Raw genomic sequence first — 56,879 nt, forward strand, 5'->3', positions numbered from 1 at the left:
ACGACGTGCACGCACCAACCCTGCAGCACCGAAAGCGACATCACCCATCCGGATGCGACGCGCCAACCCGCACCCGATGTCGCTTTCGTGGAGGTACCGGAGCGCCAGGCCGAACCAGCCTGGCGCGGGCGCCAGGCCAGACCAGCCCGGCGCGGGACGCGTCAGCGCTCCGCGGCGACCAGGCCGTGGGCAGCGGCCACGGCGTCGTTCGTGACGCGGCCGGCGTGCACGTTGAGCCCGCGGGCCAAGGCAGCGTCGGACTCGAGCGCCTGTTCCCACCCCTGGTCGGCGATCGCCAGCGCGTACGGCAACGTCGCGTTCGTCAGCGAGATCGTCGACGTGCGCGGCACCGCCCCCGGCATGTTCGCCACGCAGTAGTAGACGGTGTCGTGCACCCGGAACGTCGGGTCGTCGTGCGTGGTCGGCCGCGAACCCTCGAAGCAGCCGCCCTGGTCGATGGCGATGTCGACGAGGACCGAACCGGGGCGCATGTCGGCGACCATCGCGTCGGTGACGAGCTTCGGTGCGGAGGCCCCGGGGATGAGCACGGACCCGATCACCAGGTCCGCGTCGCGCAGTGCCTCGGCGATCGCGTGACTCGACGACCGCAGCGTCGTGATCCGTCCGTCGAACCGGGCGTCGAGCGCGCGCAGGCGCGGCAGGCTGATGTCGAAGACCGTGACCTCGGCGCCGAGCCCGAGCGCCATCGCGGCAGCGTGCTCGCCGGCGACACCGCCGCCGATGACCACCACGCGGCCCTTCGGCGTGCCGGGGACCCCACCGAGCAGCAGCCCCCGTCCTCCGTGGGCGCGCATGAGGTGGTTCGCGCCGACCTGGGCGGACAGCCGTCCGGCGATCTCGGACATCGGGGACAGCAGCGGCAGCGACCGGTCGGGCAGCTGGACCGTCTCGTACGCGATGGCGGTCGCGCCCGAGTCGATGAGCGCGTCGGTCAGCGGGCGGTCCGCCGCCAGGTGCAGGTAGGTGAAGAGCACCTGGCCCGGGCGGATCGCCGCGTATTCGGAGGCAACCGGCTCCTTGACCTTGAGGACCAGCTCTGCCTGCGCCCAGACGTCGGCCGCGGCGGGGACGATCATGGCACCGGCGGCCTGGTACTCGGCGTCGGGGAAGGACGACCCGTCACCGGCTCCGGCCTGCACGATGACCTGGTGGCCGTGCAGGGACATCTCCGCGACGCCCGCCGGGGTGGCTGCGACTCGGAACTCGTTGTTCTTGATCTCGGTGGGGACGCCGATGCGCATGGCGGACTCCTTCGTGGGCTGCGTGCGGACGTGCCGCGGTGACACCCACCATCCAGCCAGTCCCGCGTGTCCGGCATGTTGCGCCCGAACATCCGACTGGTGTGCGCCGGATCCGTGCGACGAGATTCGGCGGATCAGCCCCGGCTGCGGAGCGACTCGCTGGGGAGCTCGCCGAAACGAGCCCGGTACGCCGCCGAGAAGCGACCGAGGTGGCCGAAGCCCCACGCGCGGGCGATGTCTGCCACCGAGGTCTCGTCGCGGTCGGAGCGCCGCAGGTCGGTGTGCGCGCCGTCGAGCCGGACGCCGCGGAGCAGGTCGCCCGGGGTCTGGTCGAGGTGCCGCCGGAGCGACTGCTGCAGCCCGCGGGGACTGAGGCCGGCGGCCGAGGCGATCTCGGGTGTGCCGATCGCCTCGGCGGCGTGGGCGTGCACGAACTCGAGGGCACGGCGGAGCCGCTCGTGCTCCGGCCCCGTGCCGGGCACCGACGCCCGCCAGGACGTGCGCTTCGGGAACGCCCGGAGCGCGGCGCCGGCGAAGGTGTCGGCGATCGCGCGGCGAGCGGTCTCCCCGAGTCCGTGGCCCATGTCGAGCCAGGTCGCCGAGTGCGCCCGGACGGTCTGCTGCCAGATGCGGGTGCCCTCGGCCGTGGCCCGCTGGAGGGGCTCGAAGGCGAAGTCGGCGTCACCGGCGAGCTCGGCCACGAACGACCGGTCCAGCTGGACGAGGTTGAGTGCGATGTCGCGGTGGTGCAGCTGGTATGCACCGTCACTCGGCAGCACGACGGGGACACCGGGGTGCAGGTCGATGGTGTGCCCCGCGTACGAGATCGTGCTGGTCCCGCTGCGCAGCCAGACGACGATGAACTCGTCCTCGACGAGGGACTCGCTGCGCAGGTCGACCTGGAAGCGGGCACTGCGGAGCGACATCCGGTCGTCGCCGACGCCGGCGAAGCTCCAGCCACTGTCGGCCGAGGTCCGCCGGACGGCCGGCGTGCGCAGGTCGTACCCGGCGGAGAAGAACGCGACAGCGTGGTCGATGTCGGACCCCGCGAGCCGCTTGGACCAGCGGCCGTCGGTCGTTCCACGGCGGTCAGGGGAGGAGGTAACGAACCGTTCTGCAACGGGCAGAGCGGCAGCGCGCATCGCCGTCGTCGGCGTGGTTTCGCTGGAGAGCACCATGTCCGAGAACCTACGAGCAACCACTGACATCGGAGCCGGACCCGTCAGTTCTGCAGGATCGCCTGGCCGATGCTCTCGTCGAGGATCAGGTCGGTGACGAGGCCGGCCGCCAGTGCGCCACGGAGCGAGGCCGCCTTGCCCCGCCCCGCCACCACGCAGATCCGCCGGGGCGCGCGCTTGATCGTGTCGAGGTCGGGCCCACCGGCGCGGGCGTTCAGACCGATGTCCCGCCATGACCCGTCCGCGCGGTAGAACACCGTCGAGACGTCCCCGACGACCTTCGCCGACGCCAGCTCGTCCCGGTCCGCCGGGTCCAGGTACCCGCCGGAGTAGACGTGGGACGGCACCGGCGCCTGGGGTGCGCCGACCCCGAACACGACGACGTCCATGCGCTCGTGCAGGTCCAGCACGCGGCGGATCGAGCGCTCGCGGAACAGGGCCTCCTTCGTCGCGGGGTCGTCGAAGAACGCGGGGACCGGGAACTGCTGCACGAGGGCGCCGTAGGCCTCGCCGAACCGCCGGAGGATCTCGGACGCGTAGACGATCCCCGTGGTCCGGGTGTTCGCCGCGCCGTTCACCTGCACGATGGTCGAGCCGTGCGTGGTCTTCGGGACGAGGTACCGGCTGACCGCGCTGACGGTCGAGCCCCACGAGATGCCGATCACCATGTTCGACTCGATGTACTGCGTCAGGATCCGGGCGGCAGACAGCGCGACCCGCTCGAGACGGTCGACGTCACTCGTGTGGTCCGGCACCGGCACGACGTGCGCGTGCACCCCGAAGCGCGCGCGGATGTTCCGGCTGAGCGCGGCGGCCTGGTCGAGCGGCGACCGGATCTGGATGTCGACGAGTCCCGTGTCCCTGGCGTGCTTGAGCAGCCGTGAGACGGACGACCGCGACGTCCCGAGTTCGTCCGCGATCGCGTCCATCGTCAGGTCCTGCAGGTAGTACAGGTGCGCGGCACGCAGCGCCTGCTGCGTCCGCATCGGCTGCGCGGCGTCAGACATCCGCGGCACCCCCACCGGGAACATCAGCGGCACCCGCACCCGCACCAACTGCGGCACCCGCACCAGAACTCATGGAGCCAACCATGCACGGACGTGCACGGCCGCTGCAAGCCCTGTCGAGCCTCCCGTCCCCCGCCCCGAGCCGGGCCACGGCTGTCTCGAGCCGGGTCACAGGCGTTCTGCACGTTCGTGCATGCAAGTTGCCCCGACTTCTCAACAGGCGCACGATCAAGTCAAGACCAACGAACCGACCCCAGAAAGCGACGCGTACGCACATGTCGAAGACGACGCAGCCCCGACGCACGGTGACCGCCCTCACCGAGCGCCCGAACGCACAGGTCCTCATCGTGGGTGGCGGCATCAACGGCATCGCCACCTTCCGCGACCTCGCCCTGCAGGGCGTCGACGTCGCGCTCGTCGAGCGCGGCGACTACGCCTCCGGCGCCTCGGCGGCGTCGAGCCACATGATCCACGGTGGCATCCGCTACCTCGAGAACGGCGAGTTCCGCCTGGTGCGCGAGAGCGTCCAGGAGCGCAACGGCCTGATCCGGATCGCCCCGCACTACGTCAAGCCGCTGCAGACGACGATGCCGATCTTCTCGACGTTCTCCGGCATCATGAACGCCCCGCTGCGCATGCTCACGCACAAGCAGCGCTCCACGAAGGAGCGCGGCGCGATGCTCATCAAGATCGGCATGACGATCTACGACTCCTTCTCGCGCGACGGCGGCTCGGTCCCGAAGCACGTCTTCCGCACCAAGAAGGCGGCGCTGTCCGACATGCCGGCGCTCAACAAGGACCTGAAGTACACGGGCACCTACTACGACGCCAGCGTGCACGAGCCGGAGCGCCTGGCACTCGACGTGCTCAAGGACGGCCTGACCGCGGGCACCGGGACCGGGTCGGCCGCGACCGCCCGCGCCACGAACTACGTCGAGGCCGCGGGCACCCGCGACGGCGGCGTCCTGCTGCGCGACCTGGAGACCGGCGAGGAGTTCGCCTTCCAGGCCGACGTCGTGATCAACGCCTCCGGCCCCTGGACGGACCTGACGAACCAGGCGTTCGGCGGCGAGACCAAGTACATGGGCGGCACCAAGGGCTCCCACATCGTCGTGCACAACGACGAGCTGCTCGAGGCCACCAAGGGCCGCGAGCTGTTCTTCGAGAACGACGACGGCCGCATCGTGCTGATCTACCCGCTCAAGGGCCGGGTGCTCATCGGCACGACCGACATCGACGCCGACCCGTCGAAGCCCGTCACGACCACCGACGAGGAGATCGACTACTTCTTCGGGCTGGTCAAGCACGTGTTCCCGCAGATCGACGTGAACCGGGACCACATCGTCTACAGCTACTCGGGCATCCGGCCGCTCCCCCGCCACGAGGACACCGCCCCCGGTTTCGTGTCCCGCGACTACCGGATCGTCGACACCCAGATCCCCGGGCTCGGCGCCACGACCGTGCTGTCGCTGGTCGGCGGCAAGTGGACCACCTTCCGCGCCCTCGCGGCGCACCTGTCGACCGAGGCCACGCAGAAGCTCGGCGTCGCCCGCACGGTCGACACCACCGGCATGGCGATCGGTGGCGGCAAGGACTTCCCGACCACGGACGCCCAGCGCGCCCTGTGGATCAAGTCCCACCGCGACGGGCTCGACGAGCACCTCGTCGAGGGGCTGCTCGAGCGCTACGGCACCCGCGCGGCCGAGGTCGTCGACGTGCTGACCGACGGACCGGTCGAGCCGCTCGAGTCCGACCCGACCCTGACCCGGGCCGAGGTCGCGTACTTCGCCGAGCACGAGCAGGCCGTCCACCTGATCGACGTCGTGCTGCGCCGCACGAACCTGGCGTTCGTCGGCGGCGTCACGATCGACCTGCTCGACGAGCTGGCCGACGTGCTCGCCGGTGCCCTCGGCTGGAGCACCGAGGAGCGTGCGGACGAGGTCCAGCGCACCCTCGACGTCCTGCGTGAGTCGCACGGCGTGATCGTGCCCCTCACCGCCACGGCATCCAGCGCCTCGTAGGCGCCGCGGCGATCGAGACGCCTCGCTGAGACCGAGACGCCGCCGGCTACGACGGCGTCTCGGCGGGGCGGCGGCGTCTCGCGCAGACGACGGCGTCTCGCGCAGACGACGGCGTCACCACGCGACGGACGGGAGGCCCGGTGCCAGCTGGCACCGGGCCTCCCGACCGTCCGTCTGTCGGAGGTCTAGAACCGCTCGCCGGTCGGGTCCTGCGCGGTCCGGTCGATCAGGTCGTCGCCGCCCATCGGCTCGCCCTCCCAGTCGACCAGGCGCCAGCCGTCGGCGGACGACCCCTCGAGCTCGACGACACCGGTGTTCTCGAGGTGCCGGTCGGCGCCGAGGTCGTTCGGGGTGTTCTGCGCCGTGGTCGCCGCCCAGATGCGGATCGCCGCACCGTGGCTGAACGCGGCGGCGACCTGCACGCCGGTCGCCTCGATCTGTCGCACGGCGTCGTCGTAGCGGTCGAAGAAGTCCTCGCCGGTCTCTGCGCCCGGCATCCGCGCCTCGCGCTCCCCGGACGCCCACGCGTAGCAGGCGGCCAGGTAGCGCTGCACCGACGTCTGGTCGCGCAGCCCCTGCAGGTCGCCGGCCTCGATCTCGCGCAGTCCGGGCAGGACCACCGGCTCGAGCCCGAGCGCGTCGGCGAGCGGTGCCGCGGTGTGCTGCGTCCGGACCATCGACGAGACGAAGACCCGCTCGATGCCCCGGTCGGCGAGCGCCGCGGGCAGCGCCTGGGCCTGCTGCTCCCCCAACTCCGTCAGGCCCGGGCCGGGCACCGCGGCGTCGAGCACGCCGAGCACGTTCGCGGGGGTCTGGCCGTGGCGGATCAGGAGCAGTCGCATGCTCCCACCCTATTGACCGGCGACCGGGTCACCCCTGGCGGGTGTTCCACCGCGGGTTCTGCTTGTTGATGACGTACACGCGCCCGCGGCGTCGCACGACCTGCGAGCCGGGGATCTTCTTGAGCGCCTTGAGCGAGTTGCGGACCTTCACGGGGATCTCCTTGTTGATAACGGTTTTCATGTAGCGTAGTGCGCATGCGCTCCGCCGTCATCACGCTCGTGTCCGCCCTGCACCAGGCCGATGCCGACCGCGTCGCCGCCCGGCTGGTCGGGGTCCGCCGTGGCGCCGGTCACCGGGTGCACGTCGCGGGCAGCGCGTTCGCCGCCGCCCGGACGATCGCCGCCCGCACCGACCAGCTCGACCGGGTGTGCGGGCCGGACGCCGACCACGGCCTCGTGGTCACCCTGGCGCCGGGGTCGGACACCCGGGCCGTCGGCATGCTGCTCGCCAACGCGTCACGCAGTGAACACGGTCACGACCGGGTGCTCCGCCACGCGGTGACCGTCCTGCGTGCCGACGAGGTCGCACACCTGCTCTGGTCCGAGGTCGACGACGCGTTCGTCGCCGCAGACCGGGTGGCGTCCGCCGTCGAGTACGCCACCGTCATCGCGCTCGACCAGCTCGGGCCGCTGAGCGGACGCCGACGACGCGCCCTCGTCGCCCTGCTGCACCGGATGGCGCCGTACGCGACGATCATGGCGCTCGACCACGTCCGTGGCCCCGACGACCTGCCCGCGTCCAACGGCGGCGCCGCCCGGCTGCTGGCCACCGGAGCGGGCTGGATGCTCGCGCTGTCCGGCGGCGCCGACGCGGGGCGGGACGTCCACGACGACCTCGTCGCGCTGCGCTACCGGGAGCCGCTGCCGTTCCACCCCGGACGTCTCGCGTCGGTGATCGCCGAGGACCTCTCCCCCGGGGTCAACGGCCGGGTGCTGCGCTCGCGGGGCTTCTTCCGGCTAGCGTCACGGCCGGACCACGTCGGGTCGTGGTCGAGCTTCGGGGCGATGCTGGCCCTCGACCCGACGGCGAACCCGTCGTGGGACGAGGACGCCCCGATCGGGCAGGCGCTCTGGTTCGTCGGCGAGCGGCTCGACGTACGCGGGATCGAACGGGCGCTCGACTCGGCGCTCCTGCGGGCGCCGGAGCTTCTCGCGGGCCCGGATCTCTGGCGCGGATGGGCCGACCCGTTCCCGGTCTGGCCGGCGCTGCACGAGCACGAGTGACCACGCCCGGCGCCGCAGGCGCACGCGCACGCGTGACCTTGCCCGACCCCGGACGACGTCGCACCGGGGCCGGGTCCGGGTCACCGCGCCGGGTCCGCCTCGCGCTCGGCGGCCGCGTGCACGGCGTCCTGCGCGGCGAACGGCAGGTCCCCGAGGTCGAGGTGCGGGTTCGTGTCCTGCGTGAGGACGAGCTCGCGGGCCTCGTCGGCGGTCTCCACGGCGGGCATCGACCCGGGCAGGGGGCGCTGCGACGACTCCTTCATGCAGAACACCCCGACCGCCCCGAGCACGCTCATCGCCATCAGGAAGTACGCGGGGGCGAGCTCGTCACCGGTCACCGTGAGCAGGGCCTGCACGATGAGCGGCGTGGTCCCGCCGAACACCGCGATCGCGATGTTGTACGCGAAGCCCATCCCGCCGTAGCGCGTCGAGGTCGGGAAGAGCGCGGGCAGCGACGCAGCCTGGTTCGACACCCAGAGCGCCGTCATCAGCGCCAGCAGGGCGAGTCCGGACAGCGTGGACCACTGCTCGCCGTGTCCGATGAGCAGGAACGCGGGGACCACGAGGACGACGGTCGTCGCCGCACCGATCCACATCACCACGCGTCGCCCGAGCCGGTCGGACAGCTTGCCCGTCAGCGGGAGCATGACGGCGAGCAGCACGAGCACCGGGATCGTCAGGAGCGTGCCGTCGATCGCGGAGTACCCGAGCGAGTCGGTCAGGTACGTCGGCATGTAGCTCGTCAGCGCGTAGCCGACGGTGTTCGACGCGGCGACGAGCATCACGGCGATGACGATCGGACGCCAGTGCTCGCGCACCATGGCGACCACGTTCGCGGGCCGCTGCCCGCTCGCGTCGGCCCGGGCCTCGCTCGCCGCCTCCTGCGCCGCCTGGGTCGCCTGGAACGCGGGCGACTCCTCGATGCGCAGGCGGAACCAGATCGCCACGGCGCCGATCACGCCGGCGGCCAGGAACGGCAGCCGCCAGCCCCACGCGGTCATGGTCTCCTCGCCGAGGGTGATCTGCAGCACCGAGACGACGGTCGCGCCGAGCGCGAAGCCCATGTAGCTGCCGAAGTCGAGGATGCTCGCGAAGAACCCGCGGCGGCGGTCGGGGGCGTACTCGGTCACGAACGTGGTCGCACCGGCGTACTCACCGCCCGTCGAGAAGCCCTGCAGCAGCTTGAGCACCACGAGGATGACCGGGGCGAACACCCCGATCGTGGCGTACGCGGGCAGCACCCCGATCAGGAACGTGGACGCCGCCATCAGGATCAGCGTCGTGGCGAGCACCTTCTGTCGGCCGACCCGGTCTCCAAGACGGCCGAACACGATGCCACCGAGCGGGCGGGCGATGTACGTCGCGGCGAACACCCCGAGGCTGAACAGGATCTGCACCGCGGGTTCGGCGGTGGGCAGGAACACCCGCCCCATGGTCACGGCGAGGTAGCCGTAGACGCCGACGTCGTACCACTCCATGGTGTTGCCGACGACCATGCCGCTGACGGCCTTGCGCATCATGCTCTTGTCGACGACGGTGACGTCGCTCTCGCGGAGCCGACGGGTGTGCCGTCGGCGCTCGGTACTGCTGGGGTCGGAACCCATGCATCTCTCCTCGGGTCGGACGAACAGCCCGCGACGTTACCGAGCCGCCCGAGACGGCATTGACCGGCGATTCCCAGGGACCGGGCGTGTCCCCCGCGCCCGTCCACCACCGATCAGCAGCCCGCTGCGGAAACGGGCGGGCCGGTCACGACCTCGTAACATCGGGCCCATGGCGATCGAACCCGACACGAAGAACTGGACCTGGGTCATCGGGACACCGTGCCCGGACTGCGGCTACGACGGCAGCACGACCACGATCCGTGACGTGCCCGGCATCGTCGAGGCGAACGCCACCGGCTGGCCGACCGCACTCGCCCGTCCGGACGTCCGCGACCGACCGGACGATGCGACCTGGTCGACGCTCGAGTACGCGGCCCACGTGCGGGACGTGCATCGGACGATGACGGAGCGTCTGGCGCTCATGCTGTCCGAGGACACCCCGACGTTCGCGAACTGGGACCAGGACGCCACCGCGGTCGAGGACGCCTACGACGAGCAGGACCCGGCGACCGTCGAGCGGGAACTCGGCGAGGCCGCACACCGGGCAGCGCGCGCGTTCGACGACGTCCGTGACGACCAGCTCGACCGCACCGGGCTCCGCTCGGACGGCAGCGCCTTCACGGTCGCTTCGCTGGCGGTCTACTACGCGCACGATCCGGTCCACCACCTGTGGGACGTGCGGCGCAGCCACCAGGGTCGGCTGTAGTCGGACAGGAGGCGCGGGGCGGGCCCGCACCGGGCCTCCCGTCCGGTGCGTGGTGCGCCCGGAGCCGCTCCGCTCAGGCGAGCGCGTCGAGCAGGGCGCGCGCGGTCGCGGCGTCCGACACCAGCTCGTTGACCAGATGAGCGTGTGCGGCGCCCAGGATGCTCGGCACCTTCGCGGCTCCGACGGCGATGCCGACCGCGTGCGGGATCGCAGCGAGCGTCTCAGGAGGGATGCGCACCATCCGTTCGCTGCCGGGGAACTCGATGGCTGCGCCGTCGGCATCGAAGAAGTTGAGGCAGACGTCGCCTGCGGCGCTGTCGAACGCATCGTCCTCGACCGGGATGCCCCTGGCGAGCGCGTCACGGGTTGCCGGGGGCGCCCCGATGCCGAGCAATGCGCCCTTGGCTCTGTCCCAGAGCCCCACGACGTGCTGGAACCCCGGGTCTTCGTCGAGGCTGGCGCGCATCGCGGCACTCGGGATCGCCTGCGCGAACAGGAACGTCGGGGTGCCACCGGAGTACTCGGCCGCAGTGCGGGTGATCTCGTTCGTCTGGAACCACGGCATCGGGTCGGCCTGACCACCCACTGTGGGCACGAGCTGCACGCCGGCGAGCGAGGGCATGCCGGTCCGGGCGATCTCGTACGTGGTCCGCCCGGACGACAACAACACGGCGTCACCGCGGGTGAGTTCCATCGCATGCACGGCTGCCGCCACCGGTCTGGCGACGTCGGTACCGAGCGTTGCGGCATGCGTCACCGCGGTGAGGTACACCGCCTGCAGTCCGAGCGCATCCCGGAGTCGTTCGGCGAGGACCGTCGTCTCGTCCTGGAACGGATCGACGACCTCGATGTTCACGAGGCCCATCCGGCGTGCCTCGGCAACGAGCCGGGAGACGGTGGGGCGTGACACGTCGAGCCTGGTGGCGATCTCGACTTGCGTCGCGTCCTCGAGGTAGTACATCCGCGCCGCCTGGTACACGATGTCGAGCGGGAACCGAGCACCGCCCTGGCGGGATGTAGCGGCCCGGTCCTCAGCCATCCGTCAGCCTCTCATTCGTGGCCCCGTCGGCCCGTCCTGGGTCGGCGGCCGACCTCGACCTCTGACGTCTCATCGTAGTGTCTGGCTCTCGGGCTCTCGGGCTCACGGGGAGGACGGAGCAGGGGCTGATGTGGGGAACGCATCAGCCCCTGACTCCGGAGTGACTACTGCTTCAGGGTGAAGGGCGCCGTGAAGTCGTCCGCGTTGTCCTTCGTGATGAGGATGCAGTCGAACGACTGCTTCTCCTGCGAAGCCCCGGTCTTGCCCGTGCGGATGTAGCTGTCCGCTTCCTGCACGGCCTTCTTGGCGAACGTCGCCACGGGCTGGAGCACGGTGTACTGCAACTCGCCCGCCTTGATCGCGTCCACCGCATCGGGCGAGCCGTCGAAGCCTCCGACCTTCACCTGGTCGAGCTTGCCCGATTCCTTGAGCGCAGCGATGGCGCCGAGGGCCATCTCGTCGTTACCAGCGATGATGCCCTTGATGTCCGGGTTCGCCTGCAGGATCGACTGGGTCTTGTCGTGACCCTGCGTGCGGTCCCAGTTCGCGACCTGCTTGGCCACCTCCTTGAGGTCCGGGTACTGGCTCAGCACGGTCTTGTAGCCGTTCGAACGCGTTTGCGCGTTGTTGTCCGAAGGCGCGCCGAAGAGCTCGGCGTAGTTGCCCGAGTCGCCGACGTCCTTGACCCACTGCTGCGCGCCGATGGCGGCACCCTGGGCGTTGTTCGACACGAGCTGCGCCTTGGCGAGCCCGGTCTGGTTGATCTCGGCGTTCACCAGGACCACCGGGATGCCCGCGGCATCGGCCTTCTTCACCGCACCGATCGAGCCGGACGCGTTCGCCGGGTCGAGGATGATCGCGACGGACTTGTTCGTGATCGCGGTGTCGATGAGGTTGCTCTCGGTGTTCGTGTCGCCCTTGGACGCCGACACGTTCGACTTGTACCCGAGGGACTTGGCCTCGGCCGAGGCGACCTTCCCCTCGGTCTGCCAGTACGGGTTCGAGGGGTCGTTGACGATGATCGAGATCAGACCGCCCTTCTTCGAGCCGGAGCCGGACGAGTCCGAGCTCCCGGCCGAGCAGCCCGTGAGAGCGAGGCTGATGCCGACGCCCGCGACGAGCACCATTGCCAGCTTGCGGTTCATGTCGATGTTTCCTTTCGCTGTGTTCCGGCTGACGTGCGTCAGTCGGTGGTCTTCCAGGTGATGGCCGACCGGGCTCAGCCGGCGGCCTTCTCGGCGACGGCCCCCGAGGGGGATCGCGTGTCGACACTCGGAGAAGACGACGTGGGGCCCTGGCCGTTCTTGCGGCTCCGTGCACGACCGCGGTACTGCACGGCGTTCAGGAGGACGGCGAAGACGATCACCGCGCCGGTGAAGACCGTCTGCCAGTACGCGGAGACGCCGATGATGACGAGTCCGTCGGACAGGAAGCCGATGACGAACGCTCCCAGGAGCGTCCCGCGGATGTTGCCGACTCCGCCGGAGAGCGCGGCACCGCCGATGACGACCGCGGCGATGGCGGTGAGTTCGTACGAGTTGCCGGCGGTGGGGCTGGCACTCGTCAGCTCCGAGGACAGGATGAGACCGGCGATCGCTGCGCACAGGCCGGAGATCACGTAGACACGGATCTTGACCTGGCGGACCGGGACACCGGACAGCTCGGCGGCACGCTCATTGCCCCCGGAGGCGTACAGCCACCGACCGAACACCGTGCGGTTGAGCAGCAGGCTCGCGACGATCGCGACGACGATCATCACGATCACGCCGATCGGCAGGCCGAGGAGTCGGTTGAAGCCGAGCCAGTCGAACCCGGTGTTGCCGAGCGCCTGACTGCCCTCCAGGTTGTTGTACGTCAGGCCGTTGGTCATGAGGAGCCCGATGCCACGGACCACGTAGAGCATGCCGAGCGTGGCCACGAACGGTGCGACCTTGAACCGCGCGACGAGGATGCCGTTGACGAACCCGATGAACGCTCCGACGGCACACGAGATGATCACGACCACCCACACCTTCGGGTAGAGCGTCACCCCGCCGATCGCGACGCCCTTCATGAAGAAGCCTGCGATGACGCCCGAGAACCCGAGGGTCGAGCCGACGGAAAGATCGATGCCGCCGTTCAGGATGACGAGCAGCATGCCGATCGAGAGGATCGCGTACACCGCCACGTGCGACGACATGGTGAGCAGGTTGCTCACCGTGAAGTAGTTCGGCGACAGGATCGAGAAGACGACGATGATCGCGATGAGGGCGAAGAACGCCCTGCCCTGCAGCAGCAGCCGGCCGAGGTCGAAGCCGCCGGAGAACATCGCTGGGCGACGGCCGGTCGTGGTGCTGGTCATGGTGTTCCGTTCAGTGGAGGTCATGCGATCACTGCCTCGCCGGAGGCGGCCATGATCTTTTCCTTGGTGGTGTCGGCGCCGAACTCGGCAGAGATGCGCCCGCGGCTCATGACGACGATTCGGTGGGCGATGCTCAGGCACTCTCCGACCTCAGACGTCGAGTAGATGACGGCCAGTCCCTGCTCGGCACGCTCGGCGAGGAGCTTGAATACCTCGGCCTTCGCGCCGATGTCGATGCCGCGGCTGGGCTCGTCGAGCAGGATCACGTCCGGCTGGGTGGCGAGCATCTTGCCGATGACGACCTTCTGTTGGTTCCCGCCGGACAGCGATCCAATGGGCGCACTGCCGCCCGAGGCCTTGACGTGCACGGTCTGGATCGACTCCGTGACGAGGTCGACCTCTCTCCGGCTGGACATGAACAGCCCCTTGACGAACGACCCGATGCTCGCGAGCGACATGTTCGTGCCGACCGTCATGGTCTGCACGAGTCCGTCGCGCTGCCGGTCCTCCGGCACGAGCCCGAGACCGAGATCGATCCGCTCGGCGATCGACATCCCGGCGAGGTCCCGGTCGCCCATCAGTACCCGACCGCGGGTGAGCGGCACGCGGCCAGCCACCGCCTCGAGGAGCTCGGTGCGGCCGGCACCCATCAGCCCGTAGATGCAGACGATCTCGCCGGCACGGACGTCGAGCGAGAGCCGGTCGACGACGCTGCGCTCGCGGTTCTCGACGTCGGCGACACTGACGTCCTGGATCGAGAGTGCGACGTCACCGAACTCGACGTCGGGCGGGCTGCCGAGGTCGAATCCCTCGCCGACCATCGCGCGGACGACCCACTCGAGGTCGATGTCCGCAGCGACAGCGGTTGCGGTGATCGAGCCGTCGCGGAGCACGACCGCGTGGTCTGTGATCTCGAGCGCCTCTTCGAGGTGGTGCGAGATGTAGACGATGGAGACGCCGCGGGCGGTGAGGTCGTGGATGACCTTGAACAACACCTCGACCTCGGACGCGCTGAGCGCGCTCGTCGGCTCGTCCATGATGAGGATCCGCGCATCGACGCTCAGTGCGCGGGCGATCTCGACGACCTGCTGCTGGCCGAGCCGGAGGTCGGCGACCTTGGTGAGCGGATCGATGTCCTCTCCGAGCTCCTCGAGGACTGCCTTGGCCTGCTTCGCCTCCTCGGCGTAGTCCACTCCGGTCGGTCCGGTGATCTCGCGGCCCATGAAGATGTTGTCCCGGACCGACAGGTTCGGGGCGAGGCTCAGCTCCTGGTGGATGATCGACACCCCGTGCTCCCGTGCATCGACGGTGTCGGTGAAGGAGACCGGCTCGCCGAAGAGCGTCAACTCCCCGGAGGTCGGCTGTTCGACCCCGGACAGGATCTTCATGAGCGTGGACTTGCCGGCGCCGTTCTCACCGAAGAGCGTCGTCACCTGCCCGCGGTGGATCGAGAAGGCGACGCCCTTGAGTGCACGGGTCACCCCGTAGGTCTTGACGACGTCGGTCGCCTTCAGGACGACCTCACCGGTGCGCAGATCGGCCTCGCGCGGAACCGGACTGGAGGCTCGGCCCGCGCCGTCCTCGTCACCCCCCTGTGCATTGGGGTCGGCCCCGGTGCTCACTTGACCTCCAGCTGGGAGGGTGTGACGAGCCAGCCCTTCGGGTTCACGAGCTGGAACGCACCGGTCACGGTCACGGTCTTGCCCGCGAGCGAACCGACGTCCGTCTTCGCGAGGACCTGCTTCTTCACCTGGTCGTTCAGCGCACTCGCGGCATTCTGGTAGTCGATCTGGTTCGTGAACTGCCCGTACTCGATCGTCCCCGGTGCGTCCCGGAGGTCGGTGCCGTTGATCGCGGGTCCGGTCTGGATCCGGATGACGAGGTCGCTCGGGATGCCGCTGACGGTGACGGGGGAGACGCCGTCCTGGGCTGCGCCGACGATGCCGGTGAAGGTGGTTGCGAACTCGGGCCCTGTGCCCGCGTCGACCCCGTACTTCGTGGCGGCGGCCGTCTGGTCCGCGGCGATGGCCGTGGCGAGCGTGGCGGCCGGGGTCGCCTTCTTCGCGATCGCCTTCTGCACCTTCGGGAAGTTCGTCTTCCCCCACGCAGAGGCGGAGAACGCGGTGGGGCCTGCGCCGAGGTCGGAGCCCTTCGGCACCACCTTCGTCGACAGCGCCATCACGATCACGACGATCACGATCACGACAGCGGTGACGATGCGGCCCGTGCGCCGACGGTTCCTCGGTCGGCTGACCGTGGTCGCGGTCATCGAATCGGTTCCGCTGCGGTCGGAGAGATCAGGTGCACATCACGCTTCATCGCGGACGCTCCGTTCATGGGGGTCGGGGTCGAAGGAGAAATTATGTTCTTCACGTCTGTTCCGCAAGTCCAACACCGAAAAAACTTCGAGGTCACGTTCTCGGGCGGCCGCGATCGATGAAGAAATTCTGTTCTTCACTTCTGTTCCGGAAGGTGTATCGTCGCCCTCGGCGCGAGGAAGTGCCATCCGTGATCGTCGCGATGCAGCGACTTGCGCGGCAGGACGAGACCAACGGAGGTTTGCCCCATGTCCACGACCACCATCCCCACGCCCTCGGGCACGGAGACGATCCCCAGCACCATGCGAGCGGTCGTCGTCCACGGACCGGAGGACTACCGGCTCGAAGAGCGTCCGGTCCCGGTCCCCGGCCCCGGTGAACTACTGCTCAAGACGGATGCCGTCGGCGTCTGCGCGAGTGACCTGAAGTGCTACCACGGTGCCGCGAAGTTCTGGGGCGACGAGAACCGCACGGCGTGGGCCGAGCGGGACCGCATCCCCGGACACGAGTTCGTCGGCACGATCGTGTCCGCCGGCGACGGAGCCCTTGCCAAGCGCGGCGTTGCGCTCGGCGACCGCATCGCCTGCGAGCAGATCGTGCCGTGTTGGGAGTGCCGCTACTGCCTCGACGGCGCCTACTGGATGTGCGCCGTGCACGACATGTTCGGCTTCAAGGGCTACGACGGCGCCATGGCCGAGTACGTCCTCGTCCCGACGAAGGCCCTGACCCACCCGGTCAGGCGCGACCTCCCCGGGCACGTCGCCGCCTTCGCCGAGCCCCTCTCCTGCGCCTTCCATGCGGTCGAGCGCGCCGACATCAAGTTCAACGACGTCGTCGTGATCGCCGGCGCCGGGCCGATCGGCCTCAGCGCGATCGCGGGTGCACGCCAGAAGAACCCGTTGAAGATCATCGCGCTCGACGTCGTCCCCGAGAAGCTCGCCCTCGCCGAGAAGGTCGGTGCGGACATGACGATCAACATCGCTGAACACGACGCGGTGTCGGTCATCAAGGAACTGACCGACGGCTACGGCGCCGACGTCTACATCGAGGCGACCGGCCACCCCTCGGCGGTTCCCCAGGGCCTGAACCTGCTGCGCAAGCTCGGCACGTTCGTCGAGTACTCGGTCTTCAAGGACGCTGTGTCGGTCGACTGGTCGATCATCTCGGACGACAAGGAGCTCGACGTCCGCGGTGCCCACCTCGGCCCGCACACCTGGCCGGCCGCCATCAAGCTGCTCGAGGCCGAGACCCTGCCGATGGACGAGATCTGCACGCACCAGTTCCCGCTCGAGCGCTTCCAGGACGCCCTCGACCTGGTCGGCGACTCGTCGGGTGGATCTGTGAAGGTCTCGATCATCCCGAGCATGAGCGTCTGATCCGAAGGGTGCACATGGGTCCCGCAACGAACGCCACCACTCGCCCTCCGGGCTCAGTGTCCGAGGTCCGCGCCGCCGAGGGCCGCCTCGACCGGATGGGCATCCCCCGTCCGCTCGCACTCGGGTTCCTCGCCGTCCTGGTCTTCATGACCGGCAACGGCGTCGAGTCGAACTTCATCACGCCGCACATGGTCGCCGTGCTCGGGTCCCCCGAGGCCACCGTGGCGACGATCGTGACGTTCTACAGCCTGGCCGCCCTGATCGGCAGCTACGTGTCGGGCGCCCTGTCCGACCTGATCGGCCCTCGCCGGGTGATGATCCTCGGGTTCGCCGTGTGGGTCGTGTTCGAGGTGCTGTTCCTGCTCGCGCTCGGCGTCGGCAGCGTGCCCTTCGCCGCCACCGCGTACGCCATCCGCGGGTTCGGCTACCCGCTCTTCGCGTTCGCGTTCCTGGTGTGGGTGAACATCACGACGCCCGTCGAGCGCAACGGCTCGGCCGTCGGGTGGTTCTACGTGGCCTTCACGGGTGGCCTGCCGACGCTGGGCTCGCTCTTCGCCATCGGGGCCATCCCGGTGTTCGGCGGCGGCACCGTGGGTGAGACCGGCGCGATGGTCGCGTCGATCGGCCTGGTCGTGATCGGCTTCCTCATCCTGCTGTTCGGCGTCCGGCTGCCCAACGGGTTCAGCCGGATCGCCCCCGAGGGCGAGAGCGCCTGGCGGGTCATGACGAGCGGCATCCGGCTGACGGCCACCCGCCCGAAGATCCTGATGGGCTTCCTGGTGCGCCTGATCAACACGGCGCCCGAGTTCGGCATGTTCGTCGTGCTGCCCGCCGTGATCGCGAACGACCGCGGGTGGGGTCAGAGCCGCTGGCTGCTGATGACCGTGTGCGTGTACGCGACGAACATCCTGGTGAACGCCCTGTTCGGCTGGGTCGGCGACAAGATCGGCTGGCAGCGCACCGTCAAGTGGTTCGGGATCATGGGCTCCGCGATCGGGCTCGTCGCCTGGTGGTACGTCCCGCAGCTGGTCCCCGCCGGCTCGACGTGGGGCTACGTGCTCTCCGTCATCGCCGGCTGCGTGTTCGGCTGCCTGCTCGCCGGGTTCGTCCCGATGGGCGCGATCATGCCGGCGCTCGCACCCGAGCACAAGGGCGCCGCAATGGCGATGTACACGACGGCCGCTGGTGGTGCTGCGTTCCTCGGCACCGGGGTCGTCGCGGCAGTCTTCGCCCTGGGCGGCGGCGGCCAGGCGGTGACCTGGACCTTCGTCGGCCTGTACGCCTGCGCCTTCGTGATGATCCACTTCCTCAAGGTGCCGCAGGGCGAGCGCGCGCACTGACGGACCCCGGTCCGGCCGGGCACCCGCGACGAGTGCCCTGCCGGACCACCCGCCCGACCGGTGCCCGGCCGAGCCACCGCCTGACCGTCGACCCACCCGGCAGGCGCACACTGAACCCCGACACGACAGGACCCACGCTCATGACCACCATCCACGACGACCCCGACGAGTTCGCCGAGGACCAGCTCGCCGGCTGGCTGGCGCTGTACGCCGACCGGGTGCGCGGTGTCCACGGCGGCGTCGTCGCCCTGCCGACCGAGCACGCGGACCCGCAGGTCGCGGTCGTCATCGGCGGCGGCTCGGGCCACTACCCCGCGTTCTGCGGTGTCGTCGGCCCGGGCTTCGCCACCGGCGCCGTCGTGGGCAACGTCTTCACCTCGCCGTCGACGGCCCAGGTCTACGCGGTCGCCAAGGCCGCCGACCAGGGCCGTGGCGTCGTGCTGTCGTTCGGCAACTACGCCGGGGACACGATGAACTTCGGGCTGGCGGCCGAACGGCTGAACGCCGAGGGCATCGACACCCGGATCGTCATCGTCACCGACGACGTGGCCAGCGCCGACGAGGAAGCGAAGCGCCGCGGGATCGCCGGGGACTTCTCGGTGTTCAAGGCGATGGGCGCGGCAGCCGCAGCGGGCGCGGACCTCGACGAGGTCGAGCGCATCGGGACCGCGTCCAACGCCGCCACGCGCACGATCGGCGTCGCCTTCTCGGGCTGCACGATGCCCGGCGCCACCGAACCGCTGTTCACCGTGCCCGACGGCCACCTGGGTCTGGGGCTCGGCATCCACGGCGAGCCGGGCATCGAAGATGTCCCGCTGCTCCGTGCGACGGACCTGGCGGCGCTGCTCGTCGAGCGGCTGCTGTCCGAGCGTCCCGCGAGTGCGGGGACCCGTGTCGCACCGATCCTGAACGGGCTCGGCGACACGAAGTACGAAGAACTCTTCCTGCTCTGGGGCCGAGTGCTCCCCCTGCTGCAGGAAGCCGGCCTCGAGGTCGTGGACCCCGAGGTCGGCGAGCTCGTCACCAGTCTGGACATGGGCGGCTGCTCGCTCACGCTCCAGTGGCTCGACGACGAGCTCGAGACACTCTGGCGCGCCGACGCCTACACGCCGGCGTACCGCAAGGTCGCGGCGCCGGTCGCCGCGCTCGTGCCGGCCGAGGCGGTGGCCGACGCCGAGGACGACGCACTCGTCGTGCCGGACGCGACCGAGGCCTCCCGGCACGCCGCGCAGACCGCGCGCGCTGCGATCGACGCAATCGACGCGCTGCTCCGCGAGCACGAGGAGGAGCTGGGCCGCATCGACGCGGTCGCCGGCGACGGCGACCACGGCCGCGGCATGGTCAAGGGCATCGGTGCCGCCGGCAAGGCGGTCGACCGGGTCGGCCAGGAGGCCGGGGTCGCCTTCGTCCTCGGACGCGCCGGTGACGCGTGGGCCGAGTTCGCCGGCGGCACGTCCGGGGTGCTGTGGGGTGCAGCGCTCGAGGCCTTCGGCCGCTCGCTCGGCGACGACCGCTCCGCGATCGAGCCCACCGACGTCGTCGACGCCGCCCAGGCCTTCGCCGACTCGATCGTGCTCCTGGGCGGGGCGTCACGCGGCGACAAGACGCTGCTCGACGCGCTGCTGCCGTTCGTCGAGGACCTGCGGTCGTCGGTCGGGTCCGGCAGTCCGCTCGCCGACGCATGGCAGTCCGCCGCCGCCGTCGCGGTCACCGAGGCGCAGGCGACCGCCGACCTCAGGCCGAAGGTCGGGCGCGCCCGACCGCTGGCCGAGAAGAGCCTGGGGACGCCCGACGCGGGCGCCACCTCGATGGGGATGATCCTCACGCGCGTCGGCGAGGTCCTCGCCGACCGTGCAGCAGACAAGGAAGGAACGCACGCATGACGTACCGTCTCGTGATCGGCTCGGATGACGCCGGGTTCGACTACAAGGAGATCATCAAGCGGGACTTGCAGAGCGACGACCGCGTGACGTCCGTGGTGGACGTCGGGGTCGACGCGGACGGGCACACCGCCTACCCGCACGTCGCCGTCGATGCCGCTCGTCTCGTCGCGAACGGCGAGGCCGACCGGGCCATCCTGATCTGCGGCACCGGGCTCGGCGTCGCGATCAGCGCGAACAAGGTCCCCGGCATCCGTGCCGTCACCGCGCACGACTCGTACAGCGTCGAGCGCTCCGTGCTGTCCAACGACGCGCAGGTGCTCTGCATGGGGCAGCGGGTGATCGGGGTCGAGCTGGCCCGACGCCTGGCGAAGGAGTGGCTCGGCTACGAGTTCGACACCGCGTCGGCGAGCGCCGAGAAGGTCGCCGCCATCTGCGAGTACGACGGCAGCGCGCCGGCCGGCGTCGACGCGCAGGCGTAGGGCGCGCTCGCGGCCGACGCCGTCGCACAACCAAGAGCAGTTCGCACCACGGATTCCCGTGGTGCCAACTGCTCCCGGTTGTGCGGCGCCACTCCGCGCCAGCGGCACACGACCGGCCAGCGGAGCCACTCCGCGCCAGAGGCGACTGACGCGTCAGCTCCGCGCCGCCAACCGGTGCACGACGGCCTTCGTCGCCTCGTACAGCTCGCGGTAGTCGCGGTACCCCTGCTCGTACGCCGCGTGCGCAACGGGGTCCGGCTCGATGCGCTCGGCGGGCCGGTTCCACGCGGCGATGTCGACGTCGGCAACGAGTGCCGCCGCCAGGAACGCCGACCCGTACGCCGCTCCGACGGTCACCGTGGGGATCGTCTGCGGCAGGCCCGTCACGTCGGACACGATCCGCGGCCACAGCCGCCCGAGCAGCCCCCCGCCCGCACCGACGAGCTCGTCGACCACGACCCCCGCGTCCCGCAGCACCTCCACGTTGTGCCGCACCGCGTACGCCGTCGCCTCGAGCGTCGCCCGGTACAGGTCGCCCCGCGTGTGCCGCACCGTGAGTCCGGCGATCACCCCGCGCGCGTCGGGGTCCGCGATCGGCGTCCGCTCACCCGCGAAGTACGGCAGCATCAGCAGCCCGCGTGCGCCGATCCCGGAGGCGTCCGCCTCGTCGAGCATCGACCGCCAGTCGCCGTCGACGAGCCGCCGGAGCCACTCGGTGATCGCCCCGGAGGTCGCCATCCCGCCGGACACGCTCGGCTGCTCCGGGTGGGTGCCCACCGTCGTCCACATGCCCGGCACCGGGGTCGGCTCGGCGGTCGGCACGATCATGAACATGGTGGTTCCGTACTGCAGGAACATCCGGCCCGGCACGGACTCGCCCACGCTGACCCCCTCTGCCCAGGCGTCGATGGTCCCGGCGGTGACCGGGATGCCGGCCGGGAGGCCCGTGGCCGCGGCCGCGGCGGCGGTCACCGTCCCCGCCTGGTCACCGGACCAGAGCAGGCGCGGCATGGGCAGACCGGGCGCGAGTCGGTCGCACCACTCCGGGATCCACGCGTTCGTGTGGACGTCGTACAGCGGCGTGGTCTGGCTGGCGGAGTGGTGGTCGAGGACGTACTCCCCCGTCAGGAGCTCGACCACGCGCGACGACGGCATCGTGAACCGCGCGGCGCGTTCCCACACCGCGGGTTCGTGACGGGCGACCCAGGCGAGCTTGGCCCCGGCGGCCTGGGTGCTCAGCGCCGATCCGCATCGCTGTCGGACGGCGTCCTCACCGCCGAGCTCGGCGGTCAGGTCCGCGAGCATCGCCGCCGACCGGGTGTCGATGCCGTACAGCACCGCGGGGCGCAGCGGCTCGCCGGCGTCGTCGGTCAGCAGCACGCACGGGCCGATCCCGCTCACGCCGACCGAGACCACGTCGACGTCGGGGACGACCGCCAGGAGTTCCCGCGTCAGTGCGCCGAACTCGTCCCACCAGACGGCGCCGTCCATCTCGACCAGGCCCTGCTCGGGGCGGTCGACCTCGTGGTGGCGGACGACCTCGGCGATGACGTGTCCGTCGAACCGCACCAGCAGCGCCTTCGTGCTCGACGTCCCGATGTCCAGACCGAGCACTGCCCGCATGCCGTCTCCTTCGCCGCCATCCGACCCGACGGGGCCGCACGCCCGAGTCTACGAAGGTCCGCGGACCGCGTCGGAGCACAGCGGACTGTCGGTTGCCGGACCTACTGTGCTCACGACTCCAACGCTCCACCGAGGGGATCCGCAATGAAGAAGTCCGCATGGCTGCCCGCCGTCATCGCACCCGTGGTCGTCGCCGGTGCCATCGCCGCCCCGGCACTGGCCAACGCCGCCGACACCCCGCTCGCCGGGTCCCACCCCACCGCAGCGGACGTGATCGCCAGCGTCGCGAAGTCCTCCGACGCGCAGTACTCGGGCAAGCTCTCGCAGACCAGTGACCTCGGACTCCCCGAACTGCCCACCGGCTCGGGTGGGTCCTCGCTCGAGGGCAACGCCTCGGACGCGCTCAGCATGCTCACCCAGTCGCACACCGCCCGCGTGTACGTCGACGGTGGGTCCAAGCAGCGCATCCAGGTCACCCAGCAGCTCGCCGAGCAGGACCTGGTCCGCAACGGCAGCGACGTCTGGACCTGGGACTCGAAGCAGCGCGAGGCCACCCACGTCACCCTGCCGAAGGACACCGCGACCTCGCTCGAGCACGGCACGACGACCCCGGCCGACATCGCGAAGCAGGCCATCGACGCCATCACGCCGAGCACCTCGGTGTCCAAGCCGACCAGCACCACGGTCGCCGGTCAGCGCGCCTGGCAGGTCGTGCTGACGCCGAAGTCCTCCGACACCCTCGTGGGCCGCGTCGAGCTCGCCGTCGACCAGCAGACCGGCCTGCCGCTCCGCGCCACGGTCCTGGCGAAGGGCCAGTCCGACCCGGCGTTCCAGGTCGGCTACACCAGCCTCTCCTACGGCGCCCCGGCCTCGCGGCTGTTCGACTTCACCCCGCCGTCCGACGCGAAGGTCACCACGAAGGACCTGTCCGACGTCGAGCACCATGCCGGTCACCGGGGCCACGCGGGCGACCGCGGCGCCGCGCCGACCACCACCGGCACCGGGTGGGCCATGATCGCCGAGCTCCCCGCCGGCAGCGCGGACACCAGCAGCCTCGACGCCGACGGCAGCGCCCTGCTCGGTCAGGTGACGAAGGCCGTCGACGGTGGCCGGGCCATCCAGACCTCGCTGGTCTCGGTGTACCTCACCGATGACGGTCGGGTCCTGGCAGGTGCCGTGCCGGTGTCGTCCCTGGTCGCCGCCGCCAAGTGAGCACGACCGCACCGACCGAGCACGACCGGACCGGCGCGGTGACGGATCCGGAGCTGGCGATCCGCACCGCGGGCCTGGCGAAGGTCTTCCGCAGACAGCGCGCGGTCGACGGGATCGACCTCGCGGTCCCCCGGGGGTCCGTGTACGGGTTCCTCGGGCCGAACGGCTCCGGCAAGACGACCACCATCCGGATGCTGCTCGGACTGTCGTCGGCGACGGGCGGGTCGATCCAGGTGCTGGGCGAGTCCATGCCGCAAGCGCTGCGCACCGTGCTCCCCCGGGTCGGGGCGCTGGTCGAGGGGCCCGCGTTCTACCCGTACCTGTCCGGGCGGGCGAACCTGTCCCGGTTCGACGCCGCCGACCCGACCACGGACGCCCGCACGCGCAAGGACCGGGTCGCCACGGCGCTCGACCGTGTCGGGCTCTCCCACGCCGCCGACAAGAAGGCGCACGCGTACTCGCTCGGCATGAAGCAACGGCTGGGACTCGCGAACGCCCTCCTGACGCCCCGCGAGCTGCTGGTGCTCGACGAACCGACGAACGGCCTCGACCCGCAGGGCACCCGCGAGGTCCGCAACCTCATCCGCTCCCTCGCCGACGACGGCACGACGGTGTTCGTCTCGAGTCACCTGCTCGCCGAGATCGAGCAGGTCTGCACGCACGCCGGGGTGATGCGCACGGGCAAGCTCGTCGCGCAGGGCACGCTCGACGACCTCCGCTCGGCGGGCGCACGCACGGTGACGGTCCGCACCCCCGACGTCGGGCAAGCAGGCTCGGTCATGATGCGCCTCGGTCTGAGCCCACGGCACGACGGCGGTGCCGATGCGCTCGTCGCCGACCTGCCCGCCTCCCTGCTGCCCGAGACCATCGTCACCGAGCTGGTGCACGCCGACGTCCGGGTCCGGGGCATCGCCGTCGGCGGCGGCACCCTCGAGGACCTCTTCGTCGCGCTCACCGGGGAGGGCTTCGATGTCGCTGCCTGACCCGACCACCGCGACCACGGCCTCCAGTCCGGCCGGCGACGCGACGGCGCAATCGGCTGCGCCGCAGACGTCGCCCGTGCCGTCGCCGGCGCGGCCCCGCACGCGCACCTTCGCCCTGCTCGGCTCCGAACTCGCACTCGTGTTCCGCCGCCGGCGCACGTGGGCGATGCTCGGCGCACTGGGCCTGGTGCCGATCCTCATCGCCGTCGCGGTGCGCCTGACCACAGGAGGCGACTCCGGTGGCCCCGCGTTCCTGGGCGACATCACGAACAACGGGTTGTTCGTGTCGTTCACCGCGCTCACGGTCTCGATCCCGCTGTTCCTGCCGCTCACGGTCGGCGTCGTGGCGGGTGACACGGTCGCGGGCGAGGCCAGCCACGGCACGCTCCGGTACCTGCTCGTCGCACCGACCGGGCGACTCCGCTTCATGCTCGTCAAGTACGTCGGCGCAGTGGCGTTCTGCCTGGCGGCGACGGTCGTCATCGTGCTCGTCGGTGCGGCGATCGGCGCGCTGCTGTTCCCGATCGGTCCGGTCACGCTGCTGTCGGGCACCCAGGTCGACGGCTGGTCCTACGCGGGCCGAGCGGTGCTGCTCGCGCTGTACGTCACGCTGTCGATGCTCGGGCTCTCCGCGATCGGCCTGTTCGCGTCGTCGTTGACCAACGTGCCCGTCGGGGCGATGGCCGCCACGGTCGTCCTCGCCGGTGCGTCCCAGGTGCTCGACCAGCTGCCGCAGCTCGACTGGCTGCACCCGTTCCTGTTCTCCCACCAGTGGCTCGGCTTCGGCGACCTGCTGCGCGACCCGATCGCCTTCGACTCCTTCGGCAGCAACGCCCTGCTGCAGCTCGGCTACGTCGCGGTGTTCGGCACCCTCGCCTACGCCCGGTTCGCGTCGAAGGACGTCCTGAGCTGAGCACGTGACACGACGACGGGCCCCGGTCGTCGACCGGGGCCCGTCGTCGTGTGCGGCTACTGCGCTTCGGGGCGGGCCGGCGCTCCGCTGGAGACCGGGTCGCGCAGGTCACGGGACTTCTCGGACTTGTACCAGTGCAGGCGGGCACCGGTCTCGACGGGCTGCATGCCGACCACGACCTTGCCGCGCGAGTGCATCTCGGCCAGGTCCTCGTAGGCGTCGACGATGTACTCGAACGGGTAGTAGCCCGAGATGATGAACTGCACCTTGTGCCGCTGCACCAGGTCGCCGAGCGTGGTGAGCATCTCCATCGCCTCGGAGTCGTCGCCCGGCGCCCGCAGGAACCGGATCTCCAGGTCGCCCCGCTGCTCGCTCGTGATGAAGCGCTTCTCGTCGACACCCAACCGACGGGCGAGCTCGTTGTTCTCGCCGTGCTCGCGGTTGTCGATGAACGCGGTGATCGGGCGACCGTCCGCGATCTCGCGGATCCGGTCCTCCTCGCCCTCCCCGTAGGCCACGGGCAGCACGCCGATCTGGCGGAGCGCGTCGTGGTTGCGCGGGCTGCCGAGGCCGATGACGGTGGCGCCCGCCTCCTTGGCGAGCTGGCACTCGATGTGGCCAACGCCGCCGGCCGCGGCGCTGATGACGACGGTGTCCTGCGGGCCGAGCCGCAGTGACCGGACCAGGGACAGCGCGGTGCAGCCTGCCAGGTAGAGACTGCCCGCGACCTCGAAGCTCATGGTCGACGGCTTCTTCACCGCGGCGCTCCGGGGAACGGTCACCCACGTCGCGTGGGAGCCGCCGTGGGGGGCGTGGCCCATGACCTCGTCACCGACCTTGAGGTCGCGGACGTCGGACCCGCGAGCCGCGACGACCCCGGCGAAGTCGACGCCCTGGCGCGCGGGGAAGTCCAGCTGGATGGAGTCCTGCAGGCGTCCCTCGCGCAGGAACCGCTCGATGTGGTTGAGGCCCGCGACGGAGACCTCCACGACGATCTCGTCGGGGCCGGGCTTCGGCCGCTCTTGCGGGACGACCTCGACGACGTCGAACCCGCCGTAGCGGGCGTACTGCACTGCGTTGCCGGTGCGCATGGTTCACTCCTTCAGACCGTGTTGCACCGTGATACTCGCGCCGACCCGGCACCGCCCGCGCGTCCGGGGGACTTCTCAGCGCGGACCGACCGCGTCGATGATCCGGGTGACCGCGTCGGCGTCGTGGTGCACGGCGATGCTGTCCGCCGCCGCGACGGGCGCCCGGACCGGCGTCGACCAGAGCGACCCGTCCTGGGCGAGGTCGACCACGAGCGCGCCGGTGCCGATGTACGCCGTCTCCTCGCCGTACGGACCGGCGACGTCGGTGTCGTTCGCGACCCCCGGCGCGACGAGCACGGGCACACCGCCGATGCTCCCGGCGAAGTGGTGGTGGTAGTGCCCGGCCAGGACCACCCGCACGTCCGAACCGCGGATGACGTCGGCGAGGTCCTCGGGGTTCTGCAGGCGGAGGGCCTCGTGCAGCGCGGTCGGTGCGGGCAGCGGTGGGTGGTGCAGCACGACGACGCTGCCGTGCGGGGCCTCGGACCGGTCGGCCAGCGCCGTCCGCAGGCGCTCGAGCGTCTCCGCGGTGAGCAGTCCGTACCCCGCACCCGGGACGCTCGTGTCGAGGGTGACGACGCGCCGACCCGCGACGAGCGACTGCCCCCAGACGGGCACCGTCGGCGGGTGGTACTCCATCGTGTGCATCATCGGCCGACCGCCCTCGCCGAGCAGGTGCCCGTTCGCGAGCACCTGCCGGAACCCCTCGCGCTGGTCGTGATTGCCGGGGACGGTGACGAGCGCGGCGCCGTGCCGGGTCGCCCAGCCGCCGACCCGTTCGACGAGTGCGGCGTACGACTCGGGTGAGCCGTCCTCGGACACGTCGCCGGACACGACGACGAGTCCCACGCCCTCGGTGCTGTCGAGTCGCGCGAGCAGCGCATCGAGGGCTGCGGTCGTGTCGACCGTGCCCTGGTGGAGCGCACCGTCGCCGGTCAGGTGGGTGTCGGACAGGTGCAGGATGCGGAGGGTGCCGGGCTGAGGGGTCTGCATGCCTCGACCGTAGCCACGGCGGCCAGCAGGGGTCTGTGTTGCCGGAGGCACGTGCATCCGTCCACAGCCGAACGGGGGTTGTCCCCACCTCCACAGCTCCGGCTGCCCGTATTCCAGCGGTGACATCGGTCTTCCACACTTGACACATGACCACCACACGCGTAAGCCGATCCGCCGCCACCACCGCAGTCGCCACCCTCGGGATGGGCGCCGTCCTCCTCACGCTCACCGGGTGCAGCTTCATCCAGTCCTTCGAACCGGAGCAGCAGCGTCACTACGCCGCCTACACCGACGCCCCCTCGAGCCCGAAGTCGGACGACGCCGCCTGGTTCATGCCGTCCTGGGTGCCCGACGACGCCGAGGACATCGACGTGCGGCTCCGTACAGAGGGACCCGGGTACGCCATCGGGTTCGACTCCGCTGACGGCGTCGACACCGCCGCCTGCACGCCGCTCCAGGGCACCTTCGGCGGTCCGGCGATGACGGCGGACTTCCTCCCGGACGACCTGCCGACGACGGGTCTCGTCGACTGCGGCGACGGTCGGGCCACCGCCGAGGTCGGGGGCCGCTGGTACAGCTGGACCACCGAGGAGCCGCTGCCCGTCAGCACGAGCGACACGAACGAGACCCTCCGGCCCGAGTGATCAGCGCTCGCGGGCCGCGGCGAGCTGGTCCTCCAGGTTGAACACCTCGGGCAGGATCCGCGCCGTCTGGTCCGCCCGACCGGCAGCCCCGTCGAACAGGTCCTGCATCTGCGACTCCCACGCCGCCGCGACCTCGCTCGCCGCGAGCGCCGCATCGGCATCGGCCACCGAGTCCGTCTCGTAGTAGCCGATCAGGAGCCCGTCGTCGTCGAGGAACAACGAGTAGTTGCGTCGGCCGGCACGAGCGATGGCCCTGAGCATCGCCGGCCAGACGGCCGCGTGGCGCTCGCGGTAGGCGTCCATGTGCTGGGCGGCCACCTGCAGACGGAAGCAGACGCGCGTGACGTGCGCCGGGCCTCCCGTCATCGGACGGCGCGCTCGTCGACGGCGCGGACGGTGCCGGACGCGCTCGTGACCGTGCCGTACCGCTCGGTCTCGATGTCCTCGAGGGAACGACCCCGTGTGGACGGCGCCCAGATGGTGCCGACCAGGAACGACAGCGCGAGCAGGCCCAGGATGAGTCCGCCCAGTGCCTGCAGGCCGATGCCGTTGAGGAGCAGGGGGAACCAGATGCTCAGGAGGCCCACCATGACCCGCGCGGCGAGGAACAGGACGCCCTGCGCGCTTGCCCGGTAGCGCGTGGCGAAGAGCTCACTCGTCCAGAGTCCGTAGAACGCCTGCGCACCGATGCCCGACGAGATGCCCCACGCGATCGCGAAGAACAGCAGCGTGCCGAGGTTCGCAGGCGCGTAGATCAGGACGGCCCACGCGACGATCGCCAGCGCAGCCCCGACGGCGTAGAGCACGCGGCGGCTCATCCGGTCGGCGAAGCGCATGAACCCGAAGTAGGTGGCGGCGACCGTGCAACCCCACACCAGGATCTGGAGGCCGTACTGCTCGGTCGTGCTCGTCACGCCCGTGGCGGAGTAGACGCGCGGCTGGAAGATCCCGGCCTGCCCGGCGACGGTGTTCCAGAGCGCGTAGACGCCGAACAGGAAGAGCATCGCGGTCAGGTTCACCTTGCGGCTGAACAGCTGGGTGATGCCGTGGAAGAAGTTCGCGCTGCCGGTCGCGGCGCGCTCGTCCTTCCAGATCGTGGACTCGGGGAGCCCACGACGCAGCCACCAGACGATCGCTGCGACCACGAACAGGTGGGCGAAGATCAGCCGGCTGCCGAGCAGCCCGAGCGGCGCCGCGGCGATGGCGAGCGCGAAGCCGACCATCGGGCCGATCGACCACGCGAGCTGCGCCGTGCCGACGTGGGCCGCGCGCTTGTCGGCCGGAGCCTGCTCCGCGATGTAGGTCCAGCTGGCCGGCACCCCGGCGCCGACGGCGATGCCGGTCAGGATGAACCCGACCAGCAGCATCCCGTAGCTGCCGGCGAACACCGCGAGCAGGATGCCGAGCATGTAGAGCAGCAGGTCGTAGGTGTAGATGAACTTGCGGCCGTAGCGATCGCACAGCGGACCGCCGATGATCGCCCCGGCGGCTGCGCCGAACGCGTTCGCCGACAGGCTCGCGAGGAGTCCGACCTGCAGGTCGCCGATGTGGAACTGGGCCTGCCACAGACCGAGGCTCGTGGCGATCGCGATGATCGACCCGGACTCGATGTAGTTCGACATCGCCACCGAGACGGTGGCCTTCCAGCCGGTGGTGTTGCTGGCTCCGATACGGACCGCCATTGGTCCTCCGTTCGTGCGTCTTCGTCGGTGAATCGTTTCAACGGTGCTGCCGGGACGATACGCGCTGGTCGTTCGTCACCGCAAGTGCTGCTCGAGCACTGCAGCGCCGCGCCCTCGTCCGCGCCTGCTGAACGTCGCGGGGGTGCCAGGATGACCGCATGACGGTGAGCGTTCGTGAGGTCGCGGCACTCGCGGGCGTGTCCCTCGGCACCGTGTCCAACGTGCTGAACCGCCCCGAGAAGGTCGCTCCCGCCACGGTCGAGCGCGTACAGCACGCGATCGCCGAGCTCGGGTTCGTCCGGAACGACTCCGCCAGGCAGCTCCGCGCCGGACGCAGCTCGACCGTGGGGCTCATCGTGCTCGACGGCGGCAACCCGTTCTTCACCGACGTCGCCCGCGGCGCTGAGGACGCGGCGATGTCGAAGGGCCTCGCGGTGCTGATCGGCAACTCGGACGAGTCCACCGACCGCGAGCGCACCTACGTCGACCTGTTCGAGGAGCGCCGGGTCGCGGGGCTGCTGATCTCCCCCGCCGGCGACGACCTCGCCCGGCTGGCCCGGCTCCGCGACCAGGGCACGGCAGTCGTCCTGGTGGACCGGCGCGCAGACGACGAGCACTTCGCCTCGGTCTCGGTCGACGACGTCGCGGGCGGCAGGATCGCGGTGGAACACCTGCTCGCGATCGGACGCCGGCGGATCGCGTACGTCGGCGGCCCGTTCGGCATCCGGCAGGTCGTCGACCGGCACGCCGGTGCGCTCGCGGCCGTGACCGCTGCGGATGTGTCACTCGAGGTGCTCACGACGACGTCGCTCTCCGTGCTCGAGGGGCGACGCATCGGCGAAGCGATCCAGCGCCGGCCCGCGAGCGAGCGGCCCGACGCCGTGTTCGCGGCGAACGACCTGATCGCGGTCGGTCTCGAGCAGGCGTTCATCATGCGCGGGTCCGTCGCCGTCCCGGACGAGATCGCGATCGTGGGCTACGACGACATCGCCTTCGCCGAAGCCGCGGTCGTGCCCCTGACCAGCGTGCGACAGCCGGCGCAGGACCTCGGCCGACGGGCGATCGAGCTGCTCGTGCAGCAGGTCGAGCACGGGCAGGACGTCGAACTCGAACACGTCGAGTTCACCCCGGAGCTCGTCGTGCGGCAGTCCACGGTCCGCGACCGCTGAGACCGGGCGACCGGGAGGGGCCGGCAGCGCATCTACGATCGAGACATGGTGCAGCCCCCTCGTCGTGACGGGCCGCCGAGCGTGCACCACGTCGCCGCGCAGGCGGGAGTCTCGCTGGCGACCGTGTCGAACGTCCTGAACCACCCCGAACGCGTGCGCGAGGCCACCGCCGCCCGCGTCCACGCGGCCATCGCCGACCTCGGCTACACCCCGAACCGGAACGCCCGGGCACTCGTCTCCGGCAGCACCCGGTCGATCGGCCTGGTGGTGTCCTCGTTGCAGAACTCCCTGTTCAGCGACGTGTTGAACGGAGCGCAGCTCGCGGCCCGCGCGCGGGAGTTCACGCTGCTCATCGCCAGCAGCGAGAACGACCTGCAGGCGCAGGGCGACCATCTGGCCTACCTCGAGAGCACCCGCACCTCGGGTGTCCTGCTGGCGACGATGGAGGAGTCCCGCGACCAGGTCGAACGCACCCGCCGCCACGGTCACCCGGTCGTCTACGTCAACTACGAACCGGCCGGTGTCGACGCCTGTTCGGTGATCGTCGACAACGAGCAGGCCGGGTACATCGCGACCGAGCACCTCATCGAGCGCGGAGCACGGCGCATCGGTTTCGTCAGCGCCCGCCCTGACCTGCAGCCCGTGTCCCGCCGACGGGCCGGCGTCCTGCGCGCGATCGCCGCGCATCCCGGAGTCACCCTGGTCGACGTCGACGCCGGCGAGATCGACCCACCCGGCGGTACCGACGCCGGCGCCCGCATCGCCCGGATGCCCGAGGGCCAACGCCCGGACGGGGTGCTCGGTGTGACGGACCTGCTCGCCATGGCCGTCGTCACCGAGCTGCGCGCCGCCGGGATCCGCGTGCCCGAGGACATCCCGGTCTCCGGCTGCGACCACAACTCCATCGCCTGGGGCGGCGCGGTCCCCCTGACCTCGGTGACGATGCACGGCGCCGACATGGGTCGGGTCGCGGTCGACCTGCTGCTGACCGAACTGACCGACCCGCCCGGCGAGCACGTGCACCGCACCGTCGTCCTCGGCAGCGAGCTCGTGCCGCGTGAGAGCACCCTCGGGCGCGAAGCCGCAGCGGCGCACCGTGCCCGGATGGCCGCGACGCCGACGGATCCGCGGCGTTCCGAGCCCTGACAGCGAGCACGACGTCCGGGCGCGCGGCACGACTGCTCCCGCACCGTGCGAGGTTCGACGTCCCGTGCGACCCTCGCACGGTGCGAGGTTCGCACTCCGTGCGCGCTTCGTGGGGTGGTGCGAAGTCGTTCCGCTGCACGGAGCCACCAACCGCGCACCGACGGCCAACCTCGCACCGTGCGCACCAGCGCGCCCTCCCACCGGACCGCCGGACCACCGGACGGGAGGCTCGTGGCGGCCCGGCACCGAGCCTCCCGTCCGGTGGGGCGCACGCCGCGCGCCTTCCACAACGAATCGGACCTGGCGATTGACACGCTTCAATCCGCGTGGTTCCATTCCGGTTGAAACGTTCTAAACAGCACGACCGGCCGCCGCGACGACGCGGTGACCGGGTCCGTTTCACCCGGGTTCCCCGCAGCCCGGGCCTTACGAGGAGGTAAGGATGTCAGCTCGTTCCCTGACCACACGGTTGCTCGCCATCGGCGGCGCCACGGTCCTCATCGGTGGCCTGGCCGCCTGTTCGTCGGGCGGCTCCGCCGACACCGGCAGCAGCGGCGGGAAGGTCCAGATCAGCTACCTGGTCGACAACTCGACCGCCACCGCCGTCACCACGAAGGCGCTCGTTGCCGCGTTCGAGAAGGCCAACCCCGACATCACGGTGAAGGTCGACACGAAGCCGCAGGGCACCGACGGCGACAACCTGGTCAAGACCCGGCTGTCCACCGGGGAGATGGACGACGTCTTCAACTACAACTCGGGCTCACTCATGCAGGCGCTGAACCCCGACAACACCCTGGTCGACCTGTCGGACCAGAGCTGGGCGAAGGACGTGGACAAGCAGTTCACGAAGGTCGTCAGCACCGACAAGGGCATGTACGGCGCGCCCTTCGGCACCAGCTTCGGCGGCGGCGTGATGTACAACAAGAAGATCTACGCCGACCTCGGGCTGAGCGTGCCGACCACGTGGGACGAGTTCATCAGCAACAGCGAGAAGATCAAGGACGCGGGCAAGGTCGCGCCGATCATCCAGACGTACGGCGACACGTGGACCAGCCAGCTCTTCGTGCTCGGCGACTTCGCGAACATCACCGCGCAGCAGGCCAACTGGGCGACGAAGTACACCGCCAACAAGGAGTCCTACGCCAAGGACCCGGCGTTCGCGGGCTTCGAGCACCTGGCCGAGATCACGGACAAGGGCCTGGTCAACGAGGACTACGCGTCCGCGACCCAGGCGAACGGCCTGAAGATGCTGGCGGACGGCACGGGCGCGCAGTACCCGATGCTCACGAACGCCATCTCGACGCTCCAGCAGGACAGTCCCGACGCGGTGGACGACATCGGCGCGTTCGCGCTGCCGGCCGAGGACGCGAGCGACACCAACCTGACGATCTGGGAGCCGAACGGCCTGTACATCCCCAAGACGTCGACGGGCGACAAGCTCGCAGCGGCGAAGAAGTTCATCGCGTTCGCGAACTCGTCCGAGGGCTGCGCGGTGCAGAACGACACCGGCACCCCGGGTGGCCCCTACGTCATCAGCTCGTGCTCACTGCCCGACGACGTCCCGCCGATGCTGAGCGACCTGCAGCAGTACATCGACGACGGCAAGGCGACGCCGGCGCTCGAGTTCCTCTCCCCGATCAAGGGCCCGAACCTCGAGAAGATCTGCGTCCAGGTCGGCTCGGGGATCTCGACCGCAGCTGTCGGTGCCAAGCAGTACGACCAGGACGTCGTGCAGCAGGCCCAGCAGCTCGGCATCACGGGCTGGTGACGGCGGTGACCGCGACGCTCACGACGGCGGTGGCCCCGCCGCAGACGACGAAGTCCGGGCCGGGTCCGGCTCGCGGGAAGATGCGTTCCTTCTACCCCGCGTGGTTCTTCATCCCCGCGATCGCGCTGTACGTCGTGTTCTTCGCGGTCCCGACCTTCGCCGGGTTCTGGTTCTCGCTGACGCGCTGGACGCTGTTCGACCAGACCTTCATCGGCCTCGACAACTTCGTCCGGTTCTTCCAGGACCCACAACTGGTCTCGGGGTTCATCCACACGTTCGAGTACGGGTTCGTGACGAGCGCGGCGAAGGTGGTCCTCGGACTCGCCCTCGCCCTGCTCCTCACCTCCCCGGTGCTCGGCCGCGGCTACCTGCGCGCGGTCGTGTTCTTCCCGGTGCTCGTGTCGACGATCGGCATCGGTATCACGTTCAAGGCCCTGCTCGACCCGTTCCACGGGATCGTCAACGGGCTGCTGGGCTCGGTCGGCCTGCCCACACCGGGCTGGCTGACCGATCCGGCGCTGGCGCTCTGGAGCGTCGCCGCCGTCGACATCTGGAAGGGCGTGGGCATCGCGACGCTCATCTTCATCGCCGGCATCGTGGCCATCCCGCAGGAGTACTTCGAGGCGGCCCGGGTGGACGGCGCGAGCGCCTGGACCATCTTCCGGAACATCACGCTCCCACTGTCCCGCCCGGCGATGGGGACGGTCATCATCCTGTCGCTCATCGGTGGGCTGCGGTCCTTCGACCTGATCTGGGCGATGACCGGCGGCGGGCCGGGGTTCACGAGCGACGTCATCGCGAGTGTGATCTACAAGCAGTACCAGGCGGGCTTCTACGGACTGTCGACGGCCGGCAACGTCGTGCTCTTCGTCGTCGTGACCGCGATCATGGTCCCCGTCTCGTGGCTGCTGAACCGGAAGGAGCCGGAACTGTGACCGCCATCAGCACGCCGACGCCGCGCAGGAGACGCCCGCCGGCCACCCGCAAGTGGATCATCGGCATCGTCGCCATCGTGGTCTCGTTCGTGGTCTTCCTCGTGCCGTTCGTCTTCGTCCTGCTGCAGGCCGCGAAGTCCCCCGCCGAGGCGAACCAGCTCGGCTTCACGCTGCCGACGCAGTGGCAGCTGTGGCAGAACCTGCAGGCGGTGTTCCAGAGCGGCGAGTCCGGCATCGTCCGGGCGTTCCTGAACAGCGCTGTGCTCACCGTGGGCAGCGTCGTCATCATGGTCGTGTTCTCAGCGATGGTGGGCTACGTCCTGCAGCGTCGCCCGGGGCGGTGGAACGGCGTGGTCAACTTCTTCGTCCTCGCCGGCCTGATCGTCCCACCGGCGATCGTCCCGACGATCTGGGTCCTGCAGGGGCTCAACCTGTTCAAGACGATGGGCGGGATGATCCTCATCGAGGCGACCTTCGGGCTGTCGTTCTGCATCCTGCTGTTCCGCGCGTTCGTCGCGACCATCCCGAAGGAGCTCGACGAGGCAGCCGTGCTCGACGGCGCCGGGCCGATCCGCCTGTTCTTCGGGGTCGTCCTGCCGCTGCTCAAGCCGGTCATCATCACCGTGGTGCTCGTGCAGTCGGTCGCCGTCTTCAACGACTTCGCCAACCCGCTGTACTTCCTGCCCGGGTCCGAGAACGCCACCGTCCAGCAGACGCTGTACGCGTTCCAGAGCCAGTCCGTCAGCCAGCTGAACCTGCTGTTCACCGACGTGCTGCTCATCACGATCCCGCCACTGATCCTGTACATCTTCTTCCAACGCCAGATCGTCGCCGGCATGACCAGCGGCGCCGTCAAGGGCTGAGAGGCAACCACACATGACCACCTGGACCGCATCGTTCATCGCGGCTGACGGCGACGCCGACCGCGACTCCGCACCGATCCTGCGCCACGAGTTCACCCTCGACGACGGTCACGGCGCCGTCACCGCAGCGACGCTCGACGTGAGCGCCCTCGGCGTCGTCGAGGCCTGGCTGGGCGGGCAGCGCGTCTCGGACCACCTGCTCGAACCGGGCTGGACGAGCTACGAGTGGCGCATCCGCGTCGCATCGCACGACGTCCTGTCGCACCTGAGCAGCACGCACCCCGGCGGCGCCGCCGTCCTGGCGCTCGTGCTCGGGCGCGGCTGGGCCGCCGGACGCCTGGCGTGGGGCGGTGGCGGCGGCTGGTACACCGACGAACGCGCCGGGTTCGCCGAGCTCCGCATCGAGTTCGCGGACGGCCACGTGCAGACTGTCGCCACGGGTACCGACTGGCAGGCCCTGTCGAGCGCGATCACCGACGACCAGCTGTACGACGGGCAGGACATCGACGCGCGGCTCCGCGACGGCAGCTTCCTGACCCCCGGTGCCGTGACGACCCCGAGCGTCGACGGGCACACCGGTACGACGACGACCGTGCACACGGTCGACCTCGGCGACCGGGAACTCGTCGCCGACACGGTCCCGCCGGTCCGACCCCTCGCCGAGATCGCCCCGGTGGACGTCTGGACGAGCCCGTCCGGCACCACGCTCGTCGACTTCGGTGTGAACCTGGTCGGCTGGCTGCGCGTGGTCGCATCCGGCCCGGCCGGCACCGTCCTGACGATCACGCACGCCGAGGTGCTCGAGCACGACGAGCTCGGCACCCGTCCGCTGCGCACCGCGAAGGCGACGGACCACTTCACCCTGAGCGGCTCCGCCGAGGACCGCTTCGAGCCCCGCTTCACGTTCCACGGCTTCCGGTACGCGTCCGTCGACGGCTGGCCCGGCACGCTCGACGAGCTCCGTGCCGCGCTGACCGCGGTGCAGGTCGGCTCCGACCTGCCCCGGACCGGCACGTTCGCATCGAGCCACGACCTGCTCAACACCTTCCACGACAACGTCGTGCGGGGCATGCAGGGCAACTTCCTCAGCGTGCCGACCGACTGCCCGCAGCGCGACGAGCGCCTGGGGTGGACGGGCGACATCGCGGCGTTCGCCCCGACCGCGTCGTACCTGTTCGACACCCGTGCTTTCCTGGGCGACTGGTTGCGCGACCTGGCGCTCGAGCAGCAGCACAACGCGGGGATCATCCCCTTCGTCGTGCCGGACGTGCTGAAGTACTCCCCCGCCGAGGACTTCGGCACCCCCGACGCCACCGCCATCTGGTCCGACGCCGGGGTCTGGGTGCCGTGGACGCTGTACCAGGCGTACGGCGACACCGCGGTGCTCGAGGAACAGCTCGACTCGATGGTCGCGCACCTGCGTCGCATCCGCGACCACCTGTCGCCCGAGGGACTGTGGGACACCGTGTTCCAGTTCGGCGACTGGCTCGACCCGGACGCCCCGCCGGAGGACGCGGCCAAGGCGAAGGCCGACCCGGGCGTCGTCGCGACGGCATGCGCGTACCGCAGCGCACGGCTGGTGGCCGAGGCGGCCCGTCTGACCGGTCACCCGGCCGAGGCGAGCGAGGCCGAGGAGCTGGCCACGGGCCTCCAGGCCGCGTTCCGGCAGCACTACGTGATGGACGGCCGGATCCGTTCCGACTGCACCACCGTCTACGCCTTGGCGATCGTGTTCGGGATCCTGTCCGAGGACGACGAGCGCCGGGCCGGTGACCGCCTGGCGGAGCTGGCGGCGGCATCCGGGTACCGGATCTCGACCGGCTTCGCGGGCACGCCCTTCATCACCGATGCGCTGACGCAGACCGGGCACCTCGACGACGCGTACCGGCTGCTGCTGCAGACGGAGTGCCCGTCGTGGCTGTACCCGGTGACGATGGGTGCGACGACGGTCTGGGAACGCTGGGACTCGATGCTGCCCGACGGCACGATCAACCCGGGCGAGATGACCTCGTTCAACCACTACGCACTCGGCGCCGTGGCGGACTGGATGCACCGCGTGGTCGGCGGGCTCGCGCCGCTGGAGCCCGGCTACGCGTCGGTGCTCATCGCGCCGCAGCCGGGCGGGGGCCTGACGTGGGCGTCGACCTCGCTGGAGAGCGTGCACGGGCGGATCGCGGTTCGGTGGGAGCTCGTCGACGGCGAGCTCGTCCTGCAGGCGACCGTGCCGGAGGGCGTCACCGCCGTCGTGCGGCTGCCCGGCCTCGACGAGCAGCGCCTGTCGGGAGGCTCGCACGAGCTGCGCGCACCGGCTGCGGTCCCGGCCGGGTAGCTGCCCCGCGCGGAACCGCAGAACGGACACAGCACCGCGGAGGTGCGCGGTGCTGTGTCCGAGACGGGGTTCGGTGACACAGCGGCCCACGACGGTTGCGCGACGCGTCGCCGCCGAGTACCGTATGAAACGATTCAATCGACCACGAGGAAGTGCACGATGACATCAACCCCGAGCTTCGCCGGCATCGCCGCGCAGCTGGCAGCGCAACGGATCGAGCTGCCGAGCTGGGCCTTCGGCAACTCCGGCACCCGCTTCAAGGTGTTCAGCACGCCGGGCACCCCGCGCGACCCCTACGAGAAGATCGCCGACGCCGCGCAGGTGCACCGATTCACCGGGTTGGCCCCGACCGTGGCGCTCCACATCCCGTGGGACCTGGTCGACGACTTCGCCGACCTCAAGCGCCATGCCGAAGAGCACGACGTGCAGCTCGGCACGGTCAACTCGAACACGTTCCAGGACGACGACTACAAGTTCGGCGCGCTCACCCACGTCGACGAGACGATCCGGCAGAAGGCGATCGACCACCACCTGCGCTGCATCGACGTGATGGACGCAACGGGCAGCCGCGACCTGAAGATCTGGCTCGCCGAGGGGTCGAACTACCCGGGCCAGGAAGACATGCGGAGCCGCCAGGACCGCCTGCATGACAGCCTGTCGACGATCTACGACCGCCTCGGGGACGACCAGCGCCTGGTGCTCGAGTACAAGTTCTTCGAGCCGTCGTTCTACCACACCGACGTCCCCGACTGGGGCACCAGCTACGTGCAGACGAGCGCGCTCGGTGACAAGGCGATGGTCTGCCTGGACACCGGCCACCACGCCCCGGGGACGAACATCGAGTTCATCGTGATGCAGCTGCTGCGCCTCGGCAAGCTCGGGTCGTTCGACTTCAACTCGCGCTTCTACGCCGACGACGACCTGATCGTGGGCGCCGCCGACCCGTTCCAGCTGTTCCGCATCCTGGTCGAGGTCATCCGCGGCGGCGGCTACGACAACCCCGACGTGGCGTTCATGCTCGACCAGTGCCACAACATCGAGGACAAGATCCCCGGGCAGATCCGTTCCGTGCTCAACGTGCAGGAGATGACGGCCCGGGCACTGCTGCTCGACCGTGTCGCGCTGACCGCCGCACAAGAGGCGCACGACGTCCTCGGCGCGAACGAGGTCTTCATGGACGCGTACCAGACCGACGTGCGGGCGGACCTCGCCGCGTGGCGCGAGTCCCGCGGGCTCCCCGCGAACCCGATGCGCGCGTACCGGCACTCCGGGTACCAGCGCCAGATCGCCGAGGACCGCGTCGGCGGCGTGCAGGCCGGCTGGGGCGCGTAGACCGATGACCATGAACGACCTGGAGGCCCCGGTGGACCCCGCAACGCAGCCCACGTCAGCAGACGAGACGGTCAGTGCGCTCATCGCGCGCTCAAACGCGCTCGGCTCGGACCCGCGGATCACGAACTACGCCGGCGGGAACACCTCGGCGAAGGGCACCGACGTCGACCCGGTGACCGGCGAGCCCGTCGAGCTGCTGTGGGTGAAGGGCTCCGGGGGCGACCTCGGCACGTTGACCCCGTCGGGGCTGGCGGTGCTGCGGGTCGACCGGGTCCGGGCCCTCGAGCAGGTCTACGCCGGCGTCGAGCACGAGGACGACATGGTCGCCGCGTTCGACTTCTGCCTGCACGGCAAGGGCGGCGCCGCGCCGTCGATCGACACGGCGATGCACGCCCTGGTCGACGCCCCGCACGTGGACCACCTGCACCCGGACGCCGGCATCGCGATCGCCACCGCGGCCGACGGTCCGGCCCTGACCGAGACGATCTTCGGCCAGAAGGTCGTGTGGGTCCCGTGGCGCCGTCCCGGGTTCCAGCTCGGGCTCGACATCGCCGCGATCAAGCGCGACCACCCGGAGGCGATCGGCACGATCCTCGGCGGGCACGGCATCACGGCGTGGGGTGACACCAGCGACGAGGCCGAGCGCAACTCCCGCTGGATCATCGACACCGCGGAGCAGTACATCGCACAGCACGGCGCAGCGGACCCGTTCGGCCCGGTCCGCCGGGGCTTCGAGGCGTTGCTCGTCGACGAACGACGTGCCCGTGCGGCCGCGCTCGCCCCGACGATCCGCGGCATCGCCGGACACGACAAGCCGGTGGTCGGGCACGTCACGGACAGCGACGTCGTGCTCGACTTCCTGGCGAGCGAGAAGGCGCCGGCACTCGCCGAGCTCGGGACGAGCTGCCCGGACCACTTCCTGCGCACCAAGGTGAAGCCGCTGCTGCTCGACCTGCCGACGACGGCCACCGTCGACGACCAGATCGCACGCCTGCACGAGCTGCACACGACCTACCGCGAGGACTACCAGGCCTACTACGACCGGCACGCAACGCCCGAGTCCCCCGCCATCCGGGGCGCCGACCCGCTCATCGTGCTGGTCCCCGGCGTCGGGATGTTCTCGTACGGCAAGGACGCCCAGACCGCCCGCGTCGCCGGCGAGTTCTTCGTGAACGCGATCAACGTCATGCGCGGCGCGGAATCGCTCAGCACCTACGCCCCGATCGACGAGGCCGAGAAGTTCCGCATCGAGTACTGGGCCCTCGAAGAAGCGAAGCTCCAGCGGATGCCCGCGCCGAAGAAGCTCGCGACCCGCATCGCCCTCGTGACGGGTGCCGCGAGCGGGATCGGCAAGGCGATCGCGACCCGTCTGGCCGCCGAGGGCGCCGCGGTCGTCATCGCGGACCTCAACCCGCAGAAGGCGCAGGACGCGGCAGCCGAGATCGGCGGGCCCGACCAGGCGATCGGCGTCGCGGCAGACGTCACGAGCGCCGACGACATCGACCGCGCGATCCAGCAGACGCTGCTGCACTTCGGCGGACTCGACCTGGTCGTCAACAACGCCGGACTCTCCCTGTCGAAGTCCCTGCTCGAGACCACCGAGCAGGACTGGGACCTGCAGCACGACGTCATGGCGAAGGGCTCGTTCCTGGTGTCGAAGGCCGCCGCGAAGGTCCTCATCGAGCAGGGCCTCGGGGGCGACATCGTGTACATCTCGAGCAAGAACTCCGTGTTCGCGGGCCCGAACAACATCGCGTACTCCGCCACGAAGGCCGACCAGGCACATCAGGTCCGGCTGCTGGCGGCCGAACTCGGTGGCCACGGCATCCGCGTCAACGGGATCAACCCCGACGGTGTCGTCCGTGGCTCCGGCATCTTCGCCAGTGGCTGGGGAGCGAACCGCGCGAAGACGTACGGCATCGACGAGCAGGACCTCGGCGCGTTCTACGCCCAGCGCACGATCCTGAAGCGCGAGGTCGTGCCCGAGAACGTCGCCAACGCGGTGTTCGCGATCTGCACGGACGACTTCTCGCACACCACGGGCCTGCACGTGCCGGTCGACGCCGGCGTCGCCGCCGCGTTCCTGAGGTAGCCGGATGGCCAGCAGCGGCAGCGTGGCCGCGGTCGACCTCGGCGCCACCAGCGGCCGGGTGATCGTCGGCCACGTCGACGCCGACGGCGTACGGACGGACCACGTCGCGCGCTTCCCGAACGGCCCGGTGGCGATCCACGAGCGCGGACGTCAGGCACTGCACTGGGACGCCGTCGAGCTGTACCGGCAGGTCCTCGACGGGCTGCGCACGGCGTTCCGCCAGCACGCCGACATCGCCAGCATCGGCATCGACTCGTGGGCCGTCGACTACGGGTTGCTGCGCGAGGGTCGCCTGCTCGGCCTGCCGTACCACTACCGCGACGAGCGGCACGAGCAGGGCGTCGCTGCCGTGCACGCCCGGGTCGACGCGGCGGCCCTGTACGCCCGGAACGGCCTGCAGCACCTGCCGTTCAACACGCTCTTCCAGTTCGCTGCCGACCCGTCGCTCGCCCTGGCGGACCGCGCGCTGCTGGTCCCTGACCTGCTCGGGTACTGGCTCACCGGCGTCGAGGCGGCCGAGCGCACCAACGCGTCGACCACCGGGCTGTTGCACGCGACCACACGTGGATGGGACCCGACGCTGCGGGCTGCCGCGGGCCTCCCGTCCGGGCTGCTGCCGGCGCTCCGCGACCCGGGCGACCAGCTCGGTCCGGTGCTCCCCGAGCTGCTCGCGACGTCGGCACCGGTCACCCTGGTCGGTTCACACGACACGGCGAGTGCCGTGGTCGCCGTGCCGGCCACCGAACCGGACTTCGCCTACATCTCGTCCGGCACGTGGTCGCTCGTCGGCGTCGAGCTCGACGCGCCGGTGCTCACCGACGCCGCACGGCTGGCGAACTGCACCAACGAGGGCGGGGTCGACGGCCGTGTCCGCTTCCTGAAGAACGTGTCCGGACTGTGGCTGCTCTCGGAGAGCGTGCGCACCTGGGAGCACGGTGGCGACCGGGTCGACCTGGAGGCCCTGCTCGCCGCCGCCGCGGCCGTCACCGCACCCGTGCCGGTGTTCGACGTCGCCGACGACGCGTTCACCCCACCCGGGGACATGCCGGCGCGCATCGCCGCCTGGTGCGACGCGCGTGGGCTGCGCGCACCGGCGTCGCCGGCGGAGTTCGTACGCTCGATCCTCGAGTCACTCGCCGCGGCCTACGCCGAGACGCTCGAGACGATCGGGACCCTCACGAGCAAGGACATCCGACAGGTGCACATCGTCGGCGGCGGATCGCAGAACCGGCTGCTGTGCCAACTGACTGCCGACCGGACGGGACTGCCCGTGCTCGCCGGGCCCGTCGAGGCCACCGCCCTGGGCAACATCCTGGTGCAGGTGCGGGCAGCGGGACTCGCCGGGCTCGGAGGAGCCTCGCTCGAAGCGCTCCGTCAACTGGTCGCCCGCACCGTCGAGCCCGTCCGCTACACCCCGAGCACGAACCGGACCACCCATCGACCCACCCCGAGACGTAGGATGTCTGTATGACCTCGACCGACGACCAGCACCGCGTCGACCCCGCCACGGGAGCCCCGGCAGCAACTCCGGGGACGCCGTCCGCGCGGCGCACCCCGATGAAGCGGCAGCTGCCGACGGTGCGCGACCTGGCGCCGCTGATGCAGTTCAAGAAGCCCGACCTGAACGCCCGCCGCCGTCGCCTCGAGTCGGCGCTGACGATCTGGGACCTGCGGGACATCGCCGCCCGGCGCACACCGAGGGCCGCGTTCGACTACACCGAGGGCGCTGCCGAGGCGGAGATCTCCTTGGCCCGAGCCCGCCAGGCGTTCGAGGACATCGAGTTCACGCCCGCGATCCTCCGCGACGTGTCGACGGTCGCGACGAACCGCGAGGTCCTCGGCCAGCAGGTCGCCTACCCGTTCGGCATCGCCCCGACCGGCTTCACGCGCATGATGCAGACCGAGGGCGAGCGGGCCGGCGCACGGGCCGCGGGACGCGCGGGCATCCCGTTCTCGCTGTCCACGATGGGCACCACGGCGATCGAGGACGTCCGCGACGCGAACCCGCACGGGCGCAACTGGTTCCAGCTGTACATGTGGAAGGACCGCGAGAAGTCGATGGCGCTGGTCTCCCGTGCCGAGGCCGCCGGGTTCGACACGCTCCTGGTCACCGTGGACGTCCCCGTCGCGGGCGCTCGGCTGCGCGACAAGCGGAACGGGTTCTCGATCCCGCCGCAGCTCGGGGTGAAGACGATCGTCAACGCGATCCCGCGCCCGTGGTGGTGGTTCGACTTCCTGACCACCGAACCTTTGGCGTTCGCGTCCCTCGACCGGTGGTCCGGCACGGTCGGTGAGCTCCTCGACCACATGTTCGACCCGACCGTCACCTACGAGGACCTGGCGTGGATCCGGTCGCAGTGGAAGGGCAAGGTCGTCGTCAAGGGCGTGCAGTCCCTGGCCGACGCCAAGCGCCTGGCCGACCTGGGCGTCGACGGCATCACGCTGTCGAACCACGGCGGCCGGCAGCTCGACCGCGCTCCCGTCCCCTTCCACCTGCTGCCCTCGGTGGTGCGCGAGGTCGGCAAGGACACCGAGGTGCACCTGGACACGGGCATCATGTCCGGCGCCGACATCGTCGCCGCGGTCGCCCTGGGCGCGACGTTCACGATGGTCGGGCGGGCCTACCTGTACGGGCTGATGGCGGGTGGCGAAGCTGGCGTCGACCGGATGATCCAGATCCTGTCCGAGCAGATCGAGCGGACGATGCGGCTGCTCGGGGTCGCGTCACTCGACGAGCTCGAGCCCGGCCACGTCACGCAGCTCGCGCGCCTGGCGCCCATCCCCCGCCCGTAGCCCGAGCCGAGCTGATCCGAGCTGATCCGAGCCGATCCGAGCCGAGCCGAGCCGAGCCGATCCGAGCCGAGCCGAGCCGAGCCGAGCCGAGCCGAGCCGAGCCGAGCCGAGCCGAGGGACGTTGTCGTTCTGGTCAGTGACGAATCGGGTTCCGTGGACCCGAGATCTCCGAACCGGATTCGTCAGCGCCAGAAACGATTTCGTGCTGCCCGGCCCGGCCCGGCCCCGCCCCGACGGCGACGCCCCGTCGTGCGCGATGCGGCAGCGCCTCGGCGACCCCCAGCGTGCACGCCCCGACAACCAGTAGGGTCGGCGCGACCAGTCGGGTTGGCGCGACCAGTCAGGTCGGCGCGATGAGAGGGGGGCTCCATGGCCGGGGCGAGCATCAGCGTGCAGGACTTCGTGATGCGGTTCGGCGACCGCGCGGTGGTCGACGGTCTGTCCTTCGAGGTGGCCCCCGGTGAGACCTTCGGGCTGCTCGGCAGCAACGGCTCGGGCAAGACGACGACCATCCGCGCACTGCTCGGCATCACCGTCCCCACGGCGGGCACCCTGACCATCGACGGTCGCCCCTACCGTCCGGCGACCGGCGGCATCGGGTACCTGCCCGAGGAGCGCGGGCTCTACCGCAAGGAATCGGTGATCGACGTCATGACCTACTTCGCGGCGCTGCGCGGGATGCCCCGGCCGCAGGCCACGAGCTGGTCGATGGACTACCTGGCCCGCGTCGGTCTGGGCGACAAGGCAAAGCTCCGCGTCGACAAGCTCTCCGGCGGACAGCAGCAGAAGGTGCAGCTCGGGATCACGATCATGGACCGGCCACGCCTGCTCATCCTCGACGAGCCGACCAAGGGCCTCGACCCGGTCAACCGTCGACTCCTGCTCGACCTGGTCGACGAGCGCAAGGCCGACGGGGCGACGGTCGTCCTCGTCACTCACCACATGGACGAGGTCGAACGGCTGTGCGACCGGATCCTGCTGCTCAAGGACGGGACCGCCGCCGCGTACGGCACGATCCCGGACGTGCAGGACCGGTTCGGCGGCGCGGTCGCGAAGGTCGCGCTCGACGGCGCCGTCCCGCGGTCACCGCTGTACAAGCTCGCCCGGCACGAGGGCCACGTCGCCTACCTGGTGCCGTCGACCACGGCCGAGGCCGACGGGTCCGACATCCTCGCGTCGCTCGTCACGGCCGGTGTGCACGTCACGGGCTTCGAGATGCGCCGGATCCCGCTCGACGAGATCTTCGTGCAGGTGTACGGCCACGACGCCGGTGCGGACGAGGCAGCGAGCACCACCACCGGAGCCGCACGATGAGCCGCCTGGGCACCGTCGTCCGCTTCGAGTTCGTGCGCGCGGTCAAGAAGCCGGCGTTCTGGATCGGCACGCTCGCGCTGCCGCTCGTCATCGTCGTCGTCTCCCTGCTGGTCGGGGTCGGGCAGAGCGCCGGGTCGGACTCGGTGCTGTCGAGCTCGTCGGCGACGAAGACCCCGTTCCACTACGTCGACCGCTCCGGCCTGGTGTCGCCCTCGGTCGCGGCACGGTGGGGCGGGACGCCGTCGACGGACGAGTCCGGCGACCGGGCAGACGTGGTCGCCGGGCGGCTCGACGCGCTGATCGTGTACCCGAGGACCCCGTCGAGCAGCACGATCGAGGTCACCGCGAAGGACCGCGGGCTGTTCGGCAACGGCGCGTACTCCTCGCTGGCGGAACGGGTGCTCGAGCAGAGCGTCGCGGCCGACGTCGACGACCCCGAGTCAGTGAGCATCCTGCGGTCGCCACCCACCGCGGACGTGACCGCGTACGCCGACGGCAGGGTGGCCCCCGGTTGGCTGTCGGTCATCCCGCCCCTGGTCTACGTCGCCGCGTTCTTCGGCCTCGTGCTCCTGCTCGCCGCCCGCATGGTGACCGTCGTCGTCGAGGAGAAGGAGAACCGGATCTCCGAGATGATCCTGACCACGGTGACCGCGGGTGACCTCATCCGGGGCAAGGTGATCGCGATGCTGCTCGTGGGGCTCGTGCAGATCGGCGTGTTCCTGGTGCCCGGGCTGCTCTCGCTCGTGGTGGTGGTCCCGCTCCTCGCTGGCCGGCTCGGGCACGTGGTGGTCGACCCGTGGCGGATGGTGGTCGGGGCGCTGCTGTTGATCGGCGGCGTGCTGCTGGCATCGGCGCTGTTCGTCGCCGTCGGCGCCGCGGTCCCCACGATCAAGGACGCCTCGACGCTGCAGTCGGCGGCGATCTTCGCGCTGATCATCCCGGTGTACGCCGCGTTCTTCGTGATGACGAGCCCGTCGACACCGGTCGCCGCGTTCTTCACGTACTTCCCGACGTTCACCCCGATCACGGCGATGGTCCGGAACGCGGTCGGCGCGCTGTCGCCGGTCGAGTCGGTCGTCTGCATCGTCGAGGTCTTCGTCGTGGCCCTCGTGCTGCTCTGGTTCGCGCAGTACCTGTTCCGCCACTCCGTCGCGCAGTACGGCTCGAAGGTCACCGTGCGCCAGGTGCTGTCCTGGCGCAGGAAGCGCTCCTAGACCGGGGCGGGTGCCACCACGGCGTCGTCCGTCGCGGCGTCAGCCGTCCGGACGGCGTCCGCGGTCACGGGTCCGGCCGGTGTGCCTTCCGTGGGCAGCTGCAGCGACAGCGGGTGGTCCTGCACGACGTCGAGCGCCAGCGCGATCGCACCGTGCACGACGACGTCCGCGCCGAGGGTGGACGCCACGATCTCGGGCAGGGGGTCGAGGCTCCACCCGTGCAGCAGTGTCCGCGCGTGCTCGATCACCGCCACCGCGGGCTCGGCGATCGCTCCCGCGACGACCACGCGGTCGATGTCGAGCAGGCTCGCGAGCACCACGCACACCCGCGCCAGCCGGTCGCCCAGACGCTCGACGATGTCGAGCGCGACCGGGTCTGCATCGCGGGCGGCGGCGAACACGGCCGCAGCGTCGGTGTGGCCGGCGCGCACGGCGGCGGCGAGCGGCGTGCCGGGCGCGATCCGGCCCTCCCGTCCGGCGGCACGCACGAGTGCGGCGGCTTCGCGGCCGAGCCCGTCCGCGGAACCGACCCCCTCGACCATGCTGAGCACGCGCATCTCGCCGGCGCCGCCGTGCGAGCCGCGCAGCAGCCGACCGTCGACGACCAGGCCGGTGCCGAAGCGCTCACCCGCCAGCAGCGCGGCGAACGAGGCGTCTCCCCGCAGGTCCCGTTCGGCGACCGCGGCGAGGTTGGCGTCGTTCTCGACGACCACGCGTCCGTGGCCGGTCACGCCGTCGAAGCCCGGGTTCATCGCGGCCCAGTAGCCGCCGTCCCCGGGGAGCGAGGACCCGTCTGCCGCGACCGGAGCCGGGACGCCGATCGTCGTGACGAGGACGCGTTCGTGGGCGACGCCCGCCGATGACAGGGCCCGCGCGATGGTGTCCGACACGGTGGCGCGCCGCACCGTGAGATCGAGGTCGGCCTGGCCGGGAGCACCTTCGGCACGGGCCAGGACGCGTCCGCGCAGGTCCGTGACGAACGCGGTCACACGATGCTGTCCGGCGTCGACGCCGACGACCACGCCGGCGCGCTCGTCGAGCCCGTAGCGCTTGGCGGGACGACCGATTCGGTACTGGCCCACCGCTCGGGCATCGCGGAGCTCGCGGATCCACCCGAGACGGACGAGTTCGTCGCACGCGGCCAGGACCGTCGAGCGGGTGAGCCCGGTGGCGTGCATGGCATCGGTCGCCGTGAAGGCGCGCGCGGCGAAGGCGTGGTCGAGCACCGTCTCGGTGCTCGAACCACGAACGGTCACGCGGCGCTCGGGCATGCCGCGAGGATATCGCTGCACGGGTTCCTTGCGCTATTAGATTTTCTCGCTACATTTAGTCGTGCGGGCGGCATCGGAGCCGGACGCGGGACCAGGACGGCAAGGACGCCGGGCCAGGTCGAACGGAGACGACGTGCACCATCACGCCACGACACCCAAGCCCTCCGGGTTCAGTCGACGCTCCTTCCTGCTCGGGGCCGGTGGCATCGCCAGCGGCTTCGCGCTCGCCGGATGCGCCCCGATGTCCTCATCCTCGGGCGGCACCGAGACGATCACCTTCTACGTGTCGAAGCCCGAGGTCATCGGCTACTTCGACGACGTCATCGCGAAGTTCCACAAGAGCCAGTCGAAGGTCCGGGTCATCCGCGACTCGACGTCGTCGCTGCCGGCGGACTTCGTCCGGAGCGCTCCCCCGGACCTCGGGTGCCTGAACTACAACTACGCGATGGTGTCGTTCGTCGAGCACGGCGCGTTGACCGACCTGTCCGACATGGACGAGGCCAAGGCGATCAACCCCGACCTCTGGCCCCTCATGGAGCAGACGGCGTCGTACCCGGGTGAGCGCAACGCGCTGCCGTACTCGGTCACCGCCGCCTCGGTCATCTACAACAAGAAGATCTTCGCGGACCAGGGCATCGAGGTCCCCACGACGTGGACCGAACTGACCGCGGTCTGCGAGAAGCTCCAGGCCGCGGACATCACGCCGTTCTACGGCACGTACAAGGACACCTGGACCATCGCGCAGGGCATGTTCGACTATTCGATCGGCGGCATGCTCGACGTCGAGAAGACCTTCGACGCGCTCGACAAGGAGGGCACGAGCCTGACCCCCTCGTCGCCGGTGTCGTTCTCGAAGGACTTCGAACCGCCCATGGGCCGCATGGAGCAGCTGGCGAAGTGGATGAACCCGAACGCGGCCAGCCGCGCCTACGGGGACGGCAACCTCGCCTTCGCGAAGGGCGAGTCGGCGATGTACCTGCAGGGCCCCTGGGCGCTCATCGAGATCGCGAAGACGACGAAGGACATGGACCTGGGCACCTTCCCGCTGCCCGTGACCGACGACCCGGGCGACCTCAAGGTGCGCGTGAACGTCGACCTGGCGCTCTGGATCCCCAAGGCGTCGAAGAAGCAGGATGCAGCCCGCGAGTTCCTGCGGTTCCTGATGTCCCCGGAGATCGCCGACCAGTACAACGCCGACAACAACGGGTTCGGCACCCGCAAGGACTCCCCGCCGGTCGCCAACCCGACCCTCAAGGGCATGCAGCAGTACTACGACGACGCCGCCTTCTACCTCGGGGTGTCGCAGCTCGTCCCCGCCGAGATCCCCGTCGCCAACTACGCGCAGACCATCGCGCTCGGTGGCGCCCCCGCTCCGCAGCTCCGCACACTCGATGCCGACTGGGCGCGCGTCGCGCGCCGGAAGGCCTGACCCGGTCCCGGACCGAGGAGACGATCACCATGGCCATCGCCACGACGTCATCCGGCGGGAACCGCCGGAACGAACCCCGCCCCGGCAGCCCGGACACCGCTCCGGACGGCCTCCCCACGGCGAGCGCACCAGCCACTCGCGCTCGTCGGCCCCACTCGCACCGCATCCAGCCGGTGTTCCTGGCCTTCCTGCTCCCCACCCTCGTCGTCTTCACGCTGGCGATCACCGTGCCGGCCGTGATGGGCATCGTCCTGAGCTTCACGGACTCCGTCGGGTTCGGTGAGTTCGGCTTCACCGGGCTGACGAACTACCTGGCGATCTTCTCGGACCCGGCCATCCTGCACGCGTACCTGTTCACGATGGGCTTCTCGCTCGTCACGGTGCTCGTGGTGAACGCCCTCGCGCTGCTGCTCGCGATCGCCCTGACCAGCCGCATCCGGGCGAAGGTCACCCTCCGCGCCGTGTTCGTGCTGCCCATGGTCATCTCGGGCATCGTCATCGCGTACGTGTTCTCGTTCCTGTTCTCGAACAGCGTGCCGGCACTCGCGTCGTCGCTCGGGTTCGCCCCGCTCGAGACGAGCATCCTCGCCAACCCGGACCTGGCCTGGGTCGCGATCGTCATCGTCACGACGTGGCAGGCGATCCCCGGCACGCTCCTCATCTACATCGCGGGCGTGCTCGCCATCCCCGGCGAGGTGTACGAGGCGGCTGCGATCGACGGCGCGTCCTCGTGGCGCCAGCTGATCTCGATCACGATGCCGCTCACCGCCGGCTACATCGTGATCAACCTCATCCTCGGGTTCAAGAACTTCCTGAACGCGTACGACATCATCGTCGGCCTGACGGCCGGCGGACCGGGGACCTCCACGACGAGCGTCGCGATGTCGATCTTCAACGGCTTCAACAGCGGCGACTACTCCTACCAGATGGCGAACGCGACGATCTTCTTCGTCATCACCGTCGTCCTCGCGCTCGTCCAGCTGCGGCTCAGCCGCGGGAAGGCCCTCTTCTCATGACGCTCCAAGCCCCACTGCAGCCCGGCACCACCCAGACCGGCAGCATGCGGTCCGTCGACGCGGACACCGCCCGAGGTCGCAGGTCGAAGAACGGCGGCTGGAACTGGCCGCTGACGATCATCCTGTCGATCTGCACGCTCACCGTGCTGGTCCCGCTCTACGTCACCGTGGTGATGGCGTTCAAGACGACGAGCCAGGCGCTCGACGGCAACGCGTTCTCGCTGCCGGCGCCCTTCAGCGTCGACGGCTTCGTGCAGGCGTGGAAGCTGACCGACTTCCCGCGGGCGTTCGGCGTCTCGGTCCTGGTCGCCGCGATCTCGGTGACGGGCACGATCCTGCTCGCCTCGTTCGCCGCCTACGCGATCTCGCACAACTGGCAGCACCGGCTGTTCCGCTGGTCGTTCTTCTACCTGCTGGCGGCGATGTTCCTGCCGTTCCCGGTGCTCGCCCTGTCGCAGGTGAAGCTCACGGGCATGGTCGGTCTCGACAACCCGATCGGCGTCGCGATCCTGCACGTCATGTTCCAGCTGTCCTTCAGCGTGCTGCTCTTCACCGCGTTCCTGCGGTCGATCCCGGGTGAGCTCGAGGAGAGTGCCCGGATCGACGGCGCGAGCGTCGGCCAGGTGTTCTGGCGGCTGCTGTTCCCGCTGCTGGCACCGATGAGCGCCACGGTCGGGATCTTCGCCTTCCTGGCGTCGTGGAACGACTACATGATGCCCGCGCTCATCACCGCAGACCCCGCACTGCAGACCCTGCCGGTGCTCCAGCAGATCTTCCAGAGCCAGTTCAGCAACAACTACAACGTGTCGTTCGCCTCGTACCTCATGGCGATGGCCCCGTCGATCATCGTGTACGTGCTCACCCAGCGTTGGGTGATGTCCGGTGTGACGCAGGGCGCCATCAAGTGACGAGCCGGACCGACGAGAGGAACCCCATGACCGACACCCTGCCGGCCCCCACCCCTGCGACGACCGCCACTGACGAGACCTGGTGGCGTCAGGCGAGCGTCTACCAGATCTACCCGCGGTCGTTCGCGGACGCGAACGGCGACGGCATCGGCGACCTGCGCGGCGTCACCGACCGCGTGCCGTACCTGGCGTCCCTCGGGATCGAGGCCGTCTGGCTCAGCCCGTTCTACCCGTCCGCCCTCGCGGACGGCGGCTACGACGTGGACGACTACCGCGACGTGGACCCCAAGCTCGGCACGCTCGACGACTTCGACGCGATGGTCGCGGCCCTGCACGGCGCCGGCATCCGGGTGATCGTCGACGTCGTGCCGAACCACACGAGTGACCGGCACGCCTGGTTCCGTGAGGCCCTCGCGAGCCCCGCCGGCTCCCCCGCGCGCGACCGCTACGTCTTCCGGGACGGCAGCGGCCCCGACGGCTCCGAGGCGCCCGCCGACTGGATCTCGATCTTCGGCGGTCCCGCCTGGACGGCGGCGGGCGACGGGCAGTGGTACCTGCACTCCTTCGCGAAGGAGCAGCCCGACCTGAACTGGGCGAACCGCGAGGTCCGCGACGACTTCCTGCACACCCTGCGCTTCTGGTCGGACCGCGGGGTCGACGGCTTCCGCATCGACGTCGCGCACGGGCTGTCGAAGGACCTGGGCGAGGTGCTGCCGACCTGGGCCGAGCTCTCGGCCATGCCGAAGGACGGCTCGCACCCGCTGTGGGACCGCGACGACGTGCACGAGATCTACGCCGAGTGGCGGACGGTGTTCAACGAGTACACCCCCGCACGCACCGCGGTCGCCGAGGCCTGGGTCGCCGCCGACCGCCGTGCCCGCTACGCCAGCGCCGACGGGCTCGGCCAGGCGTTCAACTTCGACCTGCTCGAGGCCGACTTCGACGCCGGCTCGTTCCGCAGCATCATCGAGTTCAACCTCGGCCTCGCCGAGCAGTCCGGCTCGTCGACGACGTGGGTGTTCTCGAACCACGACGTCGTCCGGCACGCCACCCGCTACGCGCTGCCGCCCCGAGGCGGGGCGCACGAGAAGCAGGGCGGCGCCTGGCTGCTCGCGGGCGGATCGCAGGACGCGCTCGACCAGGAGCTCGGGCTCCGGCGTGCCCGCGCGGCGACGCTCCTCGAGCTCGCGCTCCCCGGCTCGGCGTACCTGTACCAGGGTGAGGAGCTCGGGCTGCAGGAGGTCGGGGACATCCCGGACGCCGACCGACAGGACCCGGCGTTCTTCCGGAACCCGGGCGTCGACGTCGGCCGTGACGGCTGCCGCGTCCCGCTGCCGTGGACGCGCGACGGTCAGAGCTTCGGCTTCGGCGAGGGCGGCTCGCACCTGCCGCAGCCGGCGTGGTTCGGTGCGTCCAGCGTCGAGGCCGAGGACACCGACCCGGGATCCACGCTGAACCTGTACCGCAGGGCCCTCGGCCTGCGTGGGCAGCTGCAGTCCGAGGAGCACCTCGAGTGGCTGGAGACCGGTCGCGACGACGTCCTGGCGTTCCGCCGTCCGAACGGGTGGACGAGCGTGACGGTGTTCAGCGACGAGCCCTACGACCTGCCTGCGGGGGAACTCCTGCTCGCCTCGGCGCCGGTGGCAGACGGCGCCCTGACGGGCGTGGGGACGGTCTGGTTGCGCGCGTAGGGACGCGACCAGGTGACGGACGGAAGGCCCGGTGCTGGCAGGCACCGGGCCTCCTGTCCGTCCCGGCGTGGCCGGGTGAGCTCAGACGGGCAGGATCGGCGACGTCGGCACGGAGTCGATGTCCCACGCCGGGATCGGACGCGGCGTGCGCCACCCCGCACGCAGGCCACGGACGGCCTCGTCCCACTCCGTGAGCACGTCGAGTCCGGGTCGGACCAGGAGCTGGATCTGGAAGCCCTCGTACAGGGCCAGGAGCTGGGTGGCGGCGCGCTCGGCCGGCACGACGGACGCCTCGACGCCGGCGTCGAAGTCACGGCGCAGGGCGACGGCGAGCTGGGTGACGTAGTCCTCGTAGCGCTTCCGGAACAGCTCGGCGAAGCTCGTGTCGGCACCCGCGATGTTGATGACGCCGGCGAGGACCCGCACCAGGCCCGGGTCGGCGATGTCCTCGGCGAGGGTCATCCGCACGTGGTCGACCGCACACGAGGGCTTCCGCCGTCGGGTCGATCCACGCAGCTGCGTCCAGTAGTCGTACGTCACGAGCAGCAGGGCGTCCCACGAGGGGAACGCCCGCGTCACCACGTCGACCGGCACGCCGGCCACCTCGGCGACGACGGCGGCGTCGACGTCCGTGAACGGGTACATGCGGTAGGCGCGGATCGCGGCCCGGGTCAGGCGCTCCGCGATCGTCTGTTCTTCGACGATCGTTCCGTCAGTGAGGGTCTCCACCAGGACATTGCACCGCATCGGGGCGCGCTTGTCCTGACCCAGACCGGGGGTCGTGACCGCTCACTGGGCGGTCGGACGCCCTTCGTCAGGCAGGGCGACCTTCGACCCGCGGGGCTCGACGTTCCGCTGCGGCAGCGGCGGGGCTGGCTCGACCCGTGGCGTCGCGGCGACCCGGGCCCGCGTGAGCTCGGCGCGACCGAGCCAGGTCGTCGTCGCCACCGTCGTCGCGCTCTGCAGCACGCCGAACACGAGGGGCAGCAGGAGCGGGACGAGGCCGTCGGAGGCGAACCCGCCGGCGAGCGCACCGATCCAGGCGGCGAACCACCCCGCCGGGATCCACCGCGTCCGGTCGATCGTCGCGATCGCTGGTTCGACGACCCGCTCCGCCTGCTCGAGCACCGCGTCACGGTCCTCGGGCACGAGGGCCGGCGGCCGGGCGGCGAACTGCGCTCCGATGCGCTCGTCACGACGCCAGCCGCCGGGTCGTGGCGAGAACGGCTGCGCCTGGAGCTTCCGGCTCGTCCGGATGAACGCCGCGGTGAGACACCCCAGCGCCGCGGCGAACGCGACCGCTGCGACCACCCCGGCGGGTCCGGACACACCGGACCACCCCCACAGCAGCTGCGACACGATGACCACCGCGCCGGTGACCGTCGCGACCGTCGCGCACACGACCGTCCGACGGCGGAGCCGTGCCGGGTCGAGGAACTCGCGCCGACGTGCGCGGTACACGCGCCAGCCGATCGCGAACGGGCCGTCACTCATGCGTCCACTCTGCTCCGGAGCAGGCACGTGCGTCCGTTCAGCCGACGGTGACCGGCGCGGACGACGGCTTGGTGCGCTGCTGCATCCAGACGAAGAACCCGGTGAGCGTGAACACGCCGTAGAAGACGTACATGAGCCCCGAGGCGTAGTAGCCGGCCGAGAACAGCAGCGGCACCCCGACCAGGTCGACAGCGACCCAGACCAGCCAGAACTCGACCCAGCCCTTCGCCATGCCGTACGTCGCGAGCAGGGACCCGACGAAGATCCACGCGTCGCTCCACACCGGCTCGTAGGACCCGAGCGCACGGAACACCGGGGTGAGCAGCGCGGTCCCGCCGACCAGGGTCAGGACGAGCAGTCCCCGGGTCCGCCAGGAGGCCCAGTGCGGGTCGATCACGGTCGTCGCCGCAGCGGGCCGGTGCGTCCACCGGTACCAGCCGTAGACGCTGACGATGACGAACACCACCTGACGGCCCGCCTGGCCGAGCAGGTTGACCGGGTTCGGGGTGTCGAAGAGCGCCCCCATGAACACCGTGAAGAGCAGCACGTTGCCGACGATGCCGACGGGCCACGCCCACACCTTGCGACGCATGCCGCCGAGCGCGCTGAGCAGCCCGAAGACGTTGCCGATCACCTCGCGCCACAGCACGGCCTGGTCACCGATGACGATCTGCGCGTCGAACAACCAGCGCACGATGCCCATCTGGTGCCTCCTCGTTCCGGTGCATCCAACCACGCACCCCCACCCCGCATTCCTGGCGCGCCACCGCAAGATCGGGGTACAAACCCGGTCCGCACTGCTGGGGACCGAAATCACCCCCGTTTTGGGTCCATGCAAAAGCATCATCCCCGTTGTCAGCACTTTGGGGGACCGGTAGCGTCGATGACAGGAGCGATCCAGCCCGCCCGAGCCGCCTCTGAGCCTCGGAGCCCGGCGGTCACCCTCGGCACCGGTCAGCCGCGACCCCTGCTCCTGCGGGGTCGACAGACACCGTCCCACCGGCACCCGACCCGAATCACCGTGCCGCTGGCTCGAAGCGCACCCCTGTGCGCGGAACGGAACACCATGCACAAGATCGTCACCGGCACCATCGCCGGCGCCGCCGGCATCGCGCTGCTCCTGGGTGGGGCGGGCACGTTCGCCCTCTGGAACGCGAACGCCTCGACCGCCGCCACCACGGTCAGCTCCGGCACCCTGACGCTGAGCGCCGCGAACGACGGCGTCTGGACCGACATCACCAACGGCCGCTCGACCACGATCAACCCGGCCAACGTCCTGATGGTCCCGGGCAACAAGTACCAGTTCACGCAGACCCTGAACATCGGGGCGACCGGGCAGGACCTCAAGGCGAACCTGACCTACGCCAACCAGAGCATCACCGGGGACTCAGCACTGCTCGCAGCGACGACGAAGACCCTGTCCGTGACCTCGACGAGCGCCTCGGTCGTCCAGTCGACCGCGAACGCCAACACCTTCGTCGTGTCCCCCGCGGCCGGCACCTCGGCCGTCAAGGTCCTCTTCACCATCGAGCTGCCCTCGTCGGCCACGACCGGGCAGAACGGCTCCGTGAACGTCGGTGCGCTCGCCTTCACGCTGACGCAGATCGCGATCGGCTCCTGATCCCCGGCGCGGTCGGTCCCTGATCCGCCGACCGCGCCGGTACCCGTCCGTCCGACCAGTTCACCGGGGGGTGACGAGGATGACCCGCACGACGATCTCCGGACGTCACCGCGCGCCGCGCGTCCGACGTCCGGTGCGGCCCCGCGTGCTCTGGCCCGCGGCCGGCATCCTGGTGCTCGGTGTGCTGCTGTCGCTGCTCGGCACGGGCGGCACGTACGCACTGTGGAACGCGTCGGCCAGCACGAACGGCGCGACGGTCAAGTCGGGCACCGCGACGGTCTCCGTCGGGCCGCTCTCCGCCATGCGGTCCCCCACGCTGGGACCCGGTTCGAGCACGGTCGGCTCGTTCACGGTGCGGAACACGGGCACCGTCCCGCTCTCGATGCGGGTGATGACGACCGCGACCAAGGTGTCGTACGCCAGTGCCACAGACGCCGTGGTGCTCGGCGCGCAGACACTGAAGCTCGCCAGTGTCGGCTCCGCGTCAGCCTGCCGCGCCGGCCTCGGGGGCGCGAGCGGTCCGCTCGCCTCGTTCGACACCGGCAGCGGCTACTACACGCTGCCGGTCGGCGCGAGCGGGGTCGCCTGCGTCGAGATCACGCTGGCCCAGGACGCCCCGCAGACGGTCTCGGGAGCCGTCACGGACTTCACCCTCACGGTGACCGGCACGCAGGTGGCACCGTGAACCGCCGTGTCCGCGTGCTCGTCACCCTGCTGCTCACCGCGGTCCTCG

The 56,879-nt window shown here is 70.5% G+C and carries 50 protein-coding genes (1 of these 50 running past the window's edge); 30 read left to right on the plus strand and 20 right to left on the minus strand.

Features of this window, described 5'->3' with window-relative positions:
• Positions 1 to 161 precede the first annotated feature (161 nt).
• From ald to ASG04_RS01680, 3 genes are all read right to left on the minus strand, one after another.
• Positions 162 to 1,262 (minus strand): alanine dehydrogenase, encoded by a 1,101-nt coding sequence (gene ald, locus ASG04_RS01670; protein WP_056120175.1) that lies wholly within the window; start codon positions 1,260 to 1,262, stop codon positions 162 to 164.
• A 134-nt stretch (positions 1,263 to 1,396) separates the two neighbouring features.
• Positions 1,397 to 2,440 (minus strand): helix-turn-helix transcriptional regulator, encoded by a 1,044-nt coding sequence (locus ASG04_RS01675; protein ID WP_056119277.1) that lies wholly within the window; start codon positions 2,438 to 2,440, stop codon positions 1,397 to 1,399.
• Between the two features lie 44 nt (positions 2,441 to 2,484).
• Positions 2,485 to 3,447: a sugar-binding transcriptional regulator gene (locus ASG04_RS01680; protein WP_056120178.1), complete on the minus strand. Its 963-nt coding sequence runs from the start codon at positions 3,445 to 3,447 to the stop codon at positions 2,485 to 2,487.
• A gap of 275 nt (positions 3,448 to 3,722) precedes the next feature.
• Here ASG04_RS01680 and ASG04_RS01685 point away from each other — a divergent pair, with 275 nt between their 5' ends.
• On the plus strand, positions 3,723 to 5,468 hold the full coding sequence (locus ASG04_RS01685; protein WP_056119290.1) for a glycerol-3-phosphate dehydrogenase/oxidase: 1,746 nt from the start codon (positions 3,723 to 3,725) through the stop codon (positions 5,466 to 5,468).
• Positions 5,469 to 5,653: 185 nt separating this feature from the next.
• Here ASG04_RS01685 and ASG04_RS01690 read toward each other — a convergent pair whose 3' ends face one another.
• Both ASG04_RS01690 and ykgO read right to left on the minus strand, forming a co-directional pair.
• Positions 5,654 to 6,310, minus strand: coding sequence for a histidine phosphatase family protein (locus ASG04_RS01690; RefSeq protein ID WP_056119293.1), 657 nt, complete (start codon positions 6,308 to 6,310; stop codon positions 5,654 to 5,656).
• A gap of 28 nt (positions 6,311 to 6,338) precedes the next feature.
• Entirely contained in the window at positions 6,339 to 6,461 is a 123-nt protein-coding gene (gene ykgO, locus ASG04_RS01695) for a type B 50S ribosomal protein L36 (RefSeq protein WP_022905672.1), read from the minus strand.
• Between the two features lie 44 nt (positions 6,462 to 6,505).
• Here ykgO and ASG04_RS01700 point away from each other — a divergent pair, with 44 nt between their 5' ends.
• Positions 6,506 to 7,534, plus strand: a complete 1,029-nt coding sequence (locus ASG04_RS01700) for a GTP-binding protein (protein WP_056119296.1) — start codon at positions 6,506 to 6,508, stop codon at positions 7,532 to 7,534.
• Positions 7,535 to 7,614: 80 nt separating this feature from the next.
• Here ASG04_RS01700 and ASG04_RS01705 read toward each other — a convergent pair whose 3' ends face one another.
• Complete coding sequence (locus tag ASG04_RS01705) at positions 7,615 to 9,138, minus strand: MFS transporter (protein ID WP_056119299.1); 1,524 nt, start codon at positions 9,136 to 9,138, stop codon at positions 7,615 to 7,617.
• Between the two features lie 169 nt (positions 9,139 to 9,307).
• Here ASG04_RS01705 and ASG04_RS01710 point away from each other — a divergent pair, with 169 nt between their 5' ends.
• The gene (locus tag ASG04_RS01710) at positions 9,308 to 9,844 is read left to right on the plus strand and encodes a DinB family protein (protein WP_056119301.1); all 537 of its coding nucleotides are present in this window, start codon (positions 9,308 to 9,310) and stop codon (positions 9,842 to 9,844) included.
• 73 nt (positions 9,845 to 9,917) lie between these two features.
• Here the strand turns inward: ASG04_RS01710 and ASG04_RS01715 are convergent, their stop codons facing one another.
• From ASG04_RS01715 to ASG04_RS01735, 5 genes are all read right to left on the minus strand, one after another.
• Positions 9,918 to 10,883 carry a sugar-binding transcriptional regulator gene (locus ASG04_RS01715; RefSeq protein WP_056119304.1) on the minus strand — a complete coding sequence of 322 codons (966 nt, stop codon included), beginning with the start codon at positions 10,881 to 10,883 and terminating at the stop codon, positions 9,918 to 9,920.
• A 164-nt stretch (positions 10,884 to 11,047) separates the two neighbouring features.
• Positions 11,048 to 12,028: a D-ribose ABC transporter substrate-binding protein gene (locus ASG04_RS01720; RefSeq protein ID WP_056119305.1), complete on the minus strand. Its 981-nt coding sequence runs from the start codon at positions 12,026 to 12,028 to the stop codon at positions 11,048 to 11,050.
• Between the two features lie 74 nt (positions 12,029 to 12,102).
• Positions 12,103 to 13,248, minus strand: coding sequence for an ABC transporter permease (locus ASG04_RS01725; RefSeq protein WP_056119307.1), 1,146 nt, complete (start codon positions 13,246 to 13,248; stop codon positions 12,103 to 12,105).
• Positions 13,245 to 14,846 carry a sugar ABC transporter ATP-binding protein gene (locus tag ASG04_RS01730; protein ID WP_162241679.1) on the minus strand — a complete coding sequence of 534 codons (1,602 nt, stop codon included), beginning with the start codon at positions 14,844 to 14,846 and terminating at the stop codon, positions 13,245 to 13,247. Before ASG04_RS01730 ends, ASG04_RS01725 begins: the two co-directional genes overlap by 4 nt.
• Positions 14,843 to 15,493, minus strand: a complete 651-nt coding sequence (locus tag ASG04_RS01735) for a DUF2291 family protein (RefSeq protein WP_056119309.1) — start codon at positions 15,491 to 15,493, stop codon at positions 14,843 to 14,845. Before ASG04_RS01735 ends, ASG04_RS01730 begins: the two co-directional genes overlap by 4 nt.
• A gap of 297 nt (positions 15,494 to 15,790) precedes the next feature.
• Between ASG04_RS01735 and ASG04_RS01740 the strand changes: the two genes are divergently transcribed.
• The 4 genes from ASG04_RS01740 (at position 15,791) to ASG04_RS01755 (ending at position 20,620) form a co-directional block, all read left to right on the plus strand.
• Positions 15,791 to 16,918, plus strand: a complete 1,128-nt coding sequence (locus ASG04_RS01740; RefSeq protein ID WP_056119311.1) for a zinc-binding dehydrogenase — start codon at positions 15,791 to 15,793, stop codon at positions 16,916 to 16,918.
• Positions 16,919 to 16,932: 14 nt separating this feature from the next.
• Positions 16,933 to 18,258, plus strand: a complete 1,326-nt coding sequence (locus ASG04_RS01745; RefSeq protein ID WP_235515396.1) for an MFS transporter — start codon at positions 16,933 to 16,935, stop codon at positions 18,256 to 18,258.
• Positions 18,259 to 18,398: 140 nt separating this feature from the next.
• On the plus strand, positions 18,399 to 20,141 hold the full coding sequence (locus ASG04_RS01750; protein ID WP_056119314.1) for a dihydroxyacetone kinase family protein: 1,743 nt from the start codon (positions 18,399 to 18,401) through the stop codon (positions 20,139 to 20,141).
• Positions 20,138 to 20,620, plus strand: coding sequence for a ribose-5-phosphate isomerase (locus ASG04_RS01755; protein ID WP_056119316.1), 483 nt, complete (start codon positions 20,138 to 20,140; stop codon positions 20,618 to 20,620). The genes ASG04_RS01750 and ASG04_RS01755 overlap by 4 nt, the downstream gene beginning before the upstream one ends.
• 153 nt (positions 20,621 to 20,773) lie before the next feature.
• Here the strand turns inward: ASG04_RS01755 and ASG04_RS01760 are convergent, their stop codons facing one another.
• Entirely contained in the window at positions 20,774 to 22,243 is a 1,470-nt protein-coding gene (locus ASG04_RS01760; RefSeq protein ID WP_056119319.1) for a xylulokinase, read from the minus strand.
• Positions 22,244 to 22,387: 144 nt separating this feature from the next.
• On the opposite strand from ASG04_RS01760, the gene ASG04_RS01765 reads away from it, so the two are divergent.
• The 3 genes from ASG04_RS01765 to ASG04_RS01775 are packed head-to-tail and all read left to right on the plus strand — an operon-like array spanning position 22,388 to position 25,351.
• Positions 22,388 to 23,455 (plus strand): LolA family protein, encoded by a 1,068-nt coding sequence (locus tag ASG04_RS01765; RefSeq protein ID WP_056119323.1) that lies wholly within the window; start codon positions 22,388 to 22,390, stop codon positions 23,453 to 23,455.
• Positions 23,452 to 24,438, plus strand: coding sequence for an ABC transporter ATP-binding protein (locus ASG04_RS01770; protein ID WP_082517726.1), 987 nt, complete (start codon positions 23,452 to 23,454; stop codon positions 24,436 to 24,438). Before ASG04_RS01765 ends, ASG04_RS01770 begins: the two co-directional genes overlap by 4 nt.
• Positions 24,425 to 25,351 carry an ABC transporter permease gene (locus ASG04_RS01775; protein WP_056119326.1) on the plus strand — a complete coding sequence of 309 codons (927 nt, stop codon included), beginning with the start codon at positions 24,425 to 24,427 and terminating at the stop codon, positions 25,349 to 25,351. The genes ASG04_RS01770 and ASG04_RS01775 overlap by 14 nt, the downstream gene beginning before the upstream one ends.
• A 56-nt stretch (positions 25,352 to 25,407) precedes the next feature.
• Here ASG04_RS01775 and ASG04_RS01780 read toward each other — a convergent pair whose 3' ends face one another.
• Both ASG04_RS01780 and ASG04_RS01785 read right to left on the minus strand, forming a co-directional pair.
• The gene (locus tag ASG04_RS01780) at positions 25,408 to 26,424 is read right to left on the minus strand and encodes an NADP-dependent oxidoreductase (protein WP_414835816.1); all 1,017 of its coding nucleotides are present in this window, start codon (positions 26,422 to 26,424) and stop codon (positions 25,408 to 25,410) included.
• Between the two features lie 93 nt (positions 26,425 to 26,517).
• Positions 26,518 to 27,435, minus strand: coding sequence for a metallophosphoesterase (locus ASG04_RS01785; protein ID WP_056119341.1), 918 nt, complete (start codon positions 27,433 to 27,435; stop codon positions 26,518 to 26,520).
• Positions 27,436 to 27,581: 146 nt separating this feature from the next.
• Here ASG04_RS01785 and ASG04_RS01790 point away from each other — a divergent pair, with 146 nt between their 5' ends.
• Positions 27,582 to 28,079: a hypothetical protein gene (locus ASG04_RS01790; RefSeq protein WP_156463476.1), complete on the plus strand. Its 498-nt coding sequence runs from the start codon at positions 27,582 to 27,584 to the stop codon at positions 28,077 to 28,079.
• Here ASG04_RS01790 and ASG04_RS01795 read toward each other — a convergent pair whose 3' ends face one another.
• Positions 28,080 to 28,445: an L-rhamnose mutarotase gene (locus ASG04_RS01795; RefSeq protein ID WP_056119348.1), complete on the minus strand. Its 366-nt coding sequence runs from the start codon at positions 28,443 to 28,445 to the stop codon at positions 28,080 to 28,082.
• Positions 28,442 to 29,761, minus strand: a complete 1,320-nt coding sequence (locus tag ASG04_RS01800; protein WP_056119351.1) for an MFS transporter — start codon at positions 29,759 to 29,761, stop codon at positions 28,442 to 28,444. Before ASG04_RS01800 ends, ASG04_RS01795 begins: the two co-directional genes overlap by 4 nt.
• Before the next feature lie 158 nt (positions 29,762 to 29,919).
• Here ASG04_RS01800 and ASG04_RS01805 point away from each other — a divergent pair, with 158 nt between their 5' ends.
• The 12 genes from ASG04_RS01805 (at position 29,920) to ASG04_RS01860 (ending at position 46,716) form a co-directional block, all read left to right on the plus strand.
• On the plus strand, positions 29,920 to 30,930 hold the full coding sequence (locus ASG04_RS01805; protein WP_056119353.1) for a LacI family DNA-binding transcriptional regulator: 1,011 nt from the start codon (positions 29,920 to 29,922) through the stop codon (positions 30,928 to 30,930).
• A gap of 45 nt (positions 30,931 to 30,975) precedes the next feature.
• Positions 30,976 to 32,076 (plus strand): LacI family DNA-binding transcriptional regulator, encoded by a 1,101-nt coding sequence (locus ASG04_RS01810; protein WP_056119355.1) that lies wholly within the window; start codon positions 30,976 to 30,978, stop codon positions 32,074 to 32,076.
• A 442-nt stretch (positions 32,077 to 32,518) separates the two neighbouring features.
• A complete protein-coding gene (locus tag ASG04_RS01815; RefSeq protein ID WP_056119358.1) occupies positions 32,519 to 33,844 on the plus strand; it encodes an ABC transporter substrate-binding protein in 1,326 nt (441 codons plus the stop codon).
• A gap of 80 nt (positions 33,845 to 33,924) precedes the next feature.
• Positions 33,925 to 34,779: a carbohydrate ABC transporter permease gene (locus ASG04_RS01820; RefSeq protein WP_082517766.1), complete on the plus strand. Its 855-nt coding sequence runs from the start codon at positions 33,925 to 33,927 to the stop codon at positions 34,777 to 34,779.
• A complete protein-coding gene (locus ASG04_RS01825) occupies positions 34,776 to 35,642 on the plus strand; it encodes a carbohydrate ABC transporter permease (protein ID WP_414835811.1) in 867 nt (288 codons plus the stop codon). Before ASG04_RS01820 ends, ASG04_RS01825 begins: the two co-directional genes overlap by 4 nt.
• Before the next feature lie 13 nt (positions 35,643 to 35,655).
• Entirely contained in the window at positions 35,656 to 37,971 is a 2,316-nt protein-coding gene (locus ASG04_RS01830) for a family 78 glycoside hydrolase catalytic domain (RefSeq protein ID WP_056119362.1), read from the plus strand.
• 159 nt (positions 37,972 to 38,130) lie between these two features.
• A complete protein-coding gene (gene rhaI / locus ASG04_RS01835; RefSeq protein ID WP_056119364.1) occupies positions 38,131 to 39,303 on the plus strand; it encodes an L-rhamnose isomerase in 1,173 nt (390 codons plus the stop codon).
• Positions 39,304 to 39,313: 10 nt separating this feature from the next.
• Complete coding sequence (locus ASG04_RS01840) at positions 39,314 to 41,395, plus strand: bifunctional rhamnulose-1-phosphate aldolase/short-chain dehydrogenase (RefSeq protein ID WP_056119367.1); 2,082 nt, start codon at positions 39,314 to 39,316, stop codon at positions 41,393 to 41,395.
• Between the two features lie 4 nt (positions 41,396 to 41,399).
• Complete coding sequence (locus tag ASG04_RS01845) at positions 41,400 to 42,866, plus strand: rhamnulokinase (protein WP_056119369.1); 1,467 nt, start codon at positions 41,400 to 41,402, stop codon at positions 42,864 to 42,866.
• Between the two features lie 86 nt (positions 42,867 to 42,952).
• Positions 42,953 to 44,188 (plus strand): alpha-hydroxy acid oxidase, encoded by a 1,236-nt coding sequence (locus tag ASG04_RS01850; RefSeq protein WP_056120192.1) that lies wholly within the window; start codon positions 42,953 to 42,955, stop codon positions 44,186 to 44,188.
• Positions 44,189 to 44,557: 369 nt separating this feature from the next.
• Positions 44,558 to 45,502: an ABC transporter ATP-binding protein gene (locus tag ASG04_RS01855; protein WP_056119372.1), complete on the plus strand. Its 945-nt coding sequence runs from the start codon at positions 44,558 to 44,560 to the stop codon at positions 45,500 to 45,502.
• Entirely contained in the window at positions 45,499 to 46,716 is a 1,218-nt protein-coding gene (locus tag ASG04_RS01860) for an ABC transporter permease (protein WP_056119375.1), read from the plus strand. The genes ASG04_RS01855 and ASG04_RS01860 overlap by 4 nt, the downstream gene beginning before the upstream one ends.
• Here the strand turns inward: ASG04_RS01860 and ASG04_RS01865 are convergent.
• Positions 46,713 to 47,987: an ROK family protein gene (locus tag ASG04_RS01865; protein ID WP_082517728.1), complete on the minus strand. Its 1,275-nt coding sequence runs from the start codon at positions 47,985 to 47,987 to the stop codon at positions 46,713 to 46,715. The genes ASG04_RS01860 and ASG04_RS01865 overlap by 4 nt on opposite strands.
• A 133-nt stretch (positions 47,988 to 48,120) precedes the next feature.
• Between ASG04_RS01865 and ASG04_RS01870 the strand changes: the two genes are divergently transcribed.
• Genes ASG04_RS01870 through ASG04_RS01885 form a run of 4 tightly spaced genes read left to right on the plus strand, consistent with a single transcriptional unit; the run spans position 48,121 to position 53,031 of the window.
• Positions 48,121 to 49,416, plus strand: coding sequence for an ABC transporter substrate-binding protein (locus ASG04_RS01870; RefSeq protein WP_235515397.1), 1,296 nt, complete (start codon positions 48,121 to 48,123; stop codon positions 49,414 to 49,416).
• A gap of 29 nt (positions 49,417 to 49,445) precedes the next feature.
• Positions 49,446 to 50,432, plus strand: a complete 987-nt coding sequence (locus ASG04_RS01875) for a carbohydrate ABC transporter permease (protein ID WP_082517729.1) — start codon at positions 49,446 to 49,448, stop codon at positions 50,430 to 50,432.
• Positions 50,433 to 50,476: 44 nt separating this feature from the next.
• Positions 50,477 to 51,340 carry a carbohydrate ABC transporter permease gene (locus tag ASG04_RS01880; RefSeq protein ID WP_156463502.1) on the plus strand — a complete coding sequence of 288 codons (864 nt, stop codon included), beginning with the start codon at positions 50,477 to 50,479 and terminating at the stop codon, positions 51,338 to 51,340.
• A 26-nt stretch (positions 51,341 to 51,366) separates the two neighbouring features.
• Positions 51,367 to 53,031 carry a glycoside hydrolase family 13 protein gene (locus ASG04_RS01885; RefSeq protein WP_056119383.1) on the plus strand — a complete coding sequence of 555 codons (1,665 nt, stop codon included), beginning with the start codon at positions 51,367 to 51,369 and terminating at the stop codon, positions 53,029 to 53,031.
• Positions 53,032 to 53,112: 81 nt separating this feature from the next.
• Here the strand turns inward: ASG04_RS01885 and ASG04_RS01890 are convergent, their stop codons facing one another.
• From ASG04_RS01890 to pnuC, 3 genes are read right to left on the minus strand one after another with little or no spacing between them, the layout of a single operon-like run.
• Positions 53,113 to 53,760: a TetR family transcriptional regulator C-terminal domain-containing protein gene (locus tag ASG04_RS01890; protein ID WP_056119385.1), complete on the minus strand. Its 648-nt coding sequence runs from the start codon at positions 53,758 to 53,760 to the stop codon at positions 53,113 to 53,115.
• 60 nt (positions 53,761 to 53,820) lie between these two features.
• Positions 53,821 to 54,525 (minus strand): hypothetical protein, encoded by a 705-nt coding sequence (locus ASG04_RS01895; protein ID WP_056119388.1) that lies wholly within the window; start codon positions 54,523 to 54,525, stop codon positions 53,821 to 53,823.
• A gap of 37 nt (positions 54,526 to 54,562) precedes the next feature.
• The gene (pnuC, locus tag ASG04_RS01900; protein WP_056119391.1) at positions 54,563 to 55,228 is read right to left on the minus strand and encodes a nicotinamide riboside transporter PnuC; all 666 of its coding nucleotides are present in this window, start codon (positions 55,226 to 55,228) and stop codon (positions 54,563 to 54,565) included.
• A 363-nt stretch (positions 55,229 to 55,591) separates the two neighbouring features.
• Between pnuC and ASG04_RS01905 the strand changes: the two genes are divergently transcribed.
• The 3 genes from ASG04_RS01905 to ASG04_RS01915 all read left to right on the plus strand — a co-directional run.
• Complete coding sequence (locus ASG04_RS01905; RefSeq protein WP_056119395.1) at positions 55,592 to 56,146, plus strand: alternate-type signal peptide domain-containing protein; 555 nt, start codon at positions 55,592 to 55,594, stop codon at positions 56,144 to 56,146.
• Positions 56,147 to 56,225: 79 nt separating this feature from the next.
• Positions 56,226 to 56,831, plus strand: coding sequence for a TasA family protein (locus ASG04_RS01910; protein WP_056119397.1), 606 nt, complete (start codon positions 56,226 to 56,228; stop codon positions 56,829 to 56,831).
• Positions 56,828 to 56,879, plus strand: partial view of a hypothetical protein gene (locus tag ASG04_RS01915; RefSeq protein WP_056119401.1) — the beginning only. Its footprint extends 839 nt past the window's final position; 52 of the gene's 891 nt are visible here — the first part of the coding sequence; it begins with the start codon at positions 56,828 to 56,830; its stop codon lies beyond the right edge, outside the window. Before ASG04_RS01910 ends, ASG04_RS01915 begins: the two co-directional genes overlap by 4 nt.

The organism is Curtobacterium sp. Leaf183, from assembly GCF_001424385.1.
Taxonomy (GTDB): domain Bacteria; phylum Actinomycetota; class Actinomycetes; order Actinomycetales; family Microbacteriaceae; genus Curtobacterium.

What these genes read in the sequence shown, in the direction of transcription:
- ald (WP_056120175.1), bottom strand. Translation starts at nt 1,262, where the DNA reads ATGCGCATCGGCGTCCCCACCGAGATCAAGAACAACGAGTTCCGAGTC.
- ASG04_RS01675 (WP_056119277.1), bottom strand. Translation starts at nt 2,440, where the DNA reads ATGGTGCTCTCCAGCGAAACCACGCCGACGACGGCGATGCGCGCTGCC.
- ASG04_RS01680 (WP_056120178.1), bottom strand. Translation starts at nt 3,447, where the DNA reads ATGTCTGACGCCGCGCAGCCGATGCGGACGCAGCAGGCGCTGCGTGCC.
- ASG04_RS01685 (WP_056119290.1), top strand. Translation starts at nt 3,723, where the DNA reads ATGTCGAAGACGACGCAGCCCCGACGCACGGTGACCGCCCTCACCGAG.
- ASG04_RS01690 (WP_056119293.1), bottom strand. Translation starts at nt 6,310, where the DNA reads ATGCGACTGCTCCTGATCCGCCACGGCCAGACCCCCGCGAACGTGCTC.
- ASG04_RS01700 (WP_056119296.1), top strand. Translation starts at nt 6,506, where the DNA reads ATGCGCTCCGCCGTCATCACGCTCGTGTCCGCCCTGCACCAGGCCGAT.
- ASG04_RS01705 (WP_056119299.1), bottom strand. Translation starts at nt 9,138, where the DNA reads ATGGGTTCCGACCCCAGCAGTACCGAGCGCCGACGGCACACCCGTCGG.
- ASG04_RS01710 (WP_056119301.1), top strand. Translation starts at nt 9,308, where the DNA reads ATGGCGATCGAACCCGACACGAAGAACTGGACCTGGGTCATCGGGACA.
- ASG04_RS01715 (WP_056119304.1), bottom strand. Translation starts at nt 10,883, where the DNA reads ATGGCTGAGGACCGGGCCGCTACATCCCGCCAGGGCGGTGCTCGGTTC.
- ASG04_RS01720 (WP_056119305.1), bottom strand. Translation starts at nt 12,028, where the DNA reads ATGAACCGCAAGCTGGCAATGGTGCTCGTCGCGGGCGTCGGCATCAGC.
- ASG04_RS01725 (WP_056119307.1), bottom strand. Translation starts at nt 13,248, where the DNA reads ATGACCTCCACTGAACGGAACACCATGACCAGCACCACGACCGGCCGT.
- ASG04_RS01735 (WP_056119309.1), bottom strand. Translation starts at nt 15,493, where the DNA reads ATGACCGCGACCACGGTCAGCCGACCGAGGAACCGTCGGCGCACGGGC.
- ASG04_RS01740 (WP_056119311.1), top strand. Translation starts at nt 15,791, where the DNA reads ATGTCCACGACCACCATCCCCACGCCCTCGGGCACGGAGACGATCCCC.
- ASG04_RS01745 (WP_235515396.1), top strand. Translation starts at nt 16,933, where the DNA reads ATGGGTCCCGCAACGAACGCCACCACTCGCCCTCCGGGCTCAGTGTCC.
- ASG04_RS01750 (WP_056119314.1), top strand. Translation starts at nt 18,399, where the DNA reads ATGACCACCATCCACGACGACCCCGACGAGTTCGCCGAGGACCAGCTC.
- ASG04_RS01755 (WP_056119316.1), top strand. Translation starts at nt 20,138, where the DNA reads ATGACGTACCGTCTCGTGATCGGCTCGGATGACGCCGGGTTCGACTAC.
- ASG04_RS01760 (WP_056119319.1), bottom strand. Translation starts at nt 22,243, where the DNA reads ATGCGGGCAGTGCTCGGTCTGGACATCGGGACGTCGAGCACGAAGGCG.
- ASG04_RS01765 (WP_056119323.1), top strand. Translation starts at nt 22,388, where the DNA reads ATGAAGAAGTCCGCATGGCTGCCCGCCGTCATCGCACCCGTGGTCGTC.
- ASG04_RS01775 (WP_056119326.1), top strand. Translation starts at nt 24,425, where the DNA reads ATGTCGCTGCCTGACCCGACCACCGCGACCACGGCCTCCAGTCCGGCC.
- ASG04_RS01785 (WP_056119341.1), bottom strand. Translation starts at nt 27,435, where the DNA reads ATGCAGACCCCTCAGCCCGGCACCCTCCGCATCCTGCACCTGTCCGAC.
- ASG04_RS01790 (WP_156463476.1), top strand. Translation starts at nt 27,582, where the DNA reads ATGACCACCACACGCGTAAGCCGATCCGCCGCCACCACCGCAGTCGCC.
- ASG04_RS01795 (WP_056119348.1), bottom strand. Translation starts at nt 28,445, where the DNA reads ATGACGGGAGGCCCGGCGCACGTCACGCGCGTCTGCTTCCGTCTGCAG.
- ASG04_RS01800 (WP_056119351.1), bottom strand. Translation starts at nt 29,761, where the DNA reads ATGGCGGTCCGTATCGGAGCCAGCAACACCACCGGCTGGAAGGCCACC.
- ASG04_RS01805 (WP_056119353.1), top strand. Translation starts at nt 29,920, where the DNA reads ATGACGGTGAGCGTTCGTGAGGTCGCGGCACTCGCGGGCGTGTCCCTC.
- ASG04_RS01810 (WP_056119355.1), top strand. Translation starts at nt 30,976, where the DNA reads ATGGTGCAGCCCCCTCGTCGTGACGGGCCGCCGAGCGTGCACCACGTC.
- ASG04_RS01815 (WP_056119358.1), top strand. Translation starts at nt 32,519, where the DNA reads ATGTCAGCTCGTTCCCTGACCACACGGTTGCTCGCCATCGGCGGCGCC.
- ASG04_RS01820 (WP_082517766.1), top strand. Translation starts at nt 33,925, where the DNA reads ATGCGTTCCTTCTACCCCGCGTGGTTCTTCATCCCCGCGATCGCGCTG.
- ASG04_RS01830 (WP_056119362.1), top strand. Translation starts at nt 35,656, where the DNA reads ATGACCACCTGGACCGCATCGTTCATCGCGGCTGACGGCGACGCCGAC.
- rhaI (WP_056119364.1), top strand. Translation starts at nt 38,131, where the DNA reads ATGACATCAACCCCGAGCTTCGCCGGCATCGCCGCGCAGCTGGCAGCG.
- ASG04_RS01840 (WP_056119367.1), top strand. Translation starts at nt 39,314, where the DNA reads ATGAACGACCTGGAGGCCCCGGTGGACCCCGCAACGCAGCCCACGTCA.
- ASG04_RS01845 (WP_056119369.1), top strand. Translation starts at nt 41,400, where the DNA reads ATGGCCAGCAGCGGCAGCGTGGCCGCGGTCGACCTCGGCGCCACCAGC.
- ASG04_RS01850 (WP_056120192.1), top strand. Translation starts at nt 42,953, where the DNA reads ATGAAGCGGCAGCTGCCGACGGTGCGCGACCTGGCGCCGCTGATGCAG.
- ASG04_RS01855 (WP_056119372.1), top strand. Translation starts at nt 44,558, where the DNA reads ATGGCCGGGGCGAGCATCAGCGTGCAGGACTTCGTGATGCGGTTCGGC.
- ASG04_RS01860 (WP_056119375.1), top strand. Translation starts at nt 45,499, where the DNA reads ATGAGCCGCCTGGGCACCGTCGTCCGCTTCGAGTTCGTGCGCGCGGTC.
- ASG04_RS01865 (WP_082517728.1), bottom strand. Translation starts at nt 47,987, where the DNA reads ATGCCCGAGCGCCGCGTGACCGTTCGTGGTTCGAGCACCGAGACGGTG.
- ASG04_RS01875 (WP_082517729.1), top strand. Translation starts at nt 49,446, where the DNA reads ATGGCCATCGCCACGACGTCATCCGGCGGGAACCGCCGGAACGAACCC.
- ASG04_RS01880 (WP_156463502.1), top strand. Translation starts at nt 50,477, where the DNA reads ATGCGGTCCGTCGACGCGGACACCGCCCGAGGTCGCAGGTCGAAGAAC.
- ASG04_RS01885 (WP_056119383.1), top strand. Translation starts at nt 51,367, where the DNA reads ATGACCGACACCCTGCCGGCCCCCACCCCTGCGACGACCGCCACTGAC.
- ASG04_RS01895 (WP_056119388.1), bottom strand. Translation starts at nt 54,525, where the DNA reads ATGAGTGACGGCCCGTTCGCGATCGGCTGGCGCGTGTACCGCGCACGT.
- pnuC (WP_056119391.1), bottom strand. Translation starts at nt 55,228, where the DNA reads ATGGGCATCGTGCGCTGGTTGTTCGACGCGCAGATCGTCATCGGTGAC.
- ASG04_RS01905 (WP_056119395.1), top strand. Translation starts at nt 55,592, where the DNA reads ATGCACAAGATCGTCACCGGCACCATCGCCGGCGCCGCCGGCATCGCG.
- ASG04_RS01910 (WP_056119397.1), top strand. Translation starts at nt 56,226, where the DNA reads ATGACCCGCACGACGATCTCCGGACGTCACCGCGCGCCGCGCGTCCGA.